At 66.4% G+C, this 57,671-nt stretch carries 52 protein-coding genes (2 of these 52 only partly in view); 28 read left to right on the top strand and 24 right to left on the bottom strand.

The window, feature by feature from the left end; translation table 11 throughout:
• Positions 1–57, top strand: the end of a protein-coding gene (locus G361_RS0126455) for a response regulator transcription factor (protein WP_019930139.1). It extends 603 nt beyond the left edge of the window; the window shows 57 of its 660 coding nt (coding positions 604–660); the start codon falls outside the window, past its left edge; its stop codon occupies positions 55–57.
• On the opposite strand, the gene G361_RS45000 is transcribed toward G361_RS0126455, so the two are convergent.
• Entirely contained in the window at positions 27–518 is a 492-nt protein-coding gene (locus tag G361_RS45000; RefSeq protein ID WP_019930138.1) for a MarR family winged helix-turn-helix transcriptional regulator, read from the bottom strand. The two genes, G361_RS0126455 and G361_RS45000, sit on opposite strands and share 31 nt — an antisense overlap.
• Before the next feature lie 31 nt (positions 519–549).
• On the opposite strand from G361_RS45000, the gene G361_RS0126445 reads away from it, so the two are divergent.
• From G361_RS0126445 to G361_RS47275, 5 genes are all read left to right on the top strand, one after another.
• Positions 550–1,500: an undecaprenyl-diphosphate phosphatase gene (locus G361_RS0126445; protein ID WP_019930137.1), complete on the top strand. Its 951-nt coding sequence runs from the start codon at positions 550–552 to the stop codon at positions 1,498–1,500.
• A gap of 75 nt (positions 1,501–1,575) precedes the next feature.
• Positions 1,576–2,982, top strand: a complete 1,407-nt coding sequence (locus tag G361_RS47280) for a serine/threonine-protein kinase (protein WP_052172874.1) — start codon at positions 1,576–1,578, stop codon at positions 2,980–2,982.
• Between the two features lie 106 nt (positions 2,983–3,088).
• Positions 3,089–3,709: a TetR/AcrR family transcriptional regulator gene (locus G361_RS0126435; protein ID WP_019930136.1), complete on the top strand. Its 621-nt coding sequence runs from the start codon at positions 3,089–3,091 to the stop codon at positions 3,707–3,709.
• Positions 3,706–4,515 (top strand): SDR family oxidoreductase, encoded by an 810-nt coding sequence (locus tag G361_RS0126430; RefSeq protein WP_019930135.1) that lies wholly within the window; start codon positions 3,706–3,708, stop codon positions 4,513–4,515. Before G361_RS0126435 ends, G361_RS0126430 begins: the two co-directional genes overlap by 4 nt.
• 93 nt (positions 4,516–4,608) lie before the next feature.
• Positions 4,609–5,715: a hypothetical protein gene (locus tag G361_RS47275; protein WP_019930134.1), complete on the top strand. Its 1,107-nt coding sequence runs from the start codon at positions 4,609–4,611 to the stop codon at positions 5,713–5,715.
• Here G361_RS47275 and G361_RS0126420 read toward each other — a convergent pair.
• The 6 genes from G361_RS0126420 to G361_RS0126395 form a co-directional block, all read right to left on the bottom strand.
• Positions 5,685–6,716 (bottom strand): ATP-dependent 6-phosphofructokinase, encoded by a 1,032-nt coding sequence (locus tag G361_RS0126420; RefSeq protein ID WP_019930133.1) that lies wholly within the window; start codon positions 6,714–6,716, stop codon positions 5,685–5,687. The two genes, G361_RS47275 and G361_RS0126420, sit on opposite strands and share 31 nt — an antisense overlap.
• Before the next feature lie 70 nt (positions 6,717–6,786).
• The gene (locus G361_RS0126415; protein ID WP_155981789.1) at positions 6,787–7,734 is read right to left on the bottom strand and encodes a hypothetical protein; all 948 of its coding nucleotides are present in this window, start codon (positions 7,732–7,734) and stop codon (positions 6,787–6,789) included.
• A gap of 112 nt (positions 7,735–7,846) precedes the next feature.
• Entirely contained in the window at positions 7,847–8,758 is a 912-nt protein-coding gene (locus tag G361_RS0126410) for a hypothetical protein (RefSeq protein ID WP_019930131.1), read from the bottom strand.
• Positions 8,748–12,647, bottom strand: a complete 3,900-nt coding sequence (locus tag G361_RS47270; protein ID WP_196814637.1) for a protein kinase domain-containing protein — start codon at positions 12,645–12,647, stop codon at positions 8,748–8,750. Before G361_RS47270 ends, G361_RS0126410 begins: the two co-directional genes overlap by 11 nt.
• A gap of 70 nt (positions 12,648–12,717) precedes the next feature.
• Positions 12,718–13,410 carry a response regulator transcription factor gene (locus G361_RS0126400; RefSeq protein WP_019930129.1) on the bottom strand — a complete coding sequence of 231 codons (693 nt, stop codon included), beginning with the start codon at positions 13,408–13,410 and terminating at the stop codon, positions 12,718–12,720.
• A complete protein-coding gene (locus G361_RS0126395; RefSeq protein ID WP_019930128.1) occupies positions 13,407–14,768 on the bottom strand; it encodes a sensor histidine kinase in 1,362 nt (453 codons plus the stop codon). The genes G361_RS0126400 and G361_RS0126395 overlap by 4 nt, the downstream gene beginning before the upstream one ends.
• 207 nt (positions 14,769–14,975) lie before the next feature.
• Here G361_RS0126395 and G361_RS0126390 point away from each other — a divergent pair, with 207 nt between their 5' ends.
• From G361_RS0126390 to gatB, 5 genes are read left to right on the top strand one after another with little or no spacing between them, the layout of a single operon-like run.
• On the top strand, positions 14,976–15,296 hold the full coding sequence (locus G361_RS0126390) for a hypothetical protein (protein ID WP_019930127.1): 321 nt from the start codon (positions 14,976–14,978) through the stop codon (positions 15,294–15,296).
• A gap of 33 nt (positions 15,297–15,329) precedes the next feature.
• Entirely contained in the window at positions 15,330–16,127 is a 798-nt protein-coding gene (locus tag G361_RS0126385) for an ABC transporter ATP-binding protein (protein ID WP_019930126.1), read from the top strand.
• Positions 16,124–18,616 (top strand): ABC transporter permease, encoded by a 2,493-nt coding sequence (locus G361_RS0126380; protein WP_019930125.1) that lies wholly within the window; start codon positions 16,124–16,126, stop codon positions 18,614–18,616. Before G361_RS0126385 ends, G361_RS0126380 begins: the two co-directional genes overlap by 4 nt.
• Before the next feature lie 38 nt (positions 18,617–18,654).
• A complete protein-coding gene (locus G361_RS49735) occupies positions 18,655–18,831 on the top strand; it encodes a hypothetical protein (RefSeq protein ID WP_155981788.1) in 177 nt (58 codons plus the stop codon).
• A 34-nt stretch (positions 18,832–18,865) separates the two neighbouring features.
• Entirely contained in the window at positions 18,866–20,377 is a 1,512-nt protein-coding gene (gene gatB / locus G361_RS0126370; RefSeq protein WP_019930123.1) for an Asp-tRNA(Asn)/Glu-tRNA(Gln) amidotransferase subunit GatB, read from the top strand.
• 101 nt (positions 20,378–20,478) lie between these two features.
• On the opposite strand, the gene G361_RS0126365 is transcribed toward gatB, so the two are convergent.
• On the bottom strand, positions 20,479–21,603 hold the full coding sequence (locus tag G361_RS0126365) for a sorbosone dehydrogenase family protein (RefSeq protein WP_019930122.1): 1,125 nt from the start codon (positions 21,601–21,603) through the stop codon (positions 20,479–20,481).
• Between the two features lie 122 nt (positions 21,604–21,725).
• Between G361_RS0126365 and G361_RS44975 the strand changes: the two genes are divergently transcribed.
• Both G361_RS44975 and G361_RS0126355 read left to right on the top strand, forming a co-directional pair.
• On the top strand, positions 21,726–22,541 hold the full coding sequence (locus G361_RS44975) for a DoxX family protein (protein WP_063711883.1): 816 nt from the start codon (positions 21,726–21,728) through the stop codon (positions 22,539–22,541).
• A 36-nt stretch (positions 22,542–22,577) separates the two neighbouring features.
• Entirely contained in the window at positions 22,578–23,384 is an 807-nt protein-coding gene (locus tag G361_RS0126355; RefSeq protein WP_019930120.1) for a thioesterase family protein, read from the top strand.
• A gap of 48 nt (positions 23,385–23,432) precedes the next feature.
• Here the strand turns inward: G361_RS0126355 and ilvD are convergent, their stop codons facing one another.
• Complete coding sequence (gene ilvD / locus G361_RS0126350) at positions 23,433–25,274, bottom strand: dihydroxy-acid dehydratase (RefSeq protein WP_019930119.1); 1,842 nt, start codon at positions 25,272–25,274, stop codon at positions 23,433–23,435.
• 277 nt (positions 25,275–25,551) lie between these two features.
• Entirely contained in the window at positions 25,552–25,977 is a 426-nt protein-coding gene (locus G361_RS0126345; RefSeq protein WP_155981787.1) for a PH domain-containing protein, read from the bottom strand.
• Positions 25,978–26,349: 372 nt separating this feature from the next.
• Between G361_RS0126345 and G361_RS0126340 the strand changes: the two genes are divergently transcribed.
• The 5 genes from G361_RS0126340 (at position 26,350) to G361_RS48580 (ending at position 32,149) form a co-directional block, all read left to right on the top strand.
• Positions 26,350–28,314, top strand: a complete 1,965-nt coding sequence (locus tag G361_RS0126340) for an acetolactate synthase large subunit (RefSeq protein ID WP_026343536.1) — start codon at positions 26,350–26,352, stop codon at positions 28,312–28,314.
• A complete protein-coding gene (gene ilvN, locus G361_RS0126335) occupies positions 28,311–28,814 on the top strand; it encodes an acetolactate synthase small subunit (RefSeq protein WP_019930115.1) in 504 nt (167 codons plus the stop codon). Before G361_RS0126340 ends, ilvN begins: the two co-directional genes overlap by 4 nt.
• Positions 28,815–28,914: 100 nt before the next feature.
• The gene (gene ilvC / locus G361_RS0126330; RefSeq protein WP_019930114.1) at positions 28,915–29,916 is read left to right on the top strand and encodes a ketol-acid reductoisomerase; all 1,002 of its coding nucleotides are present in this window, start codon (positions 28,915–28,917) and stop codon (positions 29,914–29,916) included.
• A 142-nt stretch (positions 29,917–30,058) separates the two neighbouring features.
• Complete coding sequence (locus G361_RS0126325) at positions 30,059–30,685, top strand: hypothetical protein (RefSeq protein WP_019930113.1); 627 nt, start codon at positions 30,059–30,061, stop codon at positions 30,683–30,685.
• 273 nt (positions 30,686–30,958) lie between these two features.
• On the top strand, positions 30,959–32,149 hold the full coding sequence (locus tag G361_RS48580) for a DNA cytosine methyltransferase (RefSeq protein ID WP_081635587.1): 1,191 nt from the start codon (positions 30,959–30,961) through the stop codon (positions 32,147–32,149).
• Positions 32,150–32,237: 88 nt separating this feature from the next.
• On the opposite strand, the gene G361_RS48575 is transcribed toward G361_RS48580, so the two are convergent.
• The 8 genes from G361_RS48575 to G361_RS0126280 all read right to left on the bottom strand — a co-directional run bounded on the left by G361_RS48575 (position 32,238) and on the right by G361_RS0126280 (position 44,313).
• Positions 32,238–34,247, bottom strand: coding sequence for an ATP-binding protein (locus G361_RS48575; RefSeq protein ID WP_196814636.1), 2,010 nt, complete (start codon positions 34,245–34,247; stop codon positions 32,238–32,240).
• A 304-nt stretch (positions 34,248–34,551) separates the two neighbouring features.
• Positions 34,552–35,415, bottom strand: a complete 864-nt coding sequence (locus G361_RS49730) for a DUF6339 family protein (RefSeq protein WP_155981786.1) — start codon at positions 35,413–35,415, stop codon at positions 34,552–34,554.
• Complete coding sequence (locus G361_RS50515; RefSeq protein ID WP_196814635.1) at positions 35,412–36,308, bottom strand: hypothetical protein; 897 nt, start codon at positions 36,306–36,308, stop codon at positions 35,412–35,414. Before G361_RS50515 ends, G361_RS49730 begins: the two co-directional genes overlap by 4 nt.
• Entirely contained in the window at positions 36,308–38,290 is a 1,983-nt protein-coding gene (locus tag G361_RS49725) for a hypothetical protein (RefSeq protein ID WP_155981785.1), read from the bottom strand. The genes G361_RS50515 and G361_RS49725 overlap by 1 nt, the downstream gene beginning before the upstream one ends.
• The gene (locus G361_RS47805; protein ID WP_026343534.1) at positions 38,287–39,294 is read right to left on the bottom strand and encodes a PD-(D/E)XK motif protein; all 1,008 of its coding nucleotides are present in this window, start codon (positions 39,292–39,294) and stop codon (positions 38,287–38,289) included. The genes G361_RS49725 and G361_RS47805 overlap by 4 nt, the downstream gene beginning before the upstream one ends.
• Positions 39,291–41,870 (bottom strand): Z1 domain-containing protein, encoded by a 2,580-nt coding sequence (locus G361_RS0126290; RefSeq protein WP_019930105.1) that lies wholly within the window; start codon positions 41,868–41,870, stop codon positions 39,291–39,293. Before G361_RS0126290 ends, G361_RS47805 begins: the two co-directional genes overlap by 4 nt.
• A 385-nt stretch (positions 41,871–42,255) precedes the next feature.
• Positions 42,256–43,737 (bottom strand): HNH endonuclease signature motif containing protein, encoded by a 1,482-nt coding sequence (locus G361_RS44960; protein WP_019930104.1) that lies wholly within the window; start codon positions 43,735–43,737, stop codon positions 42,256–42,258.
• A gap of 153 nt (positions 43,738–43,890) precedes the next feature.
• On the bottom strand, positions 43,891–44,313 hold the full coding sequence (locus tag G361_RS0126280; RefSeq protein WP_019930103.1) for a putative adhesin: 423 nt from the start codon (positions 44,311–44,313) through the stop codon (positions 43,891–43,893).
• Between the two features lie 464 nt (positions 44,314–44,777).
• Here G361_RS0126280 and G361_RS0126275 point away from each other — a divergent pair, with 464 nt between their 5' ends.
• Positions 44,778–45,602 carry an LLM class flavin-dependent oxidoreductase gene (locus tag G361_RS0126275; RefSeq protein WP_052172908.1) on the top strand — a complete coding sequence of 275 codons (825 nt, stop codon included), beginning with the start codon at positions 44,778–44,780 and terminating at the stop codon, positions 45,600–45,602.
• Positions 45,603–45,611: 9 nt separating this feature from the next.
• Here G361_RS0126275 and G361_RS0126270 read toward each other — a convergent pair whose 3' ends face one another.
• Entirely contained in the window at positions 45,612–46,463 is an 852-nt protein-coding gene (locus tag G361_RS0126270) for a hypothetical protein (protein ID WP_019930101.1), read from the bottom strand.
• 199 nt (positions 46,464–46,662) lie between these two features.
• Between G361_RS0126270 and G361_RS51185 the strand changes: the two genes are divergently transcribed.
• The 4 genes from G361_RS51185 (at position 46,663) to G361_RS0126250 (ending at position 50,997) form a co-directional block, all read left to right on the top strand.
• On the top strand, positions 46,663–48,126 hold the full coding sequence (locus tag G361_RS51185) for a DUF4349 domain-containing protein (protein WP_231387101.1): 1,464 nt from the start codon (positions 46,663–46,665) through the stop codon (positions 48,124–48,126).
• Between the two features lie 135 nt (positions 48,127–48,261).
• Complete coding sequence (locus tag G361_RS0126260) at positions 48,262–48,987, top strand: slipin family protein (RefSeq protein ID WP_019930099.1); 726 nt, start codon at positions 48,262–48,264, stop codon at positions 48,985–48,987.
• A gap of 149 nt (positions 48,988–49,136) precedes the next feature.
• Positions 49,137–50,012 carry an alpha/beta fold hydrolase gene (locus tag G361_RS0126255; RefSeq protein ID WP_036495807.1) on the top strand — a complete coding sequence of 292 codons (876 nt, stop codon included), beginning with the start codon at positions 49,137–49,139 and terminating at the stop codon, positions 50,010–50,012.
• Between the two features lie 7 nt (positions 50,013–50,019).
• Positions 50,020–50,997: a GlxA family transcriptional regulator gene (locus G361_RS0126250; protein WP_019930097.1), complete on the top strand. Its 978-nt coding sequence runs from the start codon at positions 50,020–50,022 to the stop codon at positions 50,995–50,997.
• A 22-nt stretch (positions 50,998–51,019) separates the two neighbouring features.
• On the opposite strand, the gene G361_RS44950 is transcribed toward G361_RS0126250, so the two are convergent.
• Complete coding sequence (locus G361_RS44950; RefSeq protein ID WP_019930096.1) at positions 51,020–51,487, bottom strand: hypothetical protein; 468 nt, start codon at positions 51,485–51,487, stop codon at positions 51,020–51,022.
• Between the two features lie 115 nt (positions 51,488–51,602).
• On the opposite strand from G361_RS44950, the gene G361_RS0126240 reads away from it, so the two are divergent.
• Both G361_RS0126240 and G361_RS51510 read left to right on the top strand, forming a co-directional pair.
• Positions 51,603–52,283 (top strand): LLM class flavin-dependent oxidoreductase, encoded by a 681-nt coding sequence (locus G361_RS0126240; protein ID WP_019930095.1) that lies wholly within the window; start codon positions 51,603–51,605, stop codon positions 52,281–52,283.
• A 45-nt stretch (positions 52,284–52,328) separates the two neighbouring features.
• Positions 52,329–52,457 carry a hypothetical protein gene (locus G361_RS51510; protein ID WP_019930094.1) on the top strand — a complete coding sequence of 43 codons (129 nt, stop codon included), beginning with the start codon at positions 52,329–52,331 and terminating at the stop codon, positions 52,455–52,457.
• Positions 52,458–52,469: 12 nt separating this feature from the next.
• Here G361_RS51510 and G361_RS44945 read toward each other — a convergent pair whose 3' ends face one another.
• Entirely contained in the window at positions 52,470–53,084 is a 615-nt protein-coding gene (locus G361_RS44945) for a DUF3558 domain-containing protein (protein ID WP_019930093.1), read from the bottom strand.
• 204 nt (positions 53,085–53,288) lie between these two features.
• On the opposite strand from G361_RS44945, the gene G361_RS0126225 reads away from it, so the two are divergent.
• On the top strand, positions 53,289–53,612 hold the full coding sequence (locus G361_RS0126225) for a helix-turn-helix transcriptional regulator (RefSeq protein WP_019930092.1): 324 nt from the start codon (positions 53,289–53,291) through the stop codon (positions 53,610–53,612).
• Between the two features lie 13 nt (positions 53,613–53,625).
• A complete protein-coding gene (locus G361_RS0126220) occupies positions 53,626–54,312 on the top strand; it encodes an alpha/beta fold hydrolase (RefSeq protein ID WP_019930091.1) in 687 nt (228 codons plus the stop codon).
• Between the two features lie 58 nt (positions 54,313–54,370).
• Here the strand turns inward: G361_RS0126220 and G361_RS0126215 are convergent, their stop codons facing one another.
• Positions 54,371–54,784: a hypothetical protein gene (locus G361_RS0126215; RefSeq protein ID WP_019930090.1), complete on the bottom strand. Its 414-nt coding sequence runs from the start codon at positions 54,782–54,784 to the stop codon at positions 54,371–54,373.
• 232 nt (positions 54,785–55,016) lie between these two features.
• Between G361_RS0126215 and G361_RS0126210 the strand changes: the two genes are divergently transcribed.
• Entirely contained in the window at positions 55,017–55,799 is a 783-nt protein-coding gene (locus tag G361_RS0126210) for an SGNH/GDSL hydrolase family protein (protein WP_036495533.1), read from the top strand.
• Positions 55,800–55,801: 2 nt separating this feature from the next.
• On the opposite strand, the gene G361_RS0126205 is transcribed toward G361_RS0126210, so the two are convergent.
• Both G361_RS0126205 and G361_RS0126200 read right to left on the bottom strand, forming a co-directional pair.
• Positions 55,802–56,806: a Gfo/Idh/MocA family oxidoreductase gene (locus G361_RS0126205; protein WP_019930088.1), complete on the bottom strand. Its 1,005-nt coding sequence runs from the start codon at positions 56,804–56,806 to the stop codon at positions 55,802–55,804.
• Between the two features lie 49 nt (positions 56,807–56,855).
• A protein-coding gene (locus G361_RS0126200; RefSeq protein WP_026343532.1) for a LacI family DNA-binding transcriptional regulator crosses the window boundary here: on the bottom strand, positions 56,856–57,671 show its 3' portion. It continues 189 nt past the right edge of the window; the window shows 816 of its 1,005 coding nt (coding positions 190–1,005); its start codon lies beyond the right edge, outside the window; its stop codon occupies positions 56,856–56,858.

Genomic DNA, 57,671 nt, shown 5'->3' with positions numbered 1-57,671 from the left:
GACCGGGCCCAGGCGGTGGTGCTGGCCTACGAATCCGGGCTGGTGACCCCCGGCTGAGCCGGCACTCCGGGCCGTGGCCAGGGTTGTCCGGCGCGGTCCTCGATCCGGCTGTTGAGCCGCTGCAGATAGTCCGCGAAGGCGGTCACATCCTCCGGCGCCCAGTCGTCCATCAGATCGGTGAGGGCGCCGATATTGGTGCTGCGCTCGGTCTCGAGCCGTTTCTCCCCGGCGGTGCTGATCCGGAACTTGCGGGCCACCCCGCCGTCGGGATCGGCGATCCGCTCGACCAGACCACCCCGCAGCAGCGCCGCGGTCTGCCGGTTGAGCGTCGAGGCATCCAGATGGAACGCGTCGCTGAGCTGACCGATGGACATCGGCCCCTCCAGCTCCAGCCGGCTCAGCAACAGGTAGGCGCTGCGGTCCAGAATCGGTGTGCCGTCCCGGCGATACCGCTGGTTGAGGGCGTAACGGCCGAGCAGCATGCATTCGAACTCGACCCGGTCGGTGGGTTTGTTCATGCCACCCTTCTCCCGTTTAGACTCGTCACCGATGCTCACCTACATCCAAGCCATCGTGATCGGCGCCCTGCAAGGCGTCACCGAATTGTTCCCCATTTCCAGCCTCGGGCACTCGGTTCTGGTGCCCGCCTGGATCGGTGGCTCCTGGCAGGAGCTGGTCACCGAGGGCGATTCCGACAAGGGCACACCGTATCTCGCGTTCGTGGTGGCCCTGCACGTCGCCACGGCGATCGCGCTGCTCATCTATTACTGGCGCGACTGGCGCGACATCATCCTCGCGTTCTTCGACACGCTGCGGCACCGTTCCATCGAGACCTCCACCGAGCGGCTGGCGTGGCTGATCATCCTCGCCACCATCCCGGTCGGCATACTCGGTCTGCTGCTGGAACATCCGCTGCGGACGATGTTCGCCAAGCCCATCTTCGCCGGTGTGTTCCTCATGCTCAACGGCTTCGTGCTGATCCTCGGTGAGGGCCTGCGCCGCCGCAACGCGCCCAGCCTCGCCGACTACGGCCGCAAATTCGCCGAGGACGAGGCCCGGGAGGCCGCGCAGGCCCGCGGTCTCAGCGTCGAGGAGGAGATCCGCGCCGAATCCGGTGAGCGCCTGTCGCATCTGACCTGGAAGGACGCGCTCGGTATCGGCCTGGCCCAATCCGGCGCGCTGCTGGCCGGTTTCAGCCGTTCCGGCCTGACCATGGTCGGCGGCCTGTTGCGCGGACTGGATCACGAGGACACGGCCAAGTTCGCCTTCCTGCTCGCCACTCCGGTGATCCTCGCCGCCGGCGTGCTGAAGCTGCCCACGCTCGCGGGCCCGCAGGGCCGCGACATCATCGGGCAGTCGATCGTGGGTGCGATCGTGGCGGGCCTCGCCGCGTGGTTCGCGGTCCGGTTCCTGGAGCGGTTCTTCAAGACCCGGACCCTGCTGCCGTTCGCGGTGTACTGCCTGATCGCCGGACTGTTGTCGATCCTCCGCTTCGCCTGACCGGCTGCGGTCCCGGGGGCGGGATCGGCTAGGATTTCGAGCTTGGACGTCGCCGGAAGGGGGACCGTAGCTTTGTTGGACAGCGGTGACGTCTTCGCGGGATTCACCATCGAGCGGTTGCTGGGACAGGGCGGTATGGGCTCGGTGTATCTGGCCCGGCATCCACGCCTGCCCCGGCTCACGGCGTTGAAGCTGCTCAATCCGGAGTTGTTCGCGGACGCGGAGATTCGCGCGCGGTTCGAGCGCGAGGCGGATCTCGCCGCGCAGTTGGACCACCCGAACATCGTCGCCGTCTACGATCGCGGCGCCGAGGCCGATCAGCTGTGGATGTGCATGCAGTACGTCGACGGCGTCGACGCGGCCAGCGTGCATCCGCACACGCTGCCGCTCGAGCGGGCGGTGCAGATCATCGAAGGTGTCGCGGCCGCACTGGATTACGCGCACGGCCGCGGGGTGCTGCACCGGGATGTGAAGCCCGCCAACATCATGCTGGCGCGCTCCGGCGCCGGTAAGGGGGAGCGGGTCTTCCTCACCGATTTCGGAATCGCCCGGCTGCGTGAGGATTCCACCCATCTGACCCAGGCGGGCATGTTCACCGCGACGCTGGCCTACGCGTCACCGGAACAGATGACCGGGCAGCCCCTGGACAACCGCTCCGATCAATATGCCCTCGCGTGCGCGCTCTACTGGCTGCTGACCGCGACCGGCCCGTTCGATTCGCCCGATCCCTCCGAGGTGATCCACGGGCATCTGCAGCTGGCGGTGCCGCCGGCCAGTATGCGCCGGGCGGGCCTGTCCCCGGCGATGGATCCGGTACTCGCCCGCGGCCTGGCGAAGCGACCGGGCGACCGCTTCGGCAGTTGTGCGGAGTTCGCGGCCGCCGCCCGGCACGCCCTCACCGCACCCGCACCGATCGCGCAGCCGATCGCGGTGAGCTCGCTGCAATTCGGCCCACCGATCCCGCCGCCGGTCCCGCTACCGCTCCCGCCGCCCGTCCCGGAGGAGCCCGAAACCGCGGCGCCCCACGACGATTCGAGCGGCTCGGAGGACCTCACGGTACGCCGGTCGTACTCCTCGGCTCCGCCGCAGTCGGGTGCCGTACCCCAGCCGGGCGTCGTACCGCAGCCGGGCGGCGTGCCCCAGTCGGGTGTCGTGCCGCACTCGGGTGTTGTGCCCCAGCCGGGCGCTGTACCCCTCCCTGCCGGTTCCGCGCCGCCGCTGGGCCGCGCGGCCGATGCCGTCCCCGCGGCGGCGTTCCCGCCCCCGCCGGGCCACTACCCGCCGATCGGTTATCCGCCGAATCAGGCAGTGCCGCAACCCGTCCCGTCGCGGTCCTCGGGCTCCCTGGGGTGGATCCTGGTGGGCCTGGCCGTCCTCCTGGCGGTGGTGTGCACCGCCGTTCTCGTCATTCTGTACGAGCCCGGCGACCACGGCCACGACCAGCCGGTCACCCCCCGGCACAGCCTGACGCACCTGTTCTGATCCCCGAATCGCCCTGACCAGCAGGTCTTCTCGCACGCTACCCACGTAATCATCCGTTCATCCAATTCAATCACCCATTTGTAAAATTAACCGGTACGCTGAACCCGTGCCCGCCCATCGGACCCCCGAATCCGACGCCCGTATCCGCGATGCCGAACGCACCAAGCGCTGCCTGCTCGATGCCGCCTTCGACGAGTTCTCCGCGCGCGGCTACGCCGGTGCCCGCGTCGGCGACATCGCCACCCGGGCCGGGGTGAACAAACAGCTGATCACCTACTACTTCGGCGGGAAGGCCGGCTTGTACCGGGCCCTGCAACAGCGCTGGCTGCAACGGGAATCCGAATTCGCCGACCCGGACCTACCGCTCGGCGAACTCGCCGTGCGCTACCTGCAACACTCGCTCGCCGACCCACGCGGCACGCGAATGCTGATGTGGCGCGGCCTGTCCGACGAGGCGCCGGAATCCGAACCCGACGCCTCCGACGATCTGGCCGCCACCGAACACCGGCAGCAGCGCGGCGAGATTGCCGCCGAACTCGACCCGGCGTCGGTGCGGCTGGCAGTGATGGCCATGGTGATGGCCCCCCTGCTGCTGCCCGCCACCGTGCGAGAACTGTTCGGAACCGACGCGCGCACAACCGAATTCGAGCAGCGCTACGCGGAACAGCTGCGGCGCATGATCGCCCGGTTCGGCACCACCACGATCGAAGAAGGAGAAGTCCAGTGACCTATCTCGTCACCGGCGCGCGCGGCCAGGTCGGCCGCGCCGTCATCGACGCCCTGCTCGCCGCCGGAAAACCGGTGCGGGCGGCCAGTTCCCAGCCCGAGGACACCCGAGTTCCCACGGCCGTCCCGGTGATCGGCCTCGACCCGGCCGATCCCGCTTCGGCGGCCGCCGCCTTCGACGGTGTCGACCGGGCCTTCCTGTACGCGAGCGGCAGAGGGATCGACACACTGGTCGCCGCCGCGAAAACCGCTGGTGTACAGCACATCACGCTGCTGTCCTCGGTGGCGGCCGAGACCCCCGGCAACCCGATCGGCGACGTACACCTGGCGGTGGAACGACCGCTGCGCGAATCCGGCCTGCCCCTGACCATCCTGCGCCCCGGCGCCTTCGCCGGTAACGCGCGCATGTGGCTGTCCGGCACGGACGATGTGGTGCGCCTGCCCTTCCCGGACGTCCAGCAGAACTCCATCCACGAGGCCGATATCGCCGACGCCGCGGTCACCACCCTCACCGAACCGGGCCACGAGGGAAAGATCTACCCCCTCACCGGCCCCGAGTCGCTGTCCCTGCGCCGCATGGTCGACATCCTCGCCGAGGCGACCGGCCGCCCGCTGCGCATGGAACAGATCGACTACGAGCAGGCCGCACAGTTCCTGTTCCGACCCGTACTCGACATGTGGGCCGCCGCCGGCGACGCCCCGGTCCCGGTCGGCCCGACCTCGGAATCGGTGACCGGCAAACCCGCCCGCACCTTCACCCAATGGGCCGCCGACCACGCCGCAGAATTCCGCACCGGCTCTGCCTGACGCCGCGGTCCCACCGCAGCACAGCGCCACCCGCGATGCCAATGTGCCGCATCGTGTCTCGCGGGTGGCCGCGGTATGTCATCGTGGTGAACCGTGTTCGGTTCACAGACGACCAAGGTGCAGTGGCGGCCCGAGGCCGGCCGCTGGGTCACGCTGATGGCGGTGGCGTTCGGCCTCACCGTGGTGATCACCCGGCTCTACCTGATGGCCTCCGGCTACCCGAAGATCGGCGGCGCCACCTATCACATCGCGCACGCCTTGTTCGGCGGCCTGCTGCTGGTGATCTCCTGCCTGTTGCTACTGCTGTCGTCGGGCCGCACCGCGATGGTCTGGGCGGCGCTGCTGGCCGGGGTGGGGCTGGGCCTGTTCATCGATGAGGTGGGCAAGTTCATCACCGCCAACAACAACTACTTCTTCCCCCTCGCCGCCCCGATCATCTACCTCGCCTTCCTGCTGGTGGTCGCCGTTGCGCGCTACACGGCCCGCCGCCGCGGGGAGACCCCGGAACTGGTGCTGGCCGCGGTGATCACCGAGATCGGCCAGTCGATCGGCGACGAGATCAGCACCGCCCGGCGCGATCTGCTGCGCACCGAACTGGCCGGAATCGATCCGGGCCGGTGCGGCCCGCAGCAGGGCGTACTCGTCACGGCGCTCACCACCTACCTGGACGAGGTGCCCTGCGATACCGAGCCGCCGGTGGGCCACCGCCTCGCCGCCCTGGGCGGCAGGCTGGAACGGGCCCTGTTGCCGCTGCCGGTCCTGCGCACCGGCCTGATCGCGGTGATGATCGCGCACGCCGCCTGGTCACTGCTGCGGCTGATACTCGGTGCCGTGGTCATCGCCGGATGGCATTCGCACTGGCACGAACTGGACCGGATGCTCGACATCACCTCCGGTCACGGCTGGAAGTCGCTGACCGGCCTGGGCATCGCCGCCGTCGGCCAGGTGGTGGTCGTGGCCGGATTCGGCGCCGCGGCGGTGGTGTGGTTGCGCGGGCGGACGGATCTCGGTGTGCGCCTGGGCATCTGGTCCGACGTGGTGTCGCTGACCGTGGTGAACGTGCTGGCCAGCTACTTCAGCCAGTTCCTCACCGTGTTCACCGCCCTGGCGGAGGCGTTGTTGCTGTGGTTGCTCCTCCGCTACCGCATCCGCCGGGCCCGCGCCGTGGATCAGCCGAAGAAGGCCGCGGCCTCCTCGTAGCGGTTCTCCGGCACCAGCTTCAGCTGTTTGGTGGCCTCCGACAACGGCACCAGATCGATCGACGTGCCGCGCAGCGACACCATCTGCCCGAATCGGCCGTGATGCACCGCCTCCGCGGCGTGCACGCCGAACCGCGTCGCCAGCACCCGGTCGAACGAGGTCGGCGTGCCGCCGCGCTGCACGTGCCCGAGCACGGTGGTGCGGACCTCTTTGCCGATCCGGCGCTCGATCTCCACACCCAGCTGATGCGCGACACCGGTGAACCGCTCGTGCCCGAATTCGTCGATACCGCCCTCACGCAGGTGGAACGAGCCCTCCACCGGCTTCGCGCCCTCGGCGACGACGCAGATGAAGTGCGAATCCCCGCGCTGGAAGCGGCGTTTGATCATGGTGCACACGTCGTCCACGTCGAACGGCACCTCGGGCAGCAGGGTGAGATGCGCACCGGCGGCGATGCCGGAGTTCATCGCGATCCAGCCGGCGTGCCGGCCCATCACCTCGACCAGCATCACGCGCTGATGCGATTCTGCGGTGGTGTGCAGCCGGTCGATCGCGTCGGTGGCGATGGTGACGGCCGTGTCGTGCCCGAAAGTGGTGTCGGTGCAGTCGATGTCGTTGTCGATGGTCTTCGGGACGCCGACCACCGGAACGCCCTCGTCGGCGAGCCAGCTGGCGGCGGTCAGGGTGCCCTCGCCGCCGATCGGGATGAGCGCCTCGACGCCGTTGTCGTCGAGGGTCCGCTTGATGCGGCCGAGGCCCGCACGCAGCAGGTCCGGGTTGGTCCGGGCGGTGCCGAGCATGGTGCCGCCCTTGGTCAGGAGTCTGTCGGTCCGGTCGTCGTTGTGGATGTTGATCTTGCGGTCCTCGAGTAGGCCGCGCCAGCCGTCCTGGAAGCCGACGACCGCATCACCGTATCGACCGTTCGCAGTGCGAACGATCGCGCGGATGACGGCATTCAGTCCGGGGCAGTCGCCACCTCCGGTCAAGACTCCGATGCGCATACCGACTATCTTGCCGGGCCGCGGCGGACCTCGCAGCCTCGGCCCCGGGTGTCCCCGGCGCGCCGCCGCGTCAGTGCGCCTTCGGGCAGGTGCCGCCGACCTGCTCGTCGAGATGTTTCGACACCAGATCCGACAGCTTGGTCACGATCTGCGTCCCCGCATCCAGCGTGCCCGAATTGGCCTGTGCCGCAATGGCGACAGCGACCTGTCCGGAAGCGGTGGTGATGATGCCGAACTGCCGGATCAGATAGTTGCCGTTGGTGTCGGTGCCCCAGCCGCTCTTGAACTGGGTGTTGTCCAGTTTCGCCAGGCCCCACTGCTGATTCCACGCGACCTTGATCATCAGCGCGAGCATGGCGTCCGCATTGGGCAGGCACGGCATGTGGGATACGAAGCGCAGCTGATCGGTCAGCGCCCAGCCGGTCTGCACATACGGCGGCAGATCGGAGCGGGTGCGCGACGAGGACACCGTGGTCTTCTGATCGCCACCCTGGCGCAGCACCGCGGTGACCGCCTTCGCGGCCGCGTCCGCGGAACCGAGCGCCTGCCACAGCACATCGCCGGACGAATTGTCCGATTCGGTCATGACCGTGGTCATCGAGGGCGTGATGGTGCCGTTGTTGGCCGCCTGCACGGCCAGCGCCAGCGGCACCTTCAGCGTCGCCCAGGCCGGCCCGGTGGTCCAATCGCCCAGGGTGACCATCTGATCCCCGCCGACCGGCATGATCGCCAGCCCGGCGTGACCGTTGAGGGTTGCCTGCAGGTTCACGAAATCGGCGGCCAGCGTCCCGGGCAGCGCCGCCACGACCGAACCGGTGGTGACGGGTTTGCTCGCGGTCTCCACGGCCGTGCTCGACACGGGTGCCACGGAGTTGCCGGCGCACGCGCCGGCCAGCAGCGTACACGCGGCCGCACCCAGCAGGCGCGCCGCGCGATGCCGGACGGACCTGTGGCCCGCCGTCATCGCACCGGGCGATACCGGGTGGTCCTCGACCAGTCGCGCGCGTGGTGCATGCACCGGTTCACCTCCAACATCTCGAGGTGGTATGCCGCTTCCACCTGTAGTCGAGGCATTCTGTGCTGTCAGCGGGCCGGGGTCAAATGGGGACCGTCCCGGTCGAGTGACGGTATCACCCCGAGCAGCGGCCGCCGCCGAGTTCCCGCTGATGGCGGGCCAGCAGTGCCGACACCTTGTCGAGCATGGCCGTGGCGTCGTCGAAACTGCCCGAATCCGGCTGCGCCGCAATCGATACCGCGACCTGTCCGGCCCAGGTGGGCAATAGTCCGAATTGCCGGACCAGGTAGTTGCCGGTGTCGTCGTCGGGCCCCCAGCCGCCCTTGAACTCGGCGCCGGGGAAGGAGCCCAGTCCGTAGCTCTGGCTGGAGGTGATCTCGCCCATCAGGTCCATCACCGGTGCGGCGTGATCCAGGCACGGCAGTTTGCTGGCGAAACGCACCTGGTCCACCAGGGACCAGACGGTCGCCCCGAAGGACATCTGATCGTCCACCGATTCTCTCGCCGTCGGATTGTGCCGATCGGCGATATCGGTGGTGCCGTCGCCGGTCTCGCGCAGCACGGCCTCGACGGCGTTCGCCGCCTGCTCGCCGCCGCCGAGCGCATCCCACATCGCCTGCGCGGCGTCGTTGTCGGAGGCGGTGATGGCCGCGGCCGCGGCGTCGGCCATACCGGTGGAATCCTGGCGCAGGGCCGCCAGCGCCAGCGGCACCTTGATCGTGGACCAGGCGACCCCGGTGGTCCAGGTGCCCAGCGTGGTCATCTGTCGGCCGCCGACCGGCAACAGCGCGATACCGACGGTCCCGTGCAGATCGTCCTGCATCGCGGCGAAATCCGCGGCGAGCGACTTCGAGGCCGCGTCCGCCTGCGGTGCGGCGGTGGGTTGCGGTACCGCGGGCGACCCCAGGTCGGCGGGCGTCGGCACACCCGCCTGCGCGGTACAGGACACCAGGGCAGCCAGGGTCGCGACGAACAGCAGGACCGCGCGCAGCCCGGCGCGCCGGAACGGGTTCGAATCAGTAGACATACACCACCGCGTTCTCACCGCCGGTACAGGTGACGAGCTCGCCCTTGGTGGTGCAGTTCATCGTGTACGACCGGCCGGTGACCGGGCTGGTCGCCGAAATCGTGGCAGGCGAGCCGGAACCGGCGGCCGCCTGCGCGTACGACTTGCGTACCGCCTCCGCGAAGGCACACGTGGTCGCCGTGGACCCGGTCGCCGCCTTCGTGAACTTCCCCTGCACTCCCGACCCGGACGAGTTCGAGCAGATCGTGGCGCTCGACGGCAGCGACGCCGGAGCGCCCGAGGCCGAGGTGGTCGGCTTGGCGGAGGTGCCGTCGGAGGTGGACGGGCTGCCGGTGCCGGTGTCGACGGCGCTGCTCGGCGCGGCGGTGTCCGCGGCCGGCGTCCGGGACGAGCCCGACACGTTCAGCAGATGCCACGCGACCACACCGACCACGGCCGCCAGCGCGAGACCGAGCACGAACAGCACCACCGCCGTCACCGCCGACCGCTTCCGGCGCGGTTGCTCGTACTCGCCATATTCGTCGCCGTACCCGTAGTAGTCGTAGTCGTCCTGATACGAACCGTATTCCCCGGATTGCGGTACATATTCGGTGGCCGGGTCGTAACCGGATTCGGCTGCGGGATACCCGAGATCGTGGTCGTACCCCGACAGCAGCCCGTACCCGTGCGGCTCCCCGTCGTCGGGTTCGAGGGAATAGCGATCGAGACCAGGATGCGGAATGTATTCCGTGGCCGAATGATCCGGCGCGGGCTGCTCGTCCTCGGGCCGATTCGCGTGCGGCACATAGGTAGTCGCCGGATCGTAGCCGTCGTCCCCCTCGTCGGGCCGCCGCGGCGGATATCCCGGACGATCGCCACCCGCCCCCGGATACTGCGCCGCCCCGCCGCCGGTCCGATAATCCGGCACCGAACCCCGGCCACCCGGATCACCGCCCGCCCCATACGGATACGGGGCATCGGAACTGCCACCCGACCGCCGGCCGGCATCACCGGAGGGTTCGTCCCCCGGCCGATACCCACCCGCGGCGGCGGACCCGAGATCGAACGGCCGATCGGCCGCCCCGTGCCCGGACGTCGGCCGATAACCCCCACGATCGATCGGTTCCGCCCCCGGCGCGGTATAGCCGCCACGACCGGCTCCCGTTGCATCCGAACCGTTTTCGCCCCCGGCCCCATACGCGGGCAGCCCGTTCGACGCCTGCTCACTCCCGGCCCCGCCGAACCTGACGGTGCGGTCGGCGGCCTGGGACGATGCCGACGCATCGGCACCCCCCTTGCGCTGGGGTAGCGGCGGCAGCGGGGTGAACTGAGATTCGCCGGGCCGCACGGACGTCGGATCGGTCGGCCGGATCACCGGCAGCTCGGTGCCGGTGTTCGTCTCGGCATCCGGATCGGACGGCGGGATGATCCGCAGCGTCCCCGTCGTGGTGTGGCTACGCGACTTCGGATCGCCGACCGGCCCCGGATCAGCTTCTCCCGCAGCAGAATTCGCGAACCCGGCCGGATCCTGCCCCTCCTCCGGACGTTTCGGATCCTGCCCCCCGCGCGGATCACCCGGCGTCCGGCCCCCGGCGCCACCGGCCTGCCCCACAATCGGAAACTGCCCACTCCGCGGCCCGACACCGGGCGGCTGTCCAGCGCCGGGCGCAACGGGGAACTGCCCGGTCCCCGAGCCCGCCGGTCGACCCGTTGCGGGATCGACGGGGAACTGACCGGTGCCAGGTCTGGACTGGCCGGGATCGACCGGGAACTGCCCGGTACCCGGTCTGCCGGGCCGACCGGGATCGCCGGGAAACTGTCCGGCGCCCGGCTGGTTGGCGCTGATCGGGAACTGCCCGGTGCCAGGTCTGCCCGGCTGGCTGGGGTCGGCCGGGAATTGTCCGGCACCTGACTGGTTGGAGCTGGCCGGGAACTGCCCGGTTCCGGGCCTGCCTGCCTGGCCGGCGTCGGCCGGGAATTGACCCGCGCCCGGCTGGCTGGGGCTGATCGGGAACTGTCCCGTACCAGGTCTGCCCGCCTGGCCGGCGTCGGCCGGAAACTGCCCAGCACCTGGCTGGCCAGGGTTGACGGGGAACTGTCCCGTCCCCGGCGTGCCCGGCTGCCCGAGGCCGGCCGGGAACTGTCCGGTGCCCGGCGTGCCCGATCGGCCGGGCGAGGCCGGGAATTGCCCGGTGCCCGCCCTGCCGGGCTGACCCGGCACACCCGGGAACTGCCCGGTCCCGGGACCACCGGACGGCTGCCCGGCAGACGTCTGCCCCGTACCGCTCTGCCCGCCGCCGGAATTCGCCGGATACTGCCCGGTGCCCGGCCCGCCGCTCTGCGATCCGCCCGGTAACCCACCGGTCCCCGAGCCGCTTCCAGGAGCGCCCGCGAATCGGCTGGCAGCACCCGCAGACCCACCGGCCGCGAATCCACCCGTGCCCGGCCCGCTCGGTTGCGCAGTGCCCGGCGTGCCGGGGTACTGCCCCGGAACACCACGTTGCGGCCCACCGGGGAATCCACCCGTCCCCGGCCCGGTCGGTTGCCCGGGTACCGGTCCGCCCGGCGATCCACCGGAACCAGCCGACATCTGCCCCGCGACCGTGCCCGCCGGATGTTGCCCGGTCCCGGGCCCCGTTCCGGTGGCGGGATACTGCCCGGTGCCGGGTCCCGCGGATTGCCCGATCCCGGTGGCGGGGGGTCGCCCGGTTCCACCGGCCGCGGGATACTGCCCCGTGCCCGGCCCGGACTCGGACTGCCCGGTGCGCTTACCCTTCTGCCCCCGCGCGCGGAACTGGGCCGGAATCGTCGGCCCGGTCGGCCCGAAAGGCTGGAAGGAGGTCTGTTCCACCGCCGCCCGGCCCCAACTGGAAGGCAGATACGTCGTAGACGGGTTGAAAAGCTTTTGCGGCGGGATGATTTCGCCCGGGGGAGTATCGGCCCCCGACAGCGGCGCCAGCCGAGGCGGCGCCGGCAGCGAGGCCTGTTCCCCCGTCGCCGACCGGCCGGCCTCCGGTAACGCCTGCTCCGGAACCGCCTGTGGCACAGCCTCTTCGTCCGATTCCAGCGGCCGGCCGGGTAGTCCCACGGCCGCACGGGCGGCGCCCGCGAATTCCCCCGTGCTGCCGTAACGATCGGTCGGCTTCTTCTCCATGGCGTGCGCGATCACCGCGTCGACGGCCGCGGGAATCTCCCTGCGTTGCAGGCTCGCTCGCGGTGGCGGCTCCGAGAGATGGGCGCGGATCAGCTCACTTCTGCTGCGCGCCGGGAACGGCGTTGTGCCGGTGAGGCATTCGTGCAGCACACCGGCGAGCGCGTAGGTGTCGGCATGCCCGCTCACCGGCCCGGCGTCGAACCCCTCCGGCGCCAGGTACAGGTAGGAATCCAGCGCGGTCGCGTTGCGCGCGTTGCCCGTATCCCCGTCGGTACCCGCGACGCCGAAATCGGTGAGGTACACGTCGTCGGTGGCGGTGATGAGAATGTTGGTCGGCTTGACGTTCCGGTGCACGAGTCCGGCCGCGTGCGCGGTGTCCAGCGCGGTCGCCGCCTGGTAGACGATGTTGACCGCCCGCACCGGATCCAGCGGGCCCTCCCGCTGGATCAGCGCGCGCAGACTCCCCGGGCGCACCAGCAACATGTCCACGTACAGGACGTGGTTCATCTCGCCGACCCCGTAGATCGGGACGATGTGCGGATGTCCCAGTTGGGCGGCCTTCCGGGATTCCTGGAGGAATCGCTGCCGATAGGCCGGGTCGTGAGTGAGTTCCGCGGACAGCAATTTCAGGGCGACGACACGGTCCTGCTCGGTGTCGTAGGCCTCGTAGACCTCACCCACTGTGCCCCTGCCGAGCAGTGAGCGCAGCTCATACGGACCGAACTGCGTGCCGGCCCGTGATCGCGGTGCGTTCACCGGTGAAACCTCCATCGTCGTGGGCAGGGTGCTTCACCCTTGCCCGGTGGCCCACCGGGGTGCCTGCCCCTCAATCTGCAGATTCTCCCGGTGCGACGACACCGTGGTCAAATGCGAACACGATTGCTGCCGACCGGTCTCTTAACCCCAGCTTCCCGAAGATGTGTCCTACGTGGCTCTTTACGGTCACTTCGGAGATGCCGAGTTCGGCGGCAATCTCTGTATTGACACGTCCGCGACCGATGAGCTTCAGAACGTCCAGCTCACGGGCGGTCAGCTCGCTGAGATGCTCGTCACGGCGGGCCGTCGCGGGCCGGGTCGAGCGATAGGTGGACAGCACCCGGCCCGTTACCGACGGGTCGAGCCAGGAATCGCCGCCGGCGACCGTGCGAACGGCCCGGATCAGGTCCTCGGCGGGGGAGTCCTTCAGGATGAAACCCGCCGCCCCGGCTCGCAGCGCCCCCGACAGCAGATGGTCGTCGTCGAAGGTGGTGAGCACGAGAACCGGGGGCGCCTGCGCACCGGCACGCAATCGTTGCGTGGCGTCGATACCCCCGACCCGTTTCATGCGCAGATCCATCAGCACGACATCCGGGGGCTGCGCGGCCACCGCGGCGGGCACCTCGTCGCCGTCGGAGCATTCGGTGACGAGAAACCCGTCCCGGCGCCGCAGAATGCGCCGGAGACCCCCGCGGACCAACTCCTGGTCGTCCACGACCAGGACGGTGATGGTGTCGGTGTCGGCCGGGCCGGCCGCGGTCACAGGCTCTCCTGGAACTTGCGGGTCACGGAGGTGAACGCACCCCGCACCAGCTTCAACGGATCGTCCGGACCGGTCGGTGCGCAGGCCGGGCCGGGCCGCCCGAGCGGAATCCGGGCCGCCACTCGCCAGCTGCCGTTCCCCGGGCCCGCTGTCAGCGTGCCGCCGAGCAGATTGGCCCGCTGCCGCATACCGGCGATACCCATACCGCCGCCGCCGCGCCGCACGATCTGCCAGCCGGGCACCGTGTTGTCGACGGTGACGGTCGCCTCGGTCGCCGTCACGGCGATGCGCAGGGTCACCGCGGCGCCCCGGGCATGTTTGGCGACGTTGGCCAGGGATTCCTGGCTGATCCGATACAGTGCGAGACCCGTTGTCGGCGAGACCGTCCGCCCGTCGCCGGTGAGCTCGAAGTCCAGGTCCAGCCCGGCGCGGACGAAATCGTCCACGAGATCGGTGATGTCGTCCAGCGCCGGTTCCGGCGTGGCGGGCGACGGCCGCTCACCGAGCAGGCCCACGGTGCGCCGGATATCGGCCATCGCCTGCCGCCCGAGCCGCTCGGCGTGGACCAGGGCCTCGACGGCCTCGTCGACGTCACGATCGGTCTGCAGCGAATGCCGGGCGGCCGTGAGGTGCAGCAGCGTGATGCTCAGCGAATGGGCGATCACGTCGTGGACCTCGCGGGCGATCCGGTGCCGCTCCTCGTCGGCGGCCTGCGCGGTCCGGATGGTCTGATTCTCCCGCTCCTGGTAGAGGTACAGGCGCTGATACTGCATCATGATGCCGACCATGGCGCCGAGTACGACGGCGATCAGATAGCTGACCAGCGCGTCGATCCCGGGGCCGGCCGTGTGGAACACCACGAGTTCGGCCAGGGCGGCGGCCGTGAACGGCAGGCTGATGTGCTTCGGCCCGATGGCGGCCACCTCGCCGGCGATCACCACCAGCACGAACGGCGAGGCATCCAGCGGCACCGGTTGCAGCAGGAACAGCCCCTCGGAAACCAGGCCGATGAGCGACAACGGAATCGGCCGCGGCTGCACACCGAACACGGTGAGTATCGGATACGTGAAGATCACCAGCAGGACCGCCAGCAACGGCACGAAGCTCGGGAAGTATGAGTGCCGTTGTACGACCGCCGCGATCGCGGCGATCGCCAGTGTCAGATCCGCGACCAGGATCACCGAGGGCGGATAGTCCAGCGGCATCTCCTCCACATGCCGATGGAAGGCGCCGCTGGGATCACGCATGAAATCGAGGAGCCGCTGCTTGCCCTGCTGCCATCCGACTACGATCTGCCAGGCTGCACGAGCCGACAACGCCGCCGACGCGGCGAACACGATGACGCGGAGCACCTCCATGTCTCCAGGCTAGCGATCGGATCCGCCCGGTTCATCGTTCCGGAATCGGGGCCCGCCTCCTACCCCGGTAGGAGGCAAAGTCTCGTCCACGGCACGAGGTTTCGGCGCCGGCGGATCCGTAGCGTGAGTGCCGAGCGGCCGGTATCCGGCTCGAGGGACGAATGGGGAGAACCGAATGCGCAAAATGCACAAGGAAAGGGGTGGATTGTGACCTGGGCAGATCTGCACGCCCGCACGGCGATCATCGGCACGGTGCTCGCGCGCGGTGCGGTCGATCCGGCCGATCCGAGGCTGCTGCACGGGCTTCCGGATATGGATCGACTGTTCGGCGGCCCGGCCGGAATCATGGCCGCACTGCAATACCGGTGGGACAACCATTTGCGCGCGAAGTCCGATCTGGCGCTGATCGAAGGGCGCTCCTCGGCGGAGATCTATGGGCAATTGGCCGCCGAGCAACCGGTCCTGCGCGCGATACTCGACGCGCATCACGCGCGCGAGCGCCGGCCGGACCGCGTGCTGGTGCGGTGAGCGGCCAGGGGTGAGAGGGCCAGGGGCACAACCATGTTGGAACTGACCGACGTCGTCAAGGAATATCGGGTGGGCGGGCAGGTCGTGCGCGCCCTCGATCGGGTCGACCTACGTATCGAATCGGGCGAATTCACCGCGATCGTGGGCCCGTCCGGCTCCGGTAAGAGCACATTGCTGCACCTGCTCGGTGCACTCGATTGCCCGGATTCCGGTTCGATCCGGTTCCGCGGCGAGGAGATCGCCGACCTCGACGACGATCGCCAATCCGAATTCCGGCGGCATCGCGTGGGTTTCGTATTCCAGTTCTTCAATCTGCTACCCACGCTCTCGGCCTGGGAGAATGTCGCGGTCCCGAAACTGCTCGACGGCACCGGACTCCGCCGGGCGAAACCGCGCGCCCTGGAGTTGCTCGAACTGGTCGGGCTCGCCGACCGCGCACACCATCGCCCGTCCGAGTTGTCCGGCGGCCAGATGCAGCGCGTCGCGGTGGCGCGCGCACTCATCATGGATCCGCCGCTCATCCTCGCCGACGAACCGACGGGCAACCTGGATTCGGCCACCGGGGCCGCCGTCCTCGCACTGCTCGGCGATATCGCCGGCCGGGGCAACTCCGTGGTCATGGTCACGCACGACACGAGCGCGGTCGAATACTGCGACCGCGTGATCACTCTGCGCGACGGCCGGATCGGCGCGCACGAGCGAACCGGGCGAGTGCGCCCCGGCGGACCGGACGCCGCGCAGATCCCGGCAATTCCGGCGGAAGAACTTGCGCCGCAGCCGGATTCGGCCACCTCCCGAGATCACGCCCACGGCGCGGGGCTGCTGCCGTGATCGGGGCGGCGTGGGATCGGTTGCGGCTGTTCAACCTCGGTGAACTGGTGGTCCACCGGGGCCGGACGATCATCGCGTTGGTCGTCATGGCCGTCTCGGCCGGATTGCTGGTATCGGTGTTCAGCATCGCCGGTTCGGTGACCGGTTCGGTCGATCGGCTCACCCGAAGTCTCGGCGGCAAGGCCGAACTGGAGATCTCCGGCATCACCGACGACGGCTTCGACCAGGGCATGCTGGCACAGGTACGTGCCGTGCCGGGGGTACGGGTGGCCGTCCCGATGCTGCGGACGCAAATCGCCGCCGGCGACGAACCCACCCTGCTCGTCGGCGCCGATGCGAGCGTCACCGCGCTGGGCAGCTCCCTCGACGCACCGCTGCGGGACGGGGCGGCACATCTGCTGGGCACCCCGAACGGCGTCCTGACCGGCGCGGCCCTCGGCCATGTCGTGGGTGATCGATTCCACCTCGGTGCCGCCACCGTGACGGTCGCGGGCATCCTCGACGACGCCACCTCGAGCCGGCTCGACGGCGGCCACATCGTCGTCGCCCCGCTGCCGGTCGCACAGCAGATCGCGGGCCGCGCCGGAACGCTGGACTCGATCGAGATAGTGCCCGCCGCCGGCGCCGATCCGGAACGGCTGCGCACCGCGCTGACCGGCGTGGTGAACGGCCGTGCGGTGGTGGCCGACCCCGGCCTGCGGACCGCGCAGGCCGGTGGGGCCATCCAGCTGATCCGCTACTCCACCACGATGGCATCCGCGGCGGCGCTGATCGTTTCGGGATTCCTCATCTACAACGCGATGAGTATGGCTGTGGCACAACGCCGTCCGACGTTGTCACTGCTGCGCGCGATGGGTGGCCGCCGGACGCCGATGGTCCGCGACCTGATCGCCGAGGCGGCGCTGCTCGGCCTCGTCGGCGGCGCACTCGGCGCTGTGCTGGGTATGTTCGCCGGTCGGCTGTCGATCGCCCGGATCCCCGCGGCGATGATCGCCTCGGTGCAGACGCACATCGACTATCAGGTCCCCGGTTATGCCGTACCGGCGGCGATCGCGGCCTGCGTGGCGGCCAGCGTCACGGCGTCGGCGATCGCGGCCCGCCAGATCTACAAGGTGCAGCCCATCGAGGCGCTGGCCCCGGTCGGTGTCTCCAAGGCTGATACCGTCCGGCCGCTGTTGCGTTGGGCGGCAATCGTTCTGGGCCTGTTGATGGTCGCGGCCGCGATCGGCATCGCGCGCGCCGACCTGGGTCGCTATTCGCTGGCGGCGATCTCGCTGTCGATCGCCGCGGCGCTGGTGCTCTGCTTCGCCGCGACCGGCCCGATCGTCGCGCTCGCCGCCGCGGTGGCGCGCATATTCGGCGCTCCCGGCGCACTCGGCGCCACCACGATCGAGCGAGCGCCACGCCGGGTATGGGCCACCGCGATGACGGTGATGATCGGCGTCAGCGCGACCGTGGCGATGGGCGGCGCCTCCGGCAATCTGGTCGACGCGGCGACCGCGGGCTACGCCGATCTGGCCCGCCGCGACGCCTTCGTCAGCCCGTCGCCGATGGCCTCGTATCCCACCGGCCCGATCCTCCCGGCCGATCTGAAGTCGCGCATCGCCGCGGTCCCGGGTGTCGTCGACGTCGGATCCGCCCAGATGGCCTTCGCGACCCTGGGCCGGGGCCGCGTGATGCTGCAGGCGTACGAGCACGGCTCACCCTCCTCGCTGATCGACGGCCTGAAACCCGGTGTGGCGGAACAGATGTCGGCCGGTTCCGGGGTGGTCGTCTCCCGCGATGTCGCCCGGGATCTGCACATCCGCGCGGGTTCGACCCTGGACCTGCCCACCCCGACGGGTGTACACACCGTGCGGGTACTGCAGGTGATCCCGTACTTCTCGGCGATCACCGGCACCGTCGTGCTCGACCTGGACATCCTGCGGCAGTGGTACGCCCGCCCCGGCGAGACCATCCTCGGCATCAACTTCGCCCCCGGCGCCGACCCGGCCACCACCTTCGCCGCGGTTCGCGCCGTACTCCCGCCCGGCGCCTTCCTCTCCACCGGCCGCGACGCGGTGACCGCGGTCTCCGAGAGCGTCCGCCAGGGCACGGAACTGTCCGGATCCATCCTCTGGATCGTGGTGCTGGTCTCGACCGTCGCGCTGCTGAACACCCTGATGCTCTCGGTGCTGGAACGTCGCCGCGAACTGGGTGTGCTGCGCGCGATGGGCATCAGCCGCCGCTTCCTGCTGCGGACCGTACTCACCGAGGCCGCCGGCATCGGATGCACCGGCGCCGCACTGGGCGCGGCGGTCGGCGCGGCCGTGCACTACCTCGCCACCCTGGCCCTCGGCCACGCCATGACCATCGACGTCCCCTACCGGCCGGGCCCGATGCTCCTGATCTACGCGACCGCCGCCCTGATCCTCGCGCTGCTCGGCTCGATCCCGCCCGCGGTCCGCGCCGCCCGCCTTCCCATCGTGGAGGCGATCGCCGCGGATTGACCGGGTCCAGGAGGGGAGCCCTCACCCGGCCCGCCCGGGTGAGGGCCTTCCCTCTCCGCCACGAACTGATGCGCTCCGGCCGCAGGCATTCGTACCTCGACGGCATCGTGGAGTTCCAGGAGGTCCGCGACCGGCAGCCCGCCGATCCGGATCCGAGTCTGCGCGTCGACATGGACGCGGTGGCCGCCTCGCTGCGCTACGTGCGAGGGGAATGACCGGCTGTCGGAGGTTTTCCCTAAACTTGTCGGCATGACTGCACCCACGGTGGACCTGATGGACTATGCCGACGTCATCGACCGGTACGAACCGGTGCTGGGCATGGAGGTCCACGTCGAGCTGGGCACCGCGACCAAGATGTTCTGCGGCTGCCCCACCGCCTTCGGCGCCGAGCCGAATACGCAGGTCTGCCCGGTATGCCTGGGCCTGCCCGGCTCGCTGCCGGTGGTGAACCAGAAGGCCGTCGAGTCGGCGATCCGCATCGGCCTCGCGCTGAACTGCTCGATCACCCCGTGGGGCCGGTTCGCCCGGAAGAACTACTTCTACCCGGACCAGCCGAAGAACTACCAGATCAGCCAGTACGACGAGCCGATCGCGCAGAACGGCTACCTGGAGGTCATCCTCGACGACGGCAGCACCTTCCGCGTCGAGATCGAGCGCGCCCACATGGAGGAGGACACCGGCAAGTCGGTGCACGTGGGCGGCGCCACCGGCCGCATCCACGGCGCCAGCCACTCGCTGCTGGACTACAACCGCGCCGGCGTCCCGCTGATCGAGATCGTCACCAAGCCGATCACCGGTGCCGGCGAGCGCGCCCCCGAGGTGGCCCGCGCCTACGTCACCGCCCTGCGCGATCTGCTGAAGTCGCTCGACGTCTCCGACGTGAAGATGGAACAGGGCTCGCTGCGCTGCGATGCCAACGTCTCGCTGATGCCCCGGGGCGCGGACGTGTTCGGCACCCGCACCGAGACGAAGAACGTCAACTCGCTGAAGAGCGTCGAGGTCGCGGTCCGCTTCGAGATGCGCCGCCAGGCCGCGGTACTCGCCGGCGGCGGCACGATCGTGCAGGAGACCAGGCACTTCCACGAGGCCGACGGTTCCACCTCGCCCGGCCGCCGCAAGGAGACCGCCGAGGACTACCGCTACTTCCCCGAGCCCGACCTCGAGCCGATCGCGCCCGACGCCGCCTGGGTCGAGGAACTGCGCGCCACCATCCCCGAATACCCGTGGCTGCGCCGCGCCCGGATCCAGGCCGAATGGAACCTGTCCGGTGAGGTGTTCCGCGATCTGCTCAACGCGGGCGCCCTCGATCTGATCATCGCCACCGTCGACGCCGGCGCCTCGGTCGACGCCGCCCGCTCCTGGTGGGTCGCCTACCTCACCGAGAAGGCGAAGGAGCGCGAGGTCGCCCTGGACGAACTGCCCATCACCCCGCAGCAGGTCGCCGAGGTGGCGGCCCTGGTCGAGGCGAAGACCATCAACAACAAGGTCGCCAAGCAGGTCGTCGATTTCGTGCTCGCCGGCGAGGGCGCCCCGGCCGAGATCGTCGAGGCGAAGGGCCTCGGCATGGTCTCCGACGATTCCGCCCTGCAGTCCGAGGTCGACAAGGCGCTGGCCGCCAACCCGGACATCGCCGACAAGATCCGCTCCGGCAAGGTGCAGGCCGCCGGCAAGATCGTCGGCGACGTCATGAAGGCCACCCGCGGCCAGGCCGACGCGGCCCGCGTTCGCGAACTGGTCCTCACCGCCTGCGGAGTCGCCTGAGCCGAAACCCGCTCGCACCCGGGCACATTTCCGGGTGCGAGCGAATCGGACGTGCGCTGTCCGAGGTGCTGAGGGCAGCGCACGCCGGAGAACCCGCAGCCCTACTCCCGCCCGCCGTTCCCGCCGGACGGCGCGATGATCACCACCCGGTCGTCGGTGGGCGTCGGCTGACCACCCACCTTGTTGACCGTATCCGCCCAGATGGTCCCGTTCGGACCCGGTGCGGCGCCGTTGAGCCGTCCCCACTTGTCCTGGTACAGCAGCGAGGGCGCGGAGGTGATCGCGTAGGTGTCCTTCTCGGTCTTCGCGAACGACATCCCGCGCGCGTTCGTCATCGCGATCGCGACGAAATCCGACCCGGCCGCACACCCGGCCACGCCGGGATGATCGGGCCAGGTCCACGCGGTGGTCACGGTGCCGGTGGAGGCGAGCCGCTGCAACCGATCCTCGACCGCGGTCCGATCGGTGAACCACAGATTGCCCTGATCGCCCTGGCACACCGCGCCCGCGGTCCCGATCCCGGACACCAGCACCTGCGGCGCCGCCGACGACCCCGTCCGCGGTGAGTCGATCCGCAGCAACTTCCCCGCCAGCGAACCCTGGTCGTTCGCACTCCCCGGATTGCCGGCGTCCCCGGTGAGCACCACCAGTTTGTCCGGATCGGTGAACAGGATGGACCCGTGATTACCGGTGCCGCCCTTGGGAATTCCGGTGAGGATCGGCTTCGCCGTCCCGTCCGATCCGATGCGCACCACCCGGTTGTCGCTGGGTGTGGTGATGTACGCGTAGAGCAGATGGTCCTCGCTGTAACTGGGCGACAGCGCGATGTCGTTCAGCCCGCCGTCCCCGGATGCGTCCACATCCACCTGGCCGACCTGTTTCAGATAATTCGGCCACGGCCCCGGATCCTGCGTATCGATCAGGAAGATCTTGCCGGTGGACCGCTCGGCGACCAGCCCGGTGAGCCCGTCGGGCAGCGGGATCAGCCCGGTCGGATCGTTCACACAGCTGGCGATGACCGCCGGATCCGGATCCTCACACGGTCCGGGCGGCCGTTTGGTCGTGGTCGGCGCCTGCGGCGTGGTCGGGCCCATCCCCTCGGGCTCGATGGTCGGCGCGGGGGTGAACGGTTTGGAGGCGGATTCGTCGAACCGGGCACAGCCGACCACCAGACCGGCGGTGACGGCCAGGATCGAAACGATGCGGCCGGCGACAACCAAACTCATGGTTCAGACGTTACGGAAGGTTGCCCACGAGCGCTCGCAGGGGTCGGTCCGCCCCGCGTGTGGCGCGGACACGCCGTCACTCGGGGCAGCGGAGTTCTGCGCGCCGACATACCCTGACTGGAGTGACCGACAAGTCGAACGCCACCGCGCCGAACAGTGCACCCGGACACCCGGGAGCAACCACAGCGATCGGCCAGACGGCACGCAGTCCCTTCGATGCGCCCACGGGCAAGTTACCGGTGTACTCCGCGAACGGTACGCCCCTGGCCCGCACCGAAGACGAGTTGGGCCTCGACCCCGAGGTCCCCACCGTCGGTGAGATCGGATCCCCCGAAATGGCTACCACCTCCTATTCGTTCGCCAGCATTCCGCCCGCGCCCACCCCGCCGGCCGAGACCGTCCGGATGCGCCGCACCAATCGCCTCGAATACCGCCGCGGCACAACGGATCTCGGCCTGTTCGGACTGCGCCTGCTGGTCGGCCTGAGCTTCCTCTACCACGGTCTGCAGAAGCTGACCGGCTGGTTCGACGGTCCCGGCCTGGACGGAATCCGCCGCGCCATGGAACACGGCGGCTGGAAGCATGTCGACGTCGCGTCGTCGCTGCTCAGCGGTGCCGAGGTCGGTGGCGGCGCGCTGATCGTGCTGGGCCTGGCGACCCCGCTGGCCGCGGGTGCGGTGATCGCCACCGTCAGCGACGCCTGGTTGTGGAAGCAGAGCATGGCCCACGGCATCGAGTACAAGCAGGTCGAGATCGAATCCCTGCTGGCCGCGGCCGCGGCGGTGCTGATCCTCACCGGTCCGGGCCGGTTGTCGTTCGATCGGGGACGCGGCTGGGCCACCCGCCCGTCCTGGGGCTCGTTCGCCTGCCTGGTGCTGGGCCTCGCGGCGGCTCTGGGATCCTGGTTCTACCTGCACGGCGGCAATCCGTTCCACTGACCGGATCCGCCCGGACGAGAGAAAGGGCGTTTTCCGGTGACCGCTGCGACCGGACCCGAGTCGAGCTACTTCGAGCGGGTGGGCGACGGCCGTTTCGCGCCCACCCGCCACGTCGGCGGGGCCTGGTCCACCGATGAACAGCACTTCAGCCCGCTCGGCGGGCTGATCGTGCACGAGATCGAGCGCATCCGGGCCCGCGAACACCGGCCGGATCTGCTGATCGGCCGGATCGGCTTCGACATCCTCGGCGCGATCGCGTTCGAGGAGTTCGATATTCGCGTCGAGATCGTGCGTCCCGGCCGCACCATCGAACTCGTACAGGCCACCGCGACCATCGGCGGCCGCGCCACCGTCACCGCCCGCGCCTGGCTGATGATCGCCGAGGACACCGAGAGCGTCGCGGGCGGCGAACCGCCCCGGCTGCCGGATCCGGAATCACTGACGCCGTGGCCGCTGACCTCGGTCTGGCCCGGCGGCTACATCGCCTCGCTGGACACTCGTCCGGTAGGCGAGCCCAAGCCCGGCCGCACCACCGCCTGGGTGTCCACCCCCGTGCGGTTGATCGCAGGGGAGCAGGTGAGCCCCCTGGCCTCGTATATCGCCCTGGTCGACACCGCCAACGGTATCGCCGTCCGGCAGGAACCGACGAAGTGGATGTTCCCCAACCTGGATCTGACCGTCCACCTCTACCGTCAGCCGCAGGGCCCGTGGACCGGGCTCGACACCAGCGTCACCTTCGGCGGCACCGGACAGGGCCTCACCAGCACGATCCTGCACGATGTGCACGGCCCGGTCGGCCACGCGGAACAGATCCTCACCGTCCGCCCGCACCCGGACCGCTGATCGAAAAAACCCGGAACCCGTTGCGGGCCCCGGGCTTTCGCTATAGACCTACGGCACCCGCCGCACAGCACCCTTGTCGGCGGAGGTGGCCAGCGCGGCATAGGCTCGCAACGCCGTGGTGACCGGCCGATCACGATGCGCCGGCAGCCAAGGCCGTTCGGACGCATCCATCTTGGCGCGGCGCTCGGCGAGAACCGCGTCGGGAACGAGCAATTGGAGCGCGCGGGTGTGCACGTCGATGCGAACCCGATCGCCGTCCTCGATGAGCCCGATCGTGCCGCCACTGGCCGCCTCGGGCGAGATGTGCCCGATCGACAGCCCCGAGGTGCCACCGGAGAAACGCCCGTCGGTGATCAGCGCGCACACCTTGCCCAGACCCGCACCCTTCAGGAATGCGGTGGGATGCAACATCTCCTGCATACCCGGACCACCGGAGGGCCCCTCGTAACGGATGACGATCACGTCGCCGGGCTGGATCTTCTTGCCCAGGATCGCCGACACCGCCGCCTCCTGGGATTCCAGCACCACGGCCGGCCCCTCGAAGGTGAACAGATCCTCGTCGATACCGGCCGTCTTCAGGATCGCCCCGTCGACAGCGATATTGCCACGCAGCACGCACAATCCGCCCTCGACCGTATAGGCGTGCGCGACCTCGCGGATGCACCCCTTCTCGGCGTCGGTATCCAGCGACGACCAGCGATTCTCCGTGGAGAACGGCACCGTGGTGCGCACCCCGCCCGGCGCCGCGTGGAACAGCTCCAGCGCCTGGTCGGAGGCCTTGCCGGAGCGGATGTCCCAGGTGTCCAGCCACTCCTCGAAGGTGCGGGTGTGCACGGTGGTGACATCGGTCTCCAGCAGGCCGCCGCGGCGCAACTCGCCGAGGATGGCCGGGATGCCACCGGCGCGGTGCACATCCTCCATGTGGTAATCGGAATTGGGGGAGACCTTCGACAGGCACGGCACCCGCCGCGAGATCTCGTCGATGGTCTCGAGATCGAAGTCGATCTCGCCCTCCTGGGCGGCGGCGAGGGTGTGCAGCACCGTATTGGTGGAACCGCCCATCGCCACATCCAGCGCCATCGCATTACGGAAGGCCTTGGCATTGGCGATGTTCCGCGGCAACGCCGATTCGTCGTCGTCCCGGTACCAGCGGTTGGCCAGCTCGACGATCGCCGTACCGGCCCGCTCGAACAGCGCGCGCCGCGCGGCGTGGGTGGCCAGCGTGGACCCGTTGCCCGGCAGCGCCAGACCCAGCGCCTCGGTGAGGCAGTTCATCGAGTTGGCGGTGAACATGCCGGAACAGGAACCGCAGGTCGGACAGGCGCTGCGCTCGACCTCGTCCAGGCCCTCGTCGCTGACCGTGCTGGAGGCGCTGGCCGAGATCGCGGTGATCAGATCGGTGGGCGCCTGCGCCACACCGCCGACCACGACCGCCTTACCGGCCTCCATCGGACCGCCGGAGACGAAGACGACCGGGATGTTCAGCCGCATCGCGGCGTTCAGCATGCCCGGAGTGATCTTGTCGCAGTTGGAGATACACACCAGCGCGTCGGCGGTGTGCGCGTTGGCCATGTATTCCACGGAGTCCGCGATGATCTCGCGGCTGGGCAGCGAATAGAGCATGCCGCCGTGGCCCATCGCGATGCCGTCGTCGACGGCGATGGTGTGGAATTCGCGCGGGACGCCGCCGGCCGCCCGTACGGCGCCCGCCACGATATCGCCGACGTCCTTCAGATGCACGTGGCCCGGGACGAACTGGGTGTAGGAGTTCGCGATGGCGACGATCGGCTTCCCGAAGTCGGAGTCGGTGAGGCCGGTGGCCCGCCAGAGCGCGCGAGCGCCCGCGGCATTGCGTCCGGCGGTGGTGGTGCGTGAACGAAGCGGTGGCATGGGTATTGGTCCTCGGTCCGATGTCCTCGTCCCGGTGCAATCCGGGACCGGTCGCTGGGGGCTGCCGGCGACTGAGCCGAGTGTCTCGGCGGCGACTCCACGGTACTCCCGCGGAGATCACCCGGATGCGCCGGTGGGCGGCCACGCCCGGGATGCGTGAGCGGTCGCCGTCTGCCGTCGTACCGGTCGGGCACCGGGCAGGAATGTCAGGGATATCGCATGTCAGCACCCCGAGGATGCCATCTTGTTCCCGACTCCGCCGCCGAATTACGGCGAGTCAGTGCTGTTCGCCGGACGTGTCCGCTTCGCCGGCCGTATCTTCCGATGCCTCCGCGTCCTCGGACGCCTCCGCCTGCGCGAACGGATCCGGGATCCGCCCGCCGGCGGCCGCGACGAGATCGCGCAGCCGGCTGTAGTCGACGGCGGGCAGCGCCACCTCGGAGTCGTCGTCGAGGTGCGCGCGCACCCAGCCGCGCTTCGGGATGCGCAGGCCGCGGATCCGCTCCCACTCCACGTGCCGGGAACCGAACAGCGTGCGCAGATCCAGTCCGGACGCCGACACCGTGGTGCGGCTGCGCTCGATCCACAGCGAGATCCCGATCGGGATCACGAACAGGATCCACAGCACCTGCGGCCAGCCGAAGAAGGCGAAGGCGACGCAGAACAGCAGCACGAACACCCCGAGGTGGCCGAGCCGGGGCATGCGGATCACCCGACCCGTATCCAGCCCGGCGGCGGACGTGTGGGACGATCGAGCAGGTGGCACGGACCGATGCGACGATGACACACCCCCATCCTCGCATCATGGAGAACAGACCAAGGCAACCGCCCCGTCTCACATAATGGGACACGCGTGTCAAGTAATTTGACTCTTCGGCTCACCCACACATACCGTCGTGCGCGTGAATCGAAACGAGCTTCTCGTAATCGGCCGGCGCGTCCAGCGCTGAGCTTGATCCATTCAGCTCGTAGCTGCGACGCGCCACCCTCGATCAGCCTTGGCTGACGGGGGCTTTTTTGTGTTCAGGACATTTCCGTGGACTCGAGATCAACAAGCAGGTAAGGAACCACAACGGTGAGCGCACCTACCGCCCGGCCCGGGCCCGCGGCCCGCAGGCCCGCGCCTTCGGCCCAGCCGACCCCCGCGGCTGCCGCCGCATCCGGAAACCGCCGACCGGTCCCGCCCGAGCGGGTCTCCGGCGCGCAGTCGGTAGTCCGGTCCCTCGAGGAGCTCGGCGTCGACACGGTCTTCGGCATTCCCGGTGGTGCGATTCTTCCCGTCTACGACCCGCTCTTCGATTCCACCCGGGTCCGGCACGTGCTGGTCCGGCACGAGCAGGGCGCCGGCCACGCCGCCACCGGCTACGCGCAGGCAACCGGCCGCGTCGGTGTGTGTATGGCCACATCCGGTCCGGGCGCGACCAATCTGGTCACCCCGATCGCCGACGCCCAGATGGATTCGGTCCCGCTGGTCGCGATCACCGGCCAGGTCGGCCGCAGCCTGATCGGCACCGACGCCTTCCAGGAGGCCGACATCTCCGGCATCACCATGCCGGTGACCAAGCACAACTTCCTGGTCAAGGACCCGCTCGATATCCCGCGCATGATCGCCGAGGCCTTCTATCTGGCCGCCACCGGCCGTCCCGGCGCGGTGCTGGTCGACATCCCCAAGGATGTGCTGCAGGCGCAGACCACCTTCACCTGGCCGCCGGAACTGCGGCTGCCCGGCTACCGTCCGGTGACCAAGCCGCACGGTAAGCAGGTGCGCGAGGCCGCGCGGCTGATCCTCGACGCGAAGTCGCCGGTGCTGTATGTCGGCGGCGGCGTCATCAAGGCCGAGGCCGCACCGGAGCTGCTGGAGCTGGCCGAACTGACCGGCATCCCGGTGGTCACCACCCTGATGGCCCGCGGCGCCTTCCCCGACAGCCATACCCTCAACATGGGTATGCCGGGAATGCACGGCACCGTGGGAGCCGTTGCGGCACTTCAGAAGTCGGATCTGCTGATCACCCTCGGCGCCCGCTTCGACGACCGCGTGACCGGCCAGCTCGACTCGTTCGCCCCGAACGCCAAGGTGATCCACGCCGACATCGATCCGGCGGAGATCGGCAAGAACCGCCACGCCGACGTCCCGATCGTCGGCGACTGCCGCGAGGTGATCACCGAACTGATCGAGACCCTCAAGGCCGACCCGGCCGCGGCGACCACGGGTCGCGCCACGCTGCTGGATCTGACGGAGTGGTGGGCCTACCTCGGCGGCATCCGTGACCGCTACCCGCTCGGCTGGACCGCCCCGAGCGACGGCTCGCTGTCACCGGAATACGTCATCGAGAAGCTCGGCGAAATGGCCGGACCGGATGCGATCTACTGCGCGGGCGTCGGCCAGCACCAGATGTGGGCCGCTCAGTTCGTCAAGTACGAGAAGCCGCGCACCTGGCTGAATTCCGGTGGTCTCGGCACCATGGGCTACGCCGTGCCCGCCGCGATGGGCGCCAAGATGGGCGCGCCCGACCGCGAGGTGTGGGCCATCGACGGCGACGGCTGCTTCCAGATGACCAATCAGGAATTGGCCACCTGTGCCGTCGAGGGCGTCCCGATCAAGGTCGCCCTGATCAACAACGGCAACCTGGGCATGGTCCGCCAATGGCAGACCCTGTTCTACGAGAAGCGGTACTCCAACACCGATCTCGGCACCCACACCCTCCGCATCCCCGACTTCGTGAAGCTCGCGGAAGCCCTGGGCTGCCACGGCATCCGGGTCGAGAAGGAGGAGGACGTCGAGGCCGCGATCCGCGAGGCGCAGTCCATCAACGACCGTCCCGTCGTGATCGATTTCATCGTCGGCAAGGACGCTCAGGTGTGGCCGATGGTCGCCGCCGGCACCTCCAACGACGAGATCATGGCCGCCCGCGGCATCCGCCCGCTGTTCGACGACGACGAGCAGGCCGCCGAGCCCGCCGTGATCCACGAGGCGATGTCCCACGAGAAGGCCACCCTGGCCGCGCACGAACGCGCTTCGCAGAAGGGCGAGAACGAATGAGCACCACCCACACCCTGAGCGTGCTCGTGGAGGACAAGCCCGGCGTGCTCGCGCGCGTGGCGAGCCTGTTCTCCCGCCGCGGCTTCAACATCGAGTCGCTCGCCGTCGGCGGCACCGAGGTCCCCGACATCTCGCGCATGACCATCGTCGTGACGGTCGAGGACCTGCCGCTCGAGCAGGTCACCAAGCAGCTCAACAAGCTGGTCAACGTGATCAAGATCGTGGAGCAGGACTCCGACAGCTCGGTGGCCCGCGAACTGATCCTGGTGAAGGTGCGCGCCGACGCCAGCGTCCGGACCCAGGTCATCGAGGCGGTCGGCCTGTTCCGGGCCAAGGTGATCGACGTGTCGCCGGACGCCCTCACCGTCGAGGCGACCGGAACCCGGTCCAAACTCGACGCGCTGCTGCGCATGCTGGAACCGTACGGCATCCGCGAGATCGTGCAGTCCGGCGTGGTGGCCGTGGGACGCGGCCCCAAGTCCATCACCGCAACCCGATAGAGTTACCCGGATCGACGGCGGCACCCGCCCGCGGCGTGGGGTTCGATCCGATGAAAAGTGAAACTTGTCTAGAGAGGACGTACACAAAGTGGCAGTCGAGATGTTCTACGACGACGATGCCGACCTGTCGATCATCCAGGGCCGCAAGGTTGCCGTCATCGGCTACGGCTCCCAGGGTCACGCGCACTCGCTGAGCCTGCGCGACTCGGGTGTCGAGGTTCGCATCGGCCTCAAGGAAGGCTCGAAGTCCCGCCCCAAGGCCGAAGAGGCCGGTCTCACCGTCGACACCCCCGCGGCCGTCGCCGAATGGGCCGACGTCATCATGCTGCTGGCCCCCGACACCGCCCAGGCGGAGATCTTCCGCAACGATGTCGAGCCCAACCTGAAGGACGGCGACGCCCTGTTCTTCGGCCACGGCCTGAACATCCACTTCGGCCTGATCAAGGCGCCGGCCAACGTGACGGTCGCCATGGTCGCCCCGAAGGGCCCGGGCCACCTGGTTCGCCGCCAGTTCGTCGACGGCAAGGGCGTCCCCGCCCTGATCGCCGTCGACCAGGACCCCAAGTCCGAAGGCCAGGCCCTCGCCCTCTCCTACGCGAAGGGTATCGGCGGCACCCGCGCCGGCGTCATCAAGACCACCTTCAAGGAAGAGACCGAGACCGACCTGTTCGGCGAGCAGGCCGTCCTGTGCGGCGGCACCGAGGAACTGGTCAAGACCGGCTTCGAGGTCATGGTCGAGGCGGGCTACGCGCCGGAGATGGCCTACTTCGAGGTCCTCCACGAGCTGAAGCTGATCGTCGACCTCATGTACGAGGGCGGCATCGCCCGCATGAACTACTCGGTCTCCGACACCGCGGAATTCGGCGGCTACCTCTCGGGCCCCCGCGTCATCGACGCCGGCACCAAGGAGCGCATGAAGGATATCCTCCGCGACATCCAGGACGGCACCTTCGTCAAGCACCTGGTCGCCAACGTCGAAGGCGGCAACAAGGAGCTGGAGGGCCTCCGGAAGAAGAACGCGGAGCACCCGATCGAGGTCACCGGCGCCAAGCTGCGCGGACTGATGAGCTGGGTGGACCGCCCGATCACCGAGACTGCGTAGCGCCGAGCACTCGTCTGTGGCCCGGCATATTTGAAGGTGTTGGGCCACAGATGATCCAACCTTCGCCGCCAAGTCGGCGCGCATCAGGGGATATCGAGTTGTTCAGGACCCAAACGAAGCTCACATCCGGCATGCTTGGAGCATGATTCAGGAATCCGACATTCAGATCGGTTACAGCTATGAGACCGCTGAGCTTCGGGTCGACTTGACCGCTAGCGATGTCGCCGCTGGTTTTACAGATCACCATGATTATCAATGCCTGAGTATGCTCGGCTGGCCTGAAGCAGCGGACTGCCTTGCGACAGAGGAAGGGATCTTGCATCAGGCAGCTCTGTCGTCAGAGGCTGACGGCGTCGAAGCGATTCTTAAAGACCTTGCAGAAGAGGACGATGTCCAATACTCCGAGCTTATGGCTGCTGTCGGATACCTGGATATTGGTGTGGCTGGCCTGAGCTTTGCGCTGAGCGCATCAGGCGCAGCCACCTTCTATTCATGCTCTGGTGGGAGCGGGCACCATCATGCAGATTATCCGATCGTCGGGGTTATCCCTGACGCAGCCAGGGCTACAGCGATCGCCCGCCTGGCAAAAAGCGCTGGTTGCGGCATCGACCAAATTCACGGTAGGTGGTACATTTTTGGTCGATCTGTCTACGAAATGCATAATCTAGGTCAATTGATCTACGAAAGCCGGAAACTATTCGACAGCTTCCGGCGTCCGGAATGGTTCGTCGGGCTCGCGGATGCAATCGCTGACATTGATAGCTTCTAACCTTACCGACACTGAGACCGCAGCCCACAATCTTAGTTGACAGTTTTCTATGACCGCCGCGCGAGCCAGCAGTGACTTGACATAGATGCCGACGGGTGTCAGCCAAATTGTCCCGTACAGGATGTATGCTAGCCGAGCGATCGGTGGACAACAGTGAGAGCCGACGTGTGTGCGCTGTCATGTAGCGTGTATCTTCAATCGTGATACTGGTGTTATGTAAATAAACCATGGGTAACGCTGCCATCTCGCAGCGGTTGCATTAGTCTGGATCCTATGCTGCTCGATAGTGTGGACGATCAGTTTACAGTGGACGCTGTAAACCCATCTCAGGTTCGCATGATAGATCTCTTTGCTGGCCCAGGCGGTCTCGATGTAGCTGCAAAGTGGCTGGATATACCGTCTGTTGGCATCGAACTTGATGTGGATGCATGTGAAACACGACGTGCCGCCGGGATCGGAACTCGTTGTTCTGATGTGCGTAATCTATCTTTGCTGGATTGTTTTGAAAATGCAGATATTCTTACTGGCGGACCACCATGTCAGACATTTTCAGTAGCCGGTTCGGGCGTGGGTCGGAAAGCATTGGATCAGGTTCTGGAATTCATCCATAGAATGGATGCCGGGGAGGATGTTAGCGAAGATTTGGATAGCTTGGACGACCCTCGTACAGGGCTGGTTCTGCAGCCTCTTCGTTGGGCGCTGGCCGCAATGGAGAAGAATCGCTCATTCGCTACGATTGTGCTCGAGCAAGTGCCCACCGTCAAGCCGGTGTGGGATGCAATCGCTATTGTACTACGATCCAGGGGATACGAGGCAGAAGTTAAAGTTATTCGGACTGAGCAATACGGAGTACCGCAGACTCGCCGCCGAGCTATTTTGATCGCGCGTCACGGCAGAATTGTTACCTTTCCGAAACCCACACATCGTAAGTATGTTAAAGGAGTCGAGCAAAAGAGCGGTGACCAGGAATATTTGCCATGGGTGAGTATGGCAGAGGCATTCACTTCGCTGCAGCACCGTCCAAAAGAGTTTATCGTTGTCTCGAATTATGGAACCGGAGGGAAGCCTGATATACGAGGTCGCCGAACATCTAGCGAGCCGTCTGCGACAATCACAGGAAAAATTCGTCGAAATCGTCTTCAAGTCGGGAAATGTGACATAGATCGGCTGGAGCCGCGCGAAGCAGGACTATTGCAGACTTTTCCGATCGATTATCCGTGGGATGGGACAGATAAATATCAACAGGTTGGTAATGCGATTCCACCGCGGGTTGCTGTTCATATTCTGGCTGCCGCCGTTTTCGAAAAGAAGCCAGTCGTTGCCAGTCTCGACCAGGCTATAGCTAAGACTTGGGATGAAGCTCGAGCTGGAAAAATCCACATCGACCTGGAGGAAATGGACGATGTCGAAGGTAAACAGGACGTTCTTCTCATCGACGAAAATTTGAATGTAGTCGGCGCCTGAGTCCACAGATTCAATCGGTTGGAGAAAGCGCCGTTGCTCGGTTCATTATTTCCGCTCAAATGACAGCTATCGAACAACGGCAAGCCACTTACTTCTCGAGTTCGGGGAATTGTTCGCGCGTATCCTTTGCATCGAGCTCGATATCAATCGGATCGGAGGCTAGTGCCTTCATGCGATTATCCTCGGGCGCGCGAGAAAACAGAATTTCAAAGTAGTCTTGCCACTGCGAACGCGCCTTCTGGAGCAGTCCGTTCCAATCCGTGGCATCCATCCCGTCCTTCCTCAGCCTGTCGATCATTGCTTTAAATCCGGACGGCTTCTCCAGCTTATCGGCTACCATTAGTCCGGTAATGCTACGAACATCCGAATGCCGAACCGGCGTAACTTCACGGAGAGTGTCAATGTACCTCTGAAAGCGCGTTATATGGTCTAGGTCGGCAGTCTTTCCAGGTCTCATGAACTCTATCACCAGCAACTGATCTCCTGATCGGAGAACAAGGTCGACGCGAGAGTCCCATGCTCGCTCCTTGTCAAGTTGTTCTTTCCCGATCTCTTTGATCAGCTTATCGAGACTTCTTTCTTGGCGGAATGTTTCCCACTCTGGAGAAATCATCCACGGATTTTCGGCAATATAGTCGCGGATCGCATTTTCCAGCTCTCGGTTTCTTATACGCTCTTCGAGACCTTTCAACAGCTCGAGTTGGACTTTCACTCGTTCGGCGGCATGCAACGCGGACATTACGCGAGACTGCACAAGGATTTCAACAAGCTTGTCGGCATCCAAGTCTGACGAATCAGATAGCGTACTGATCAAATCTTGCAGCCGGCCCCCCTCCCACGCCATAAGTATGGCGTTTGAAAGGTCAGCGAATTGTTCATCCGACAACGCCGGTATGCGTGCTAGGGAGCTCAAAGCACGCCGTACTACCTTCTGCTCGTACTGTTCCAATCTGGCAAGCCTCTCGGAAAAGGGCGTTAGCCGTTGATTCATGGCGTCGACCTTTGCGGCAGCACGCCGCTCCTGCCACAGTCTGAGCAGTGACCTAATCCGATTCTGCCCCCAATCCAGGAGAGGACGAGCATCCTCTGATTCCCAGTTGATCCGTTGCCTTTCAGTCGATATCAAATCCTTTTGCTGGTCGTCGATATAGTCGGCTTGCACCCTTCCCGACAGGTAATTAATACCGTGCTGCCCGCCGAATCCTCCGCTAAGATTGAAGGCGAATGGCTTCTGGGCAAGCTTGTATCGGCTGAAAATCGATATACCAGAGAGTTCTTCCTGCTTTATTGGCTCCTTGTAGAATACAAACCTCCATCGTATTCTCTCACCGTTGGACAGCTCTTCTATGCCCCAGCCGTCGTTATCGACAACCAAATCGTTGGGCTTTTGATTCCGCTCGTAGTCGGCAGGATAATCGAATTCTACAGACTCGACATCCGAATCCTCGGATATCGGTGTTCCGTTGACTGCAACGCGAAAGTTCTCCGCTCGCTCCAGGAGGAGAAACCGTCTGGCCATACTCGCTCTGAATTGCTCTGGATTCGGCGACCGTTTGAGAGTCAAGCTTTTTAGCGTGAATCTTGTTCCATGTGATTCCTTGCGAGCTTCGTCAGGTCCTTCGTAAGCGAGCACCTCTACTTCCATCGGTTCGCTCGAATATGAATCGTCGTGTGTCAGGGCAACGATATCGAGGATAAACTTCGTATGCTCGCCGGTTTCTTTGCTGATCGTGTCTATTTCGACAAGTTCGGCTATCCCGAATCCGGCAAACTTGCCGATCCCTTTTCTGCCCATCACGGGCCTGCCCGATTGGGTCAGATCGGTGCCCGTAACAGCCCTTCGATTATATCCTACTTTGAGAAATCGCTCTTGACATTCTTTAAAGGTCATCCCGTCGCCGTTGTCGGATACGGTGATACCAGAACCCAGTTTCTTGATGGGAAGTGAGATTTCGACGGCCGACGCATCGGCATCCCACGCGTTAGATACCAGTTCGGCAATCGCGGCCACCGGAGACTGGTACATATCGATTCCAAGATGCTCGATCACCCGCCCATGAAAATGAATGTGGAGGCGGTTGTCAGTAAGCTCGGTCAAGTGCATCCTTCATATATCCGATCTGCTACCAACCGTCGCAGGCACTCGAGGGTTGGAACTTCATCCTTCTGATCGTAGAATCTCGCCGTACTTTTGTCTCGCCGAGCTCCGACCATCGCCTGCTGGAGTGGCATAGAGCTGGTCCAGCATCTACTACACTCGCAAGAACAGCAGTTGCCTTCGTAGGGGCTCGCAGAGTAAACCGAATGGTCTCGCCTGTTATGAAATGAGCCTTGCTCCTCGGCAGCGGCTGTCGAGGAACTTGGAGTTGGACAGCGCTCGCTCTCAGTCGCGTTAACTGTGCTCAGGAGGCGCGATTGGCAGGTGCACCGGTAGGTTCCCTGTGTTGTTCGCCTGAATCGCGACATGCAGCCCGATCCGAGTTAGCGGCGGCTTCGTCGGGATGGAATCCGGCCTCAATATGGCTTGCATAAACCGTTTCCCATGCGATTGCCCGTAACTCGGTATCCAGGGCATCTGCAGTAATAGCATCGAAGGAGACAAAAGGTCCGAGCCGAAGAAGTCTTTTCAAGAAGTCTCTGATCGTTTCACGTTCGGAGAGACCGTCGAGGGCAAGGCTGCTCCAAACTCTGAGAATCGACTTGATCAAATGAGGGCTTCCGCCCAGCGCCGACCGGCGAGCATATATCTGGTCGAACGAGGACTCACCGAGTATCTTTAGAGCACCGTACGGATTCACGTTCCAAGGATCATGAACCAGTTGGGCTCTCCACCAAAGCCGTCCGAAGACATGTCTCGTCAAGTCAGATCCCAGTACTCGGTCACCTGGTGGGTTCGGATATCTCCAGTGCGCTACATCCGGCAATAGAACGAGGGCGAGAAAGGCCCAAACGTCACCGGAGGCTGCTTCGACCGGTGCTAGATTCATCTCTCGGTGCAGTTGCTCGGCCAATGTTAGATCGAAGGACGTCTTTCGGATGGTCGTCAGGGGTCCTGGAAACCCAGCGCTTTCGGCAGCAAATACGACCATCTCTCGTACTTCGGCGAGACCATCGGTGCTGATCCGGGCGCCACCCGTGGCGACGAACACTGCCGAGTCGTCACTTGTTGCCCACCGGTGGGCCAGATCATCGATTGCGAGCGAGCGGTATTCAGCAGCCAGCGCTTTCGCACGAGCTTTCAGCAGGCGTGGATACAACCGGCTCATTCGATCCCCTCCAGCATATTGACTGCCGCCTGTATCTCGGAGGAGAACCAATTCACCGATTGCTCCGCCTGCATCCTGACATCGCGGATGGATCTACCGGTGAACAGGCGATCGAAAAGGCTGATCAGCTGCGCACCGAGCGACTCGTCCGGAAATACCGCTTCGTCGTCGAATTCCGGCTGTTGCAGTGCATGCTGAATCATGATTCTGGCCAGGTCCGCATACAGCACCGACAACATCATTGCATCTTGAGGTCGTGGACGGCCTGCATTTTTCAGCGCTTCCGCCACGGCAGGTTTTCTCTCGTTGACCAGCAGGAGGAGTGAACCCATTGTCGCTGCAGTCAAGTCCGATCCGATTTCCAGATACCACGCAGCATCATTCGGGTAGTTGGTATTCTCGAAATCGATGACTGCCATCGGGAATTGTGGTGCGTCGCCCTGTAGGCGGAGGTGTACCTGGTCGCTCCACAACACCGACCCGGCTCGGCGAGCCGCCGTCGGGCGGTCCGTACCCTCTCTTCGCTCGGCGAGGACCAGCACCGTATCGAGGATCAGGGTTCCACCGAGATCTGTGCCGGGCAGCTGAACATTCAGTTCTATGCGACCGTCGGTCCCCAACGATCGACGGTCCGCTGTTCCACGCAGTCGCGATCCCGTCGATGTCCAGACAACGGCCATCGCGAGCTCGGTATCCGCTGCCAGACCGGATTCCGTGCGTAAACGTTGCGCATCCACAGTTATCGAGCGATGGAGGGTGACCACGGTCTGATAGTCCCAGTGCGGATAAGCCTCAGGTAACGGAATGCGATCCCCGTCGATCTCCAGTTTCCAGCCCGCTGCCTTGATGGCCGAAGCGGTAGGAATCCGGTATGGAAGCGCGCGTACATGCATCAGCCCGTTATCGCTTCCACTCGCACAGAAATATCGGTCATGGTATCCGGTGCGGGCCGAACTACGGCCTTCCAGACCTGCGCCTCGCCGCCATCTGCTACGAGACTCTCTGTGTCAGTGAGCATTCCGCTGTCGTCTTCCCAGCCGATCAACTCGGGTTCGGCGGCACCGGCCGGCGGGTCACTCTCGCGGCCGCCGTCGGTGTTCAGAGCAACCGACAGTTCTGCACGGATTCGCTGGCGGCCGGTGACCGGCAGCCGGAATTCCTGTACGAGTACCGCGAAACCTGACCGTTCGTCGAGATACGGCTCGCCGACAAGGGCGATCCGCGGCCGTTGCTTACGCAGTGGCACCGAGTTCGATTCGTTCGATCCCAGTCTGTCCATCGAGGAGCCTTCGTCCGCCTCGACCACAGAGGCTCCAGAATCAGCGAAACTACCGTCCTGGTCATGTCGGCCCGGTTCGTAGATGATCTCCTCGTCCGTACCATCGGATACGCCCCGACGTTGTGGCCCTGGCGGTTTGGTGTCGCCGGGCCGACCGTAGTTCGTGGCGCTGCCGATTCCCCACGCGCCACCGACCAGCGGAGCGAACTTGTCGCTCGCCGCTCCCAACGACACCGCGGCGACGTCGGATTGGTGCCCGATGTTGAGCGCGATCAGTCGGTCGGCTGCCTCCTTCAGACGAGTGAAGGTGGTCCGGACGAAGGTGCGGTCCTGTTTCGACTTCAGCGATGGATAGTTCCAGCTGTCGTGGGTGGGTGGCTCCGCATCCGCATAACATTGGTCCATCTTCACGTCGGCCCGGAAAACACCGGCATACGAAAGCAATTCGCTCGCCGGCTTAGGTCCGGGCCAGTAGGTGACAACCAGCTCGGCGGGACGCATGAGGCATACATGGTGGACTACCCGGTCGAACCCGGCAGACTGCGCAGCAGCACTGGGCTCGAACGGGACTGCGATCCGTTTCTTCAAGCCCAGCCTGCCGAGCAATCGGCGAGGAGACTTGCAGTAGAGCGGAGATTCGTTGTCGCTCAGCATTTCCTTGTATGCCGATACGAAAAGATCGAGTGGCCGTTCCTTCGTGGGATCCGGGACTCTGTATTGAATACCGTCACAGGTGACAGCGAATCGCATAGGTGATACGCCGCGACCGTCGGGAATCATCTTGGGCCACAACTGCCAGGCGATGGTGTCGGCCAGATACTGTGCTGCTTCGGCGGGCGTACGATCGCCCAACTCGGGGTCGATGATCACGATCGTGGTTCCGGTCTCGGACCCTGTAAAGGGCTGTAGCCCTAGTTGCTGTGCAACCGACTCCGCTGCGGAACCGACCAGAGGCTCGATCACCTCGCCCGAATCATCGCCCCACCAGTGTCTACCGGTATAGCGTCTGGTGTCGGCTGCAGTTTCGGATCGGTAGCTTCTCCAGAGGGCTACGCCCATGAGTCTGGTCTCGAGACGGCCTTCATATCTGCAACGGGTATGAACCAGGATGACACCTGGTTTCGACATCAGATATAGAATTCCTTTGCCGAATCCGTAGGTTCCTCCGCCTAATTCCACATCCCGTGGTTCGCCCGAGTTGCGCATGAACGATACGAAGTCGCGATCGGTTTCCGTGACTTTGTCTGCGCGTGTGGACCCGCCGAGCCCTCGGGTCCCTCTATCCGAGATCAGTAGTGCTCGGATTATCCGCCCATTGAGGGCGGAGCGAAGGGGTAGATGTACATCGGCAGGGGCGCCGCGAAGCAGATGTTGACGCCAAGCCGATGATTCGGCCGCGCTGATGGTTCTCAGATCCACTCGATAGTCGACGGTTGCTGCGTTATCGAGTTTCGCATCCCAGCTGTTCTGGGCAGATTCTCGGATCAAGATCGTGAGGTGATCGAGGTCCGGCTTGCCCAGTTGATTTCGGAGCCCCTCGGCAGCGCTTGCGCCCTCCGGCGGATACGGGTGCGAGTACCATCGTGGCTCGATCATGCCGACTCCTGAACCATGGCACGAAGGTGCGCGCCGACCTCGTCGTCGTTCAATGGGTACGGGGGCTCCACACTCAAATCGACCGTGTAGTGAACATCGTGAACCTGCACGGGAACTTGCGCGGAACTCAGCATGGTGGATGTGAGTCTCGGAAAATTGCTGTCCACTCGATACCACCGTTCCTCGGCGGTTCGGAACTTGACGTCACGATAGTGGTCTATATCCGATGCTCGGTAGCCTGCGAGTACGAGCGCCGCGAGCACAGCTGATTCGTCGTCGGATGATTCCAGGGCTCGATCGATCAAATCCTGTAAGGACGGTCCGCTCAGATCCGGGGCGAGTCGGAACCAGGCCAGCAACAAGCCGCCCTCGGGTGCGTCCAATTGATCCAAACCATGAACTCGTATTCCTTTGTCGCCGAATGCTATGGATTCCTTCACTTCGACGGCGACACGGCCCGAGGAGAAGTCGTGGTGATGCCCTGTCGGGCCGCGCCAGACGGAATGGGAACTGGGGTTGATATCCAGCAGCCGCTCGAGGACCAGCAACTCCGCGTACAGCCCGGCGAGTTGCTGTGGTCGTAGCGAAGTTGTGTTCTGAAACAATGCGCGCCAATGGTCCAGTACTCGATACAGTCCTTTGACCGGCTGCTGTGCAGTCTCTTCAGTAGCCGCCAGAATATCGCCGCAAAGTGTCGTAAATACGTCGTTGAAGTCACGATGAAAGCAGGTCAGATCGGCATATACTCGATAGCTCTCGCTGGTTTGGAGAGGGCGCCTCGAAAGCTGGAGTATCGGTCCGTTCAGTCCTCGCCGTATTGTTTGTCGAGAGTCGACGGGTACAAGTATGTGCCTGAGGCCTGAAGAGTCCACCGCAGCAGCGACGTTCCCGTTCGTTGTCTCGACCGGAAGATCGGAGACCCTGATGGTGGTGTCGGAGGCCGATGGCGATGACTCCAATATGGACCAATGATCTTCGATTATTGCGCGGAGGCCGGAGCTCATGCCATGTCCTCGGAGACCACCGCGCTATAATCGATCTCTTCCACTTCGACGCCCGAAAGATCCGCAGAAATGTAGTCGGCCTCCCAGGGGACGGTACTGTCCGGACCTGCAGGCTGTGGAAATACCAGACCGACGCCTATAACATGCTCCGGGGCGTCCAGCGGCGTTCTGGGGTTACTGGCATTCGGTTTCGGCTGTCGCTCCGGCTTGGATTCTTTGTCTATGGGATACAGCACCAAGAGTCCGGTGTCCGGCAATTGAGCGGTGCGCTGCTTCTTGATCTCTTTTTCGTCCATGTTCGAAATATCGCCGGCGAGGTCGAGTGCTGCATCTCGTCGGCTCATGAGAGTCTTGATGTCCGCAAAGTCGTCGCTTGCTGTGATCGCAGCGCGAACGATTCTTCCGACACTGACTCCGGTAGCGAAACTGAAGTCATGCCGAGCTGGGGTGACGGGATTCCCGACAATTGCGAGATTCCATCGGCGGAGAGCTCCGCCGTTTCGATTCCGGGCTCGGATGTATCGAGAGAGCATTTGCCCGTTGCATTCCTGAGACTTCTCGTGGAACTGATAGTTCTCGATGAAATCCAGCACCAGGTTCGACGGTACATCGCGGAACAGATATCGACCCTGAGCCTCGGATTCCTCGTCGATGCTGCGGAATTTCAGGGTTTCGGTCACAAGTTTCTGTGCGGCACGTTGGTTGTTGATCAACCAGGCCGAATCTTTGTGAAAGTATCGTGTCTGGATGCGCTGGCCACCGTAACCGGCTTGCGCCCGAACCGCATCCTGCATCTTGGCCGCAGCGGTAACGCGGAGGGCGGGGTGAGTACGGAGACGGACTGCGAATTGGAGTGGTGTCTTGTCCTCGGTCAGATAGATATCGATGCCCTTGCGCATCTCGGTTTCGACCGTTGCAAGGTGTCGGAACCACTCCTTCAGCTCGTCGGTCATCCAAATTCTCGGGAGATCTTCATAGCCTCTCCGGTACCCGAACCATCTTCCCATTTGGAGAAGGGTGTCGTATATGGATACGGCGCGTACGAAATAGCTGACGAGCAGGCCCTCGAGAGTGAGGCCACGGGACAGCGTGTTGCCGCCTACCGCTATTGCCACCACCGGGCCGTTCTCGTAGTCCAATCGATCGGTACTGAAAGAGTTGTCCATGATCACCCGGCAATCCCTCAGTACTCCGGGCAACTCGGTCATCAGTTGGTCGAACGTCACCGGCGTTTCATCGAAATCTACTGCCGGTACGCGCGCTGTCTCCGAATCCCAAAGCATTCGCAACCGTTCGATGGTTGCTTTCTCCTGCAGGCAGCGGACAGTCTTACTTCTCAGTGCCTCCAGCGGCTGACGGAAGCTCAGGTGAACCGATGTTCGGACACTGGTGTGGATAAGCATGGTGGAGTGTGGATTCCCGGTGCCCCGGACCCGCCGGGCGGCTGTACCCATCCAGAAGTATTCGAGTGCCTGCCGTAGTGACTCCGTCAGCACCGGTTCGAAGTCTTCGGCGTCCGCTTTGGTCAAGGGACGAACGCTGGCGACGTCATCTTGCGGGACAGTCCGAATCATGTCGTAGCCATCGTCGACATCGGTGGGATCTTCACCGTCCAGGGCGTAACGACCGAACAGCACCTCGGTCCCGAAATGTCCCTCGGGCTTCGGAAGGTTGACGATGAAGTCCTTCGGATACAGGTCCTCCGCCGACGGGTTGATGAGAAGGTTGGCGAACGGTGACGCCGTGTAGCCGACGTATCCGACCTTGGGCAAGGTAGCCAGAAGCTTCTGAATCAGGGGGTTGATCGTCCTCGAGGCCACTGTCGCTTGATCGGCTTCGTCGTCGATTACCAATGTCGGTGTATCAGCGAGATAGTCGGACGCATCATCAAGCCACTTGACCAACTTCCGGAGAACCGGGGCGTTCTTCTTGACCACGCAGAGCACGTGGGTCTTGTTGGATTTTCCGAAATAGCTCGCCGGGTTGGCCGTTGGTGTGAAGTCATGGTCCAGCTGAGTGATCTGGGTCCAGTCCGCGGGGTTCGGCTCGACGAGTTGCTGAATCAGTCGCGCCTGAGTCTGCCGTCGGAGTCCATTATGAATGCCGGCCAGCACGATGAAGAGCTTGTACCCTCGGTCGGCGGCTTTCGCCATCGTCGCAGTGAAGTTGGTGGTCTTGCCCGACTGAACGTATCCGACGACGAGTCCCCGTGCGGTGAAGGCTTTCTCGTGCGGGTGGTTCAGCAGCGAGACGATTCGAGTAGTCGACGCATCGAGACTCGAGATGGCCGGCTCCTTCGACCAGCCGTCTTTTTCGAGGATGCGGACGAGAGCCGGCCAGCAGCGATCGTCGGGGCGCGGACCTGTGTACCAGGTGTATCGGTTGTCCAGAACGACCGAGCGCGGTTCCTCCATCTCACGGATCTGGATCAGATCGCGCTCGTGTCGCTCCCGAATCTTCTCGATCGTCTGGCGGTCGACGCCGAGTATGGCCAGCCGCTTGACGGCGTCATCCGGCGTAGTCGCATCGAGCAGCATCCTGAAAACGTCATACTGATCGTCGACAGGGTCGACCATTGGCTCTCCTCGTTTGCCTGACTGCTCGGGACGCAGCCCCCATGTCCTTGGTAAGCGTCCGGTCCGAAGGACCTGTTACAACGGTATATACAGGGTCCGACAGATCTGGGTACCCATGTTCCGGATCTGTAGATTCATTCGATGCGCGCGGAAACGGACGTCTGCAGTTGACCAGACCCAGGTGGCTTGCAGTCGGTGCAGGTCATTCCAATGAGTTCGAACTGTGGACGGGGCCGGAACCGCATGGATTGCGGGCGCATCTGACGAGCTTCAGCTAGCACCGGGCACCAGTAACCGACTCAACCCCAGGCTCAGAAGGCTGAGACCGCGCGCCGCTGCCCGCCTCCGTCGGTGACGGGGCGGGTGGCGGCGAGTGCAGGGCCGGTCAACTCTGTTTTCGGGCCACCGGTTCGCCTGTGGGAGCGAAGTATTCACTGGGGTGGTGGAATCGGTTGATCCGCGGCCGGCGGGCTGGGTCGACATGGATCGGCGGGATCCAGTGCGTGCGGCCGGCGTCGCGTTTCCCCCGGGTGGCGGTGGCTGTGCCCCATGCGGTGGTGTCTGTGCCCGCCTGCTGGTGGTGGGGTTCGCAGACGAAGGTCAGTTGGTCGGCGTCGGTGGTGCCGCCGGCGGACCATTCGGTGCGGTGGTGTACCTGGCAGAGGTAGCCGGGTTTGGTGCAACCTGGGAAGGTACAGCCTATGTCGCGGGCGTGCAACACTATTCGCTGGTCGGCGGTGGCGATTCGCTTGGTGCGGCCCAGGTAGAGGGGGCGGCCGTCGTGGTGGTCGAACAGGGCCAGGTAGTGGTGTGCGTGTGAGGCCAGGCGTAGTGCGTCGCCGATGGAGATCATGGCTCCGCCGCCGGTGGCTATCGGTGGGCCTGCGATGGGAGACGGTGAGGCTGCGGTGGCGATGCTGGTTCCGGGTGCGACCTGAGCTACTGCGTCTTCCAGTTCCTGCAGTGTCATCGACACGATCACTGTGACGGGTAGGCCGCGGTGCTGGCCGAGTCGGCCCGAGGCGATGCTGTCCCGCATCACTGCTTTGAGTGCGTCGTGTTGCCGCTGCGCGGCGTTGCGGGAATCGCGCTGTGCCGCAGCTGGATCCGGCTCGCCGTCGGTTACGGGGGTGGCGTCGTCGGGGTTCAGTAGGCCGGGCTTGGCGTACTTGGCGAATACCGCTTCCAGGCATGCGCGTAATTCTGGGTCGGCGGTTACCGTGCACTTCGTCATCAGATCCGGGCCTTGGCGGCCCATGGTGAAGCCGCGTCTCCGGGCACGGTCCGTGTCGGTGAAGGTGCCGTCCGGGTTGATCATCGCCTCGAGTTTGTCGGCGACCTTGCGCAACTGGTCCGGGCGTAGGTCGCGGGCCTGGCCGGCGAGCATGCCTTCCGCCTCGGCTCGGGTGGCGGTGTCGACGGCGACCGGTAGCTGGTGCATCACGTCTCGGATGATCTTGACGTGGGCGGGTGCCAGGGCACCTTCTCGGTGGGCGGTTGCGGTTTCGGACAGGACGGGTGCCAAAGTCTCACCGGTCATTCCGATGTGATGGGCAAGATCGTCGGCGGTGCGCCAGCGGGCGCGGGCTTCGGCCGGTGTGATGCGGAGGCTGTCGGCGAGAGTGTCGACGAGGTTGTTCGCTGGGAAATCGGTATTCGACCACTGCTCTTGTAGTTGCGCGGTCCACTCGAGGCTTGCGGCGGGCAGCATGCGAATCACGGTCTCTACCCGGCGGATCAGGGTGAGTCGGTCTCGGTTCGAGAATGCTCGGGTGGGCAGGTTCGAGATCTGGGAAGCGGCGTCCTCCAGGGCGCGGAGGATGCGCTCCGCGGTGGGGTCGCTGACTGCTTCGGGGCTCGAACGCATGAGCTAATTCTATCGGTTCGGGGATCGGACACGCCAGCGAAAAGTTCGCTCTGCCAGGGCTTTCGGGTGTGTCGGGTCGAAAGTTGTTTCGATGATTCGGCGGCTTGCCGGGCGCGGCGGATCGGCGGATCCGCCGGCCCGGATGTGGCATCGTCAGGCCAGGCAGAACAGGCAGTGGACCACCGCGGCCTGCTGGAGGATCGCCGCGTCCTTGGCGATCGTGATCAGGGCGCCGGTCAGCGTCAGCAACTTGTTCGTGCCGATGACCTCGAGGATTCGGTTCTGTTCGGCGTGCACGATTCCCGACTTGAAGTCGCCGTGCCAGTCGGCGGTCAGCGACAATTCGGGGGTCTGCTGGCTCGGGCCGTTCCAGAGGGCCTTGGGGGTATATTTCTGCAACACTGCCGGGGCGTTCAGGTGATTCGGGTTGACGATCGCGCTCTGTAGCAGGAAACCCTCCTGGTTCGACAGGCATTTCCCGAAGGGGGTGTAGAAATTCACGCTGACGTTGGCCGGCACGATCGTCTGGCGATCGAAATTCGCTTCGCCGTGGGATGAAATGATGTAGGTGGCCATGGTGGCTCTCCGTCCGGACTCTCTGGTCTCGTCGAAATTTTCTGCGCGACGTGGTCACGCAATGCCCCGAGCGGTATCAGTATCGCCCCGAAGTCCGTGTGCTGGTCCGGATTTCGAAAAGTCGGAGCCGAAGCCTACCGACCCCTCGGTTGTCATTGTGTGCACTGCGGAGATTGTTTACCCGGTGGGGTATTTGTCTACTTTTTCGAGGGACCGATTCGAAATCCGAGAATTCATGGCTCTCGGTGGAGGGTTCGGCCGGTGGAATGCGGCGTGCCGGTGCTTGCCAAGCGGAACCGCGTTCCGTATCGTGTGGGTAGCGGAACGCGGTTCCGCTTCGGCTCGGCCGGTGAGCGTGCCGGCGCTATCGGAGGATGGAGGATGATCATGCTGGATCACGTTGTGGGAGTGGCACTGTGACGGCGGGTGGGATCGCGCCGCGATTCGGCATCGCCACCGCTCCGATGCAGGTCGACTACGCGGATGTGCAGCGGGTCTGGCTCGAGGCGGACGATGTGCCGCAGATCGAGCACGCCTGGTTGTTCGACCACCTCATGCCGATCGCGGGGGATCCGGGCGGGCCGATATTCGAAGGGTGGACGCTGCTTTCGGCGCTCGCCGCGCAGACGCGGCGGTTGCGGCTCGGATTGTTGGTGACCAGCAATCGGTTTCGGCCGCCGGCTGTGCTGGCCAAGATCGCCGCTACGGTCGATATCGTTTCCGGTGGGCGGCTCGATTTCGGGATCGGGGTGGGTTCGCGGCCGAGTCATCCGCTGGCTCGGCGGGAGTACGAGGCCAACGGGATTCCGTTTCACGACACCGCCGATGCCGTGGCCGGTTTCGCCGAGGCGTGCACGGTGATCCGGCGGTTGTGGACCGAGACCGAGCCGTTCGATTTCGCGGGTGAGCACATTCGGCTCACCGGTGCGTTCTGTAATCCGAAACCCGTGCAGCGGCCGTATCCGCCGATTCTCATCGGCGGGCGGGCGAAGGCCACCTTGCGGGTGGTCGCCGAGCATGCCGATATCTGGAACATTCCCGGGGGCGATATCGACGATGTCGTCGAGCGCAGTGCGATGCTGGATCGGTACTGCGGTGAGATCGGGCGCGATCCGTCCTCGATCGTGCGGTCGATCCATCTGCCGGTTTCCTATGAGCGGCCCGAGGCCACTCGGGCGGCGGTCGATGCCGCGTTTGCGGCTGGGTTCGGGCATATCGTGCTGGGGTTGCCGTCGCCGTTTCCGGTCGGGGTGGCGCGGTGGGTCGCGGCGGAGATCATCGGTGGCTGAGTAGGCCGGTCAGGTGGCCTCGAACAGTCGCACGGCCTCGTCGCGGGGGAGTTCGCTCGTGCCCACGGATACGTCGATGTGCGGATAGTGGTGGCGTACCGCGTCGGCCAGGGCGGTGAGGCGTTCGGTCATGACGGCGGGATCGTGCAGCTGGGTTTGGGTGAGGCCCTCGAAGCCGGGAAATCCGTCGGCGACCATGGTCAATTCCGGATTCTCCACGATGTTCCGGTAGAGGACGAAACGCGCGCTGGTCACGGCGGAGGTGTCGATGCGACCGGTGGTCGTCAGCACTCGGTCGCTGACGCCCTCGACGATATTTCTCGCCGAATGTTGTTCGGCGGCCATCCATTCCGCTTCGACCCGGCTCTTGTCGATGCCCAGGACCATGCCGGCGGGATGGAAGCGTGGCAGGCCGTCTCGCACATCGGTCCAGCTGGTGATCGTGCCGTAGACGTCGGCGATCTCGGTAGCGTCCGTGAGATAGACGACGCCCTCGGCGGTGCTGTGGGCGGCGGTGCGAATGTATCCGGTTTCGCCGGCCGCGACGTCCGAGCGGAATGCGCGGGGGAAGATCTGATCGCATTGCCAGAGGCGAGCTCCGTTGTAGAGGGCCTCCGGATCCGGTCTCGGTGCCCTGGTCATCGGCGCGGGATGCTCCGCGACCAGCTTTTCGGCGGCGTTCTCGATGCCGGCCGCCTCCGTCTCCGCGTCGCGGCCACTGCGGACCACGCGTTCCACCATGCGGTGGACTCGGTCGTAGCCGTTGGCCAGGTTCTCGCCGATGGCCGAAACATCTTCTGCCAGAACATCGGTGACCTGTTTGATCACCCGCGCGATCGATCGGCCTATCGGCGCGGTCATCGGGATACCTTGTGACGTCGGTGTTCTCGGACTTTCGGCTGCCTTTCGAGGTGCTGCGATTCGGTGTCGCGCGGAATCGGTCCGGCGGGGTGTGCTACGCGGAAGACGACAGGCTACCGTGCCCGCGGAGACACCGGACGGTAGTCGCGGGAGCCGGTTCAGCCAGGGGCGCAGCGGTTTCCGGACGGGATTCGCGTGGATGTTGCGTTCGCACTCTTTACGCATACCCTGCGGCGGGCGGTCCGGCTACGCTGCGACCATGAGGATGATCGCGGCGCTGCTGGTCGGCCTGCTGGGGGTGGGTCTGCTCACGGGATGTGGGAGCGACACGCACTCCGACAGTTTCTCGCGTTCCGTCGACGCCGGGCCGGGGCCCGGCGCGCCACCGGTCATGAAGGAGCAGGCCCCGGCCCCGGCGCAGGGCACCGGCTCCACCGATCCGGTGACCGATCGCAAAGAGGTTGTCACCGGCAATGTCTCGATCACCACCTCGGATCCGATCGGGGCGGCCGCGAAGGTGGCGGATCAGGTGCGGGCCGTCGACGGCCGGATCGACAGCCGATCCGAGGAACCGGGTATCGGGTCGACGAAAGCCCATGCGGAGCTGACGGTTCGGATTCCCGCCGACAAGACGGACTCGTTCCTGGCAGCGTTGAAGGCGGACGGGCGCGTCACCAGCGTGACCACCAAACGCGAGGACGTCACCATGCAGTGGCAGGACCTCGACGCGCGGATCAAGGCGTTGCAGGCTTCGGTGGACCGGTTGCGGGCGCTCGTCACCAGTGCCGCCAACACCGCGGATCTCATTTCCGCCGAGAATGCGTTGTCCTCGCGGCAGGGCGATCTGGACAGTCTCACCGCGCGCAAACGACACTTGGACGAGCAGATCTCGTTGTCCACCATATCGATCGATCTGAGCACCGACGAGCCGGCCTGGTCGCAGCCGGACAGTTATTGGGATCGGGTGGTCAAGGGCTGGCATTCGCTGCTGGCAACATTGAAGGCGACCGGGAATGTATTGCCGTGGGTGGTCTTCCTGCTGTTGCTCGGCGGCATCGTCTGGGGTGTGCGGCGCGCACTGCGCCGGGGGCGTGGGGCGAAGGTGGGTCCGAAGACGGCCGCGGCGCGCACGGCCGGCGCGGACGTTCCCGGATCGACAGCCGTCGGCGGAGCGGCCGAGGCCGAGGATCCGAAGTCTGCTGAATCTCGGGGACGTGCCGAGGCCGCGAATTCTGTTGCGACCGAACAGGCTGTCGCCGCTACCGAGCCGGGGCAGCCCGCTGAGCCTGGCGGGTCGGCACAGCCCGCTGAGTCTGCCGAGCCCGCGCAGCCTGCCGAGTCTGCAAGACCGGCCGAGCCTGCCGAGTCGGCAGAACCCGCCCCGCCGGTAAATCCCGCTGAACCTGCCGAGCCCGCACAGCCCGCCCCGTCGGCAAAACCCGCCGCGCCTGCCGAGCCGTCACAGCCTGCTGAGCCGGCAAGACCGGCAACACCCGCCGAGTCGGCAACACCCGCCGACCCGGCGAAACCCGCAACACCAGCGAAACCCGCAACACCGGCCGAGCCCGCAAAGCCCGCCGGGACCGCAGAACCCACAAAGCCCGCAGACACCGACCCGACCGAGAAAGGCACTGCGGCACAGAAGAACCCCACCCCCGAGTGAGCCGCCCGGACCGATCCCCACCCGTCCCCGCGATTTCCGGTCGCGGCCGGTGACCTGGCCGATTACGCTGTGCCGCGGCACGGCCCGGCCGGGCCGCGAGTGCCGTTTCGGGATGAGGAAAGAGGGCGGCCAGAAGTGACCAACGACATCGTCGCGATCGTGCGGCAATACGAAAAAGGTGTCGTATTCCGGCTCGGGAAGGTGCAATCGGTGCGGGAGCCGGGGCTGCGGTTCATGCTCCCGTTCGCCGATCGCATGCAGAAGGTGAGCATGCGGACGGTGACCATGCCGATCGCGTCGCAGCAGGTGATCACCCGGGACAACGTGTCGATCGCGCTCGCCGCGGTAGCCTACTTCCGCTGCGTCGACGCCGCGTTGTCGCTGGTGGCGATCGAGGATGTGCGGCAGGCTATCGATCAGATCGCGCAGACCACGGTACGAAATGTGATCGGGCGCACCACACTCGATCACGTGCTGTCCGAGACCGAGCGGCTCAACGAGCAGATCAAGGAGATCCTCGACGCCACCACCGAGAAGTGGGGCGTGCTGGTCGAATTGGTGGAGCTCAAGGACATCGAGCTGCCGGAGTCGTTGAAGCGGGCCATGGCCCGGGAGGCCGAGGCGGAACGAGAGAAGCGGGCGAAGATCATCGCGGCCGAGGGCGAGGCGTTGTCGGTGGCCAAACTGGCCGAGGCGGCGGATGTCATCGCCGCGCATCCGATCGCGTTGCAGCTGCGGAATCTGCAAGTGCTGTCGGAGATCTCGGTCGAGCACAACTCGACCATCGTGTTCCCCGCGCAGTTCCTCGACAGCGTCCGCGCGATCGGCGGCTTCGTGCAGCAGGAGATCGGGGCGAGCTGATCCGGTGGTGGCACGGTCAGACTCTGACCGAATCGGCCGTGCCACTGACCGTTCCGGCCCGCGATCTGGGCCGCTACACCGTCCCGGCGTTCAATTCGAGCAGGTCGCGAGTATGGCGGCCGGACGAAATCGCTGGGAAGGAAACGACGATGACCGAGTTCGTGACGCTCGAGCACGGGCGGATCGCATGTGATGTGGTCGGCGACGGACCGCTGGTGGTGCTCTCGCACGGTATGGGAACGTGGCGGCGGGACTTCCGGCATCTCGTCGGGCCGCTCGTGGCGGCGGGGTATCGGGTGGTGAACGCCGATATGCGCGGCCACGGGGAGTCCAGTACGCAGTGGCCGTCGGTCACCGGGAAGGCCGCCATCAGCCGCACCGATGTGGCCGACGATCTGCTCGGTGTCATCGCGCATTTCGGCGGACCGGCGGTGATCGTCGGACATTCGCTGTCCGGCGGAGCGGCGACGATCGCCGCGGCGAAGGCCCCGGAGTCGGTGCGGGCGATCGTGGAGATCAATCCGTTCACCCGGGTGCCGAGTCTGGATGCCGGTGCGCTGCTGCGGATTCGGCGCTACCGTCGTGGCTTGCTGTTGCTGGGCGCCACCCAGATGTTGCGGCGACTCTCGTGGTGGCTGCGTTATCTGCGCGTGGCGTATCCGACCCGGCCCGCCGACTTCGACGATTACCTCACCGCGCTCGCGGCGCAGCTCCGCACGCCCGCGCGGTGGGCGGAATTCATGAAGACCGCCCGCACGAATCCGGCCGACGCGCAGGCGCGGCTGGGTGACGTGCGCTGTCCGGTCCTGGTGGTGATGGGTGCGCTGGATCCGGATTTCGCCGATCCGGCGGCCGAGGGCGCGGCCGTCGTGGCCGCGTTGCCGGCCGGGCTCGGGCGGGTCGCGATGATTCCGGGCGGCGGGCACTACCCGCACGCGCAATCCGCGGACGAGGTCGCGGCGCAGCTGGTCCCGTTCCTGGACCGGCACACGGCCCGGGACGGCCGGGCGCTGCACCTGGGATGATGGGCAGATGCCCGGCCCCCGCACCGTCGTCTTCGTCGTCTTCGACGGTATGCAGATGATCGAACTGGCCGGTCCGATGGATGTTTTCGTGGCCGCGAACACGATGGCCGATACGCCGCGGTACCGGCTGGTCACCGCCTCGCCGACCGGCGGGAACGTCACCGCCGACGGTGGTCTGCGGATCGCGGTCGACACGTCGGTGCGCGCGGCCGCGGCGAGCGGCGAGATCGACACGATGATCGTCGTCGGCGGCGCCGGGGTCTTCGCGGGTGCGGTCTCGGCCGAGGTGGTCCGTGATCTGCCCGCGCTGGCGCGCGGTTCCGGCCGGGTGGCCTCGGTGTGCGCGGGTGCGTGGCTGCTCGCCGCCGCGGGTCTGCTCGACGGTTATCGGGCGACCACGCACTGGACCGGCACCGAACTGTTCGCGAACCGGTATCCGCGGGTCACCGTCGAACCCGATCGGATCTATGTGCACGACCGCGATCGCTGGACCTCCGCGGGGGTGTCCGCGGGTATCGATCTGGCGCTCGCGCTGGTGGAGGCGGATCACGGTGGTGAGCTGGCCCAGTTGATCGCCCGGCTGTTCGTGGTGTTCGCGCGGCGGCCCGGCGGGCAGACCCAGTTCAGCGCGCAGCTGCGAACCCAGCCCGCGCGGACGCCGGCGATCCGGGCCGTGCAGCAGTGGCTGCCCGAACACCTCGGGGAGGATCTGTCGGTGGCTGTGCTGGCACGGCGCGCGGGCCTGAGCGAACGGCACTTCGCCCGCGCCTTCCGGGCCGAGACCGGTTGCACGCCTGCGGCATTCGTGGAGAATCTGCGGGTCGAGGCGGCCCGGCGGCTGCTGGAGTCGACGGAGCTGACCGTCGGCGCCGTCGCCCGCGCGGTCGGCTATCGGCACGGCGAGACGCTGCATCGGGTGTTCGCGCGCCGGCTGGCGACAACTCCCGAGCGGTATCGGCAGCATTTCGCCGTCGCGAGTGCGTGAGCTGCTCGGCTGTGCGGCAACGTCATCCGGCCGGTCGGAGCTCCAGGGCCCCGCCGGCCAGGACCCGCGCCAGGGCCCGCCACCGCCGATGCCGCCAGCGGAACATCAGCTGCGCGAACGCCCGGGTGCCGAATCCGAGGACGCCGTCGTCGATCTCGATCTCGTCGGTGTAGCGGCAACTGGTGTCGGTGAGCGGTTCGAAGGTCAGACGATGGTTCCAGGTGCGCACCGAACCGCCCCATTCCTCGGTGCGAATCTCGGTGGGGGACATCTCGATCAGACGCAGATGGTGATGCCAGGCGGGGATGATGCCGAACCACCACAGCCGCGCGGAACCCGCCATGCCGGGTTCGAGATGTTGCGGCAGTTCCAGATTCGGGGTGGAGAGGAACGGGTGGACGAGATACTCGAACAGTTCGGGGGTGTAGGCGAGGGCGCACGCCGTGGTGGCGGGCAGGGGGAGTGTGGTAGTTAGGGTTACCTTACTCATGGGGATATGGTGTGCCGCCGGGGCCCGTTCCGCAAGAGCTGCGGTCACATCCGCATTCGCGCATGGGTCGGGCCCGGCCGGAATACCCCGCGCCGGTCCGGGGTTCGATCCGTCCATGACCCTGCGTATCGGCGTCGCCCCGCACCGGCTCTGGGCGGCAACGGAATCCGAACTCGACGATGTGGTGGAATCCGCCCGACTGGCCGAGCGGCTCGGATTCGATCATCTGATCGCGGGCAGCCACGTCCTCGACACCGAACTGGGCCCGACGCTGGAGCCGCTGACCATGCTGTCGGTGATCGCCGGGGCGACCTCGCGCATCCGGTTGGCCACCAGCGTGCTGATCCTGCCGCTCTACCACCCGGTCGTGCTGGCGAACCAGACGGCGACGCTGGACCGGCTCTCGCGCGGCCGGTTCACCCTCGGCGTCGGAACGGGTTGGCACGCGGGCGAATTCGAGGCGGTGGGGGCGCCGTTCGCGGAGCGCGGCCGCCGCGCCGACGAGTACCTGGCGACGCTGCGGACCCTGTGGGACAAGGGTTCCGCCGAGGTGAAGATCGCGATCGCGCCGCGCACCGCGGGTGGTCCCGAGGTCTGGGTGGGCGGCGGCAGTGCGGCGGCGCTGCGCCGGTCGGTGCGCTTCGGCGACGCTTGGCACGGTTCGGGTCTGGACCCGCAGGGTCTGCGCGAGACCCGTATTCGGCTCCGCGAGCTGGCCGATCGGGAGCAGCGGCCCGAACCGGCCGTCACCCTCGGTGGTTTCCTGGTCCCGCCGGGTTTCGAGGCCGCGGTATAGGCGCCGGGACATCATCTCGGTGGCGAGCGGCCCACCGCGGCGAGTGTGCGCGCGGAACTGGCCGAGTTGCGCGAGGCCGGCCTGACCGCATACTCGCTGTGGCTGCCGGTGCCGACATCGCAACTGGCCGAGGCGCTCTCGTGGGTCGCCGCGGAGGTTCTCGGCCGGGTGTGACGGAAATCTTTGTCACTTGGGCAGATCGGGCTCCAGCGCGGTGGCGTACTTGACCGCGATCTTGCACGGCGGCAGATCGCCCGGCCCGGCCTTCGCTCCGGCCCGCCACACCACCAGCACCTCGAACATGCCCTGGGCCGCCGGCATGGCGGCATAGCAGCGCAGATGATCCGGGTCGATGGCGACGGCGGTGAAGCCCGCGCGGGGACCGATCTTCACGTCCCGGAAGTCGGTGACGGTGCCGTTCTCGCGGCCCTGCGCGAGGGTGCGGCTCGTGGACAGCAGCGATACCAGGTACTTGTCGGAATCGGTCGGCTGCCAGTGGCATACCAGCCAGGTATCGCTCTGGGTATCGTCGACGCCCTTGGTCTTCGGGTCCAGGCCGGCGCCGCGCAGGGCCTTGTCGCCGAGGTCGGAGCACGGATCGAACAGGCGGCCGCCGCTGAAGGTGGTGGTGGGTGCGGCGCTGGTCTGCGCGGTCGTCGTCGTGGCGGCGCCGGTCCCCGCGGTCGCCGTGGTGGAGGTCTCCCCGCCGCCCCCACCCCCCGACGAGCAGGCGCCCGCCGCCGCGGCGGCGACGATCGCGAGCAGGATCCGGGGTCCCGGCGAGCTGATGAGCGGCGGCATCGGCGACTCCTGTCCTGAGGGCAAATAGTCAGCAAACAGACTAGCCGGTGTTCGAGCGGGTGATGGACAGTTGATGCGGCATTACGGCTACTTCGAGTCCGTGGCGAATTCGTGACGATCCGGCTGCGGCCACCGACGCGACCGCATCGCGCCGGAACACGCACACGATTAGATGATTGCCTAATAGTCGAATAGACTGACCCGGTGCGCGGCCTGAACCATCCGGCGATCGAGGGCATCGACCTGGTCACGGTGCTGGCCGCACTGGGGGATCCGGTGCGGCTCGGGATCGTGGCCGAGCTGGCCGACGGCGCCGAACACCCTTGTGTCGCATTCGATTTCGGGATCACCGCGGCGAGCATGTCGCATCACTTCCGGGTGTTGCGGGAAGCGGGGCTCACCCGGACGCGGCAGGAGGGCAGACATCGCCGCCTCACCCTGCGGCGGGCCGAACTCGACCGCCGCTTCCCGGGACTGCTGGCGCCGCTGCTCGCCGCCGCCCGCGACCGCGCAACCCACCGAACCTGAACGAGGGGAACCGATGTCGGATCTGAACATTCGCGAATGGGGCGACGGCGACCGGACCGCCGTGCTGATCCACGGGCTGACCGCCGAATCCACCAGTTGGTGGCGGGTCGGGCCCGCGCTGGCCGATCGTGGCTATCACGTCTACGCACCCGATCTGCCCGGACACGGCCGTAGCCCGCGTCTTTCCGGTTACCGGCTGGAGTCGGTGGCCGACGCCGTGGCCGAGGCGATCCCGGGCGAACCCGAACTGGCCCTGGGACATTCCCTGGGTGCGCTCGTGCTCGCCACGATCGTCGATCGGGTGCGGCCCGCGCGGGTGGTGTACGAGGATCCGGCCTGGCTCGCGGGTCATCCGGCGATCGCCGAAGCCTTTCGCGCCCAGAAGAACTGGACGATCGAGGACGTCCGCGCGGCGAGTCCGCGGTGGGCGCCGCAGGCGTGGCAGTTCAAACTGGATGCGTTGTCGCACTGGGACACTCGGACCCTGGAGGTGGTGGACGGCTTCCCCGGCTACGATCCCGCGCCGCCCGCCGCCCCGGCGCTGCTGTTGCTCGCCGACCCCAGCGCCACCGTCGCACCGGAGCGGGCGGCCGAATTGGCCACGCGCGGTTTCGAGGTCCGCTCCGTCGCCGATACCGGTCACGTGATCCACAACGACGATCTCGACGGATTCCTCGCCGGACTCGACGGCTGGTGGTGACGGTCAGCGCACGAAGACGAGGACCTTCCACGGCAGATTGACCGGCTGGTGGTGACGGTCAGCGCACGAAGACCAGGACCTTCCACGGGAGATTGACCGGCGGGCAGCGGTGGTCCTCGTCGGCGCCGCAGCGGCGGTGCGCGGTGAGATCGCCGAGGCCCTGGCCGATCACCAGGTAGGTCGCGGAACTGTCACCGTTGGATTCGGTGGTGCTGTGGGTCTGGTACAGCACATCGGGACTTCCGGTGGTGGGTACGTCCCAGCTCCAGTCCTCGTGTTCGGCGTGGCGCGCGAAGAACCGGACGTGGATCTCGTCGCCGGGGGCGACCATGATGGTGCGGCCGTCGTCGCCGGTCTGCAGCGCGACGATGGTGGGACCGTCGGCCGCGGCCGGCGTGGGGGTTACGGCGAGCACCGGCAGGGTCGTCGCGAGCAGTGCCGCCGATGTGATCCGGCTGACGCGGCCGATCATGGATCTCCTCTCGCCGTCGCGGGTTCGGATGCGTGCGCAACCGGGGCAAGGCAGGTCGATCGCGGCCGAATCTACCGCGAAAGCCCTGGTCCGGCCGGTAGGCGCGGGTCGATGGGCGGGTCCGGGGCGGCACCGGCTCTCCGCGATGTGTTCAACCGCACGTTTCCCGGTGCACAACAAGGGTTCGAATCGTGGTTGTGCACCGGATGAGCAATCGGCACACAATGCTGGGATGCTTTTCAGTCGATTCGTTGCGATGGGGGACAGCCAGACCGAGGGGTTGTGGGACGGGGACGATCGGCACGGGCTCGTGGGCTGGGCGGATCGGCTCGCGTACCGGCTGGCCGAGGACAATCCGGAGGTGCTCTACGCGAATCTGGCCGTGCGTGCCCGCCGGATCGCCGAGGTCCGCGATGAACAACTCGACACGGCGCTGGAGATGCGCCCGGATCTGGTCGGTATCTGCGTCGGGATGAACGACGTCATGGCGCTCACCTCCGATATGGACGAGGCGCTCGACGAGATGGAGAAGATGTACGCCCGCCTGGCCGAGGCCGGAGCGACGGTGATCACCACGACGTTCCCGGACGTGCGGCGGATCATCCCGGCGGCCCGGTTCATCGCCGAGCGGGTGGATCGGGTCAACGATCGGATCCGGCTGTGCGCCGAGCGCTACGACCTCCGGCTGGTGGATCTGTTCGCGGCCCGGTCGATGCTGGATCCGCGGGTGTGGGCCACCGATCGGGTGCACGGCACACCGCTCGGGCACGAGCGCTTCGCCCTCGCCGCCGCCGAGGCGCTGGGGCTCGACGGCGCCGACCACAGCTGGGCCGATCCGCTGGTGGAACCGTTGCACATGAGCCGGATTCGCGCGACCTACCGCGAGATCGCCTGGTTCGTGGCGGTGCTCTGGCCGTGGCTGGTGCGCCGGGTGCGCGGCATCTCCTCCGGTGACGACGCCGTCGCGAAACGCCCTGTGCTGGAACCGGTTCTGCGGACCGCGGCCGGCGCCTGAACTCAGCGGCGGACCTCGGCGATCGGCACCGCGCGGTGCTCGCGCCGGGACCGCTCGCACGCCTCGGCGATGTAGAAGGCCTCGAGCGCGTCCGCGGGTCCGCACGGGTTCGCCCGCTCACCGGCCGCGACGGCGAGGAAGGTGCGCAGTTCCGCGGCGTAGGCGGCGGCGAATCGGTCCAGGAAACCCGGATAGGGCCGTTGCGGCGAGCCACCGCCCGGTTCGGCCGAGCGCAGCGGGGTCCGGTCGTCGAGTCCGGCCACGATGTTTCCGCGCGAACCCAGCACCTCGAGCCGGACGTCGTAACCGGCGCCGTTGTAGCGGCTCAGGGAGACCGTCGCGAGCGTGCCGTCGTCGAGAGTCAGCAGTATCGCGGCCGTGTCGACGTCGCCGGCGGCGGTGAAGGCCGCGTCGCCGCGGTTGGCTCCGGTGGCGAAGACCTCCGTCACCTCGCGGCCGGTGACCCAGCGGATGCTGTCGAAATCGTGTACGCCGCAGTCCCGGAAGATACCGCCGGAGCGGGGGAGATAGTCCGCGGGCGGCGGCGCGGGATCCAGCGTGGTGGCCCGCAGCGAGTGCACCCAGCCCAGTTCCCCGCCGGTCAGCGCCGCGCGGGCCGCGCGATAACCGGCATCGAATCGGCGCTGGAAACCGATCTGCACCGGGACCGGTGATCGCTCGACGTGCCGCAGTACCGCCAGGGTGCCGTCGATATCGGCGGCGACCGGTTTCTCGCAGAACACCGGAACCCCGTGGTCGACCGCGGCGATGATCAGGGCCGGATGTGAATCGGTGGCGCTGGTGACCACCAGGGCGTCGATGCCCGCGGCGAACAGTGCGTCCAGGTCCGGGGCGACGTCGACGCCGAGTTCGGCCGCGGTGGCGCGGGCCCGCGCGCCGTCGACATCGGTCAGCACCACCGCGCCGACCCCCGGCAACTCCTTCAGCGTCCGCGCGTGCGCGGTGCCGATGCGGCCCGTACCGGCGAGACCCACCCTCATCGTCATGTGCGCTCCTTGTCCGTAGCGGCTCGGAATGGCTTGCGGTGCACTCGGTTCAGTGGGACGGCGGGGCGGTGGTGGCCCGGACCACCAGGGCCGGCGGCACCCGGCGGCGCACCGGCCGGGTGCGTTCGGCGCGTAATCGCTCGACCAGCGCGGCGACCGCGAGGCGGCCGATCTCCAGCCGCGGCTGGTCGATCGTGGTCAGCGCGATGTGCCGCAGCGCGGCCAGCGACGAATTGTCGTAGCCGACCACCGAAACATCCTGGGGGACACTCAGTCCCGCCTCCTCCAGCGCCGACATCGCGCCGACGGCGGCGAAATCGTTGCCGCACACCAGCGCGGTGGGAAAGTCGCCGGGGGAGAACAGCTTCAGCAGCCGCCGCACCGCGGCGCCACCGGCCGCGTCGGTATGCTCGCTGGGAATCACCATGGGCTCGAGTCCGTGCCGGTCCATCGCCGCCAGATATCCCTTGCGGCGCGGCGGCGCGGTGAAGGCGGCGCCGCCGTCGAGATGCACGATCCGCCGATGTCCCAGCGCGACAAGATGATCCACGGCCAGCGCGACGCCGGATTCGCCGTCGTCGTTGACGGTGTCGACCGTCGGCGCGCTCGACGTGCGCGACACCAGCACGACCGGGCAGCGCTCGGCGGCCTGCCGGATGGCCGCCGCGGGCAGTACCGGCGACAGCAGGACGGTCCCGCCCGGCCGGAAGCCGAGCAGGCTGTGCAGCGCGTCGCGTTCCCGGGCGGGGTTGCGGTGGCCGGTGGTGAGGATCAGTTCCAGGCCCGCCGCCGCCGCGGCGGCGTCCATCCCCTCGACCACGTCGGCGAAGAACGTGTTGTGCAGGTCGGAGACCAGCACGCCGAC

Source organism: Nocardia sp. BMG111209, from assembly GCF_000381925.1.
Lineage (GTDB): Bacteria > Actinomycetota > Actinomycetes > Mycobacteriales > Mycobacteriaceae > Nocardia.
Note: the sequence above shows the minus strand (reverse complement) of the source record. Positions and strands in the feature narration are given on the sequence as shown.

What these genes read in the sequence shown, in the direction of transcription:
- G361_RS0126255 (WP_036495807.1), top strand. Translation starts at nt 49,137, where the DNA reads ATGACCGAGTTCGTGACGCTCGAGCACGGGCGGATCGCATGTGATGTG.
- ilvD (WP_019930119.1), bottom strand. Translation starts at nt 25,274, where the DNA reads ATGCCACCGCTTCGTTCACGCACCACCACCGCCGGACGCAATGCCGCG.
- G361_RS49725 (WP_155981785.1), bottom strand. Translation starts at nt 38,290, where the DNA reads ATGATCGAGCCACGATGGTACTCGCACCCGTATCCGCCGGAGGGCGCA.
- G361_RS0126345 (WP_155981787.1), bottom strand. Translation starts at nt 25,977, where the DNA reads ATGCCCCGGCTCGGCCACCTCGGGGTGTTCGTGCTGCTGTTCTGCGTC.
- G361_RS0126445 (WP_019930137.1), top strand. Translation starts at nt 550, where the DNA reads ATGCTCACCTACATCCAAGCCATCGTGATCGGCGCCCTGCAAGGCGTC.
- G361_RS48580 (WP_081635587.1), top strand. Translation starts at nt 30,959, where the DNA reads ATGCTGCTCGATAGTGTGGACGATCAGTTTACAGTGGACGCTGTAAAC.
- G361_RS0126215 (WP_019930090.1), bottom strand. Translation starts at nt 54,784, where the DNA reads ATGATCGGCCGCGTCAGCCGGATCACATCGGCGGCACTGCTCGCGACG.
- gatB (WP_019930123.1), top strand. Translation starts at nt 18,866, where the DNA reads ATGACTGCACCCACGGTGGACCTGATGGACTATGCCGACGTCATCGAC.
- G361_RS0126220 (WP_019930091.1), top strand. Translation starts at nt 53,626, where the DNA reads ATGTCGGATCTGAACATTCGCGAATGGGGCGACGGCGACCGGACCGCC.
- G361_RS0126325 (WP_019930113.1), top strand. Translation starts at nt 30,059, where the DNA reads ATGATTCAGGAATCCGACATTCAGATCGGTTACAGCTATGAGACCGCT.
- ilvN (WP_019930115.1), top strand. Translation starts at nt 28,311, where the DNA reads ATGAGCACCACCCACACCCTGAGCGTGCTCGTGGAGGACAAGCCCGGC.
- G361_RS49730 (WP_155981786.1), bottom strand. Translation starts at nt 35,415, where the DNA reads ATGAGCCGGTTGTATCCACGCCTGCTGAAAGCTCGTGCGAAAGCGCTG.
- G361_RS0126275 (WP_052172908.1), top strand. Translation starts at nt 44,778, where the DNA reads ATGCAGGTCGACTACGCGGATGTGCAGCGGGTCTGGCTCGAGGCGGAC.
- G361_RS44960 (WP_019930104.1), bottom strand. Translation starts at nt 43,737, where the DNA reads ATGCGTTCGAGCCCCGAAGCAGTCAGCGACCCCACCGCGGAGCGCATC.
- G361_RS0126420 (WP_019930133.1), bottom strand. Translation starts at nt 6,716, where the DNA reads ATGCGCATCGGAGTCTTGACCGGAGGTGGCGACTGCCCCGGACTGAAT.
- G361_RS0126365 (WP_019930122.1), bottom strand. Translation starts at nt 21,603, where the DNA reads ATGAGTTTGGTTGTCGCCGGCCGCATCGTTTCGATCCTGGCCGTCACC.
- G361_RS0126270 (WP_019930101.1), bottom strand. Translation starts at nt 46,463, where the DNA reads ATGACCGCGCCGATAGGCCGATCGATCGCGCGGGTGATCAAACAGGTC.
- G361_RS47805 (WP_026343534.1), bottom strand. Translation starts at nt 39,294, where the DNA reads ATGAGCTCCGGCCTCCGCGCAATAATCGAAGATCATTGGTCCATATTG.
- G361_RS51185 (WP_231387101.1), top strand. Translation starts at nt 46,663, where the DNA reads ATGTTGCGTTCGCACTCTTTACGCATACCCTGCGGCGGGCGGTCCGGC.
- G361_RS0126205 (WP_019930088.1), bottom strand. Translation starts at nt 56,806, where the DNA reads ATGACGATGAGGGTGGGTCTCGCCGGTACGGGCCGCATCGGCACCGCG.
- G361_RS0126210 (WP_036495533.1), top strand. Translation starts at nt 55,017, where the DNA reads ATGCTTTTCAGTCGATTCGTTGCGATGGGGGACAGCCAGACCGAGGGG.
- G361_RS0126410 (WP_019930131.1), bottom strand. Translation starts at nt 8,758, where the DNA reads ATGTCTACTGATTCGAACCCGTTCCGGCGCGCCGGGCTGCGCGCGGTC.
- G361_RS0126250 (WP_019930097.1), top strand. Translation starts at nt 50,020, where the DNA reads ATGCCCGGCCCCCGCACCGTCGTCTTCGTCGTCTTCGACGGTATGCAG.
- G361_RS0126290 (WP_019930105.1), bottom strand. Translation starts at nt 41,870, where the DNA reads ATGGTCGACCCTGTCGACGATCAGTATGACGTTTTCAGGATGCTGCTC.
- G361_RS44945 (WP_019930093.1), bottom strand. Translation starts at nt 53,084, where the DNA reads ATGCCGCCGCTCATCAGCTCGCCGGGACCCCGGATCCTGCTCGCGATC.
- G361_RS0126395 (WP_019930128.1), bottom strand. Translation starts at nt 14,768, where the DNA reads ATGGAGGTGCTCCGCGTCATCGTGTTCGCCGCGTCGGCGGCGTTGTCG.
- G361_RS0126240 (WP_019930095.1), top strand. Translation starts at nt 51,603, where the DNA reads ATGACCCTGCGTATCGGCGTCGCCCCGCACCGGCTCTGGGCGGCAACG.
- ilvC (WP_019930114.1), top strand. Translation starts at nt 28,915, where the DNA reads ATGTTCTACGACGACGATGCCGACCTGTCGATCATCCAGGGCCGCAAG.
- G361_RS45000 (WP_019930138.1), bottom strand. Translation starts at nt 518, where the DNA reads ATGAACAAACCCACCGACCGGGTCGAGTTCGAATGCATGCTGCTCGGC.
- G361_RS50515 (WP_196814635.1), bottom strand. Translation starts at nt 36,308, where the DNA reads ATGCATGTACGCGCGCTTCCATACCGGATTCCTACCGCTTCGGCCATC.
- G361_RS0126385 (WP_019930126.1), top strand. Translation starts at nt 15,330, where the DNA reads ATGTTGGAACTGACCGACGTCGTCAAGGAATATCGGGTGGGCGGGCAG.
- G361_RS0126280 (WP_019930103.1), bottom strand. Translation starts at nt 44,313, where the DNA reads ATGGCCACCTACATCATTTCATCCCACGGCGAAGCGAATTTCGATCGC.
- G361_RS44950 (WP_019930096.1), bottom strand. Translation starts at nt 51,487, where the DNA reads ATGAGTAAGGTAACCCTAACTACCACACTCCCCCTGCCCGCCACCACG.